This window comes from Micromonospora sp. NPDC005206, assembly GCF_040608175.1.
GTDB lineage: Bacteria > Actinomycetota > Actinomycetes > Mycobacteriales > Micromonosporaceae > Micromonospora.
The window spans coordinates 282520-326491 of record NZ_JBEXHU010000007.1 but is presented as its reverse complement, the minus strand read 5'-3'; the positions used below and the strand labels follow the sequence as shown (position 1 = coordinate 326491).

The window sequence follows — 43972 nt, the reverse complement described above, 5'->3', positions numbered from 1 at the left end:
AGATACCGGAGATCTCGCTATATCTCGAACACCGACACGCGAAGATCCGCACCCAATAGCTCAAGCCCTGGCAGCGACTTCGACACAGGCCCTAGTCCCTGGTTGGAGCGTGATCTTGCGGGCGACCTGGCCGGGCCGAGCCCAGGATCAGCTGGCTTCGACGATCATGCCGGCGCCGACGGTGCGGTTGGTGGCCTCGTCGATGATGACGAAACCGCCGGTGGTCCGGTTACGCCGGTACTCGTCGGCCAGCAGCGGCACCGTGGTGCGCAGTCGCACACGGCCGATCTCGTTGAGCCGCAGCGCGTCGGCCGTCTCGTCGCGGTGCAGCGAGTTGATGTCCAGCCGGTAGTGCAGCCCGCGCACGATCGCCCGCGCCGACCGGGTGGTGTGCTTGATCGCGTACCGGCCGCCGACCTGCAACGGGCGGGTCTCGTCCATCCAGCAGACCATCGCCTCGATGTCCTGTGCCACCGCCGGCGCGTTGTTCGGCCGGCAGATCAGGTCACCCCGGGAGATGTCGATCTCGTCGGCCAGCCGTACCGTCACCGACATCGGTGGGAACGCCTCCGCGACCGGCCCGTCGGCGGTCTCCACCGCGGCGATCCGGCTGGTGAAGCCGGAGGGCAGCACCATCACCTCGTCGCCCGGCTTCAGCACGCCGGAGGCGACCTGGCCGGCGTAGCCGCGGTAGTCGGTGACCGTGGTGGACTGCGGCCGGATCACGTACTGCACCGGGAACCGCACGTCGACCAGGTTGCGGTCGCTGGCGATGTGCACCCGCTCCAGGTGGTGCAGCAACGACGGGCCCTCATACCAAGGCATGTTCTCCGACCGGGTGACGATGTTGTCGCCGCGCAGCGCGGAGACGGGCACCACGGTCAGGTCCGGCACGTCGAGCTTCGCGGCGAACGCGGTGAACTCGTCGGCGATCCGCTCGTAGACCTCCTGCGACCAGTCCACCAGGTCCATCTTGTTGACGCAGAGGACCAGGTGCGGCACCCGCAGCAGGGAGCAGAGGAACGCGTGCCGGCGGGACTGCTCGACCAGGCCCTTGCGCGCGTCCACCAGGATCAGCGCCAGGTCGGCGGTGGACGCCCCGGTGACCATGTTGCGGGTGTACTGGATGTGCCCGGGGGTGTCCGCGATGATGAACTTGCGTCGCGGCGTGGCGAAGTACCGGTACGCCACGTCGATGGTGATGCCCTGCTCGCGCTCGGCCCGCAGGCCGTCGGTGAGCAGAGCCAGGTTGGTGTACTCGTCCCCACGCGCCGCGCTGACCGCCTCCACCGCGGCCAACTGGTCGGTGAAGAGCGACTTGGTGTCGTAGAGCAGCCGGCCGATCAGGGTCGACTTGCCGTCGTCCACGCTGCCGGCGGTGGCGAACCGCAGCAGGTCCATCGGCCGGGCTTCGGGAGCCGGGGCCACGATCTCGGTGGTCATCAGAAGTAGCCCTCCCGCTTGCGGTCCTCCATGGCGGCCTCGCTGACCCGGTCGTCACCGCGGGTCGCGCCGCGCTCGGTGATCCGGGTGGCCGCCACCTCCTCGATGACCTTCTCCACGGTGTCCGCGTCCGAGCGGACCGCCGCGGTGCAGGAGGCGTCGCCCACGGTGCGATAGCGCACCTGCGCTTTGAAGCGCTCCTCACCCGCCCGGGGACGGAAGAACTCGTTGACCGCGTAGAACATCCCGTCCCGCTCGATCACCTCACGCTCGTGCGCGTAGTAGATCGACGGCAGCGGGATCCGCTCCCGGGCGACGTAGTGCCACACGTCCAGCTCGGTCCAGTTGGACAGCGGAAAGACCCGGATCGATTCGCCCGGATGGTGCCGGCCGTTGTAGAGCGACCACAGCTCCGGCCGCTGGTTCTTCGGGTCCCACTGGCCGAACTCGTCGCGGAAGCTGAACATTCGCTCCTTGGCCCGGGCCTTCTCCTCGTCCCGGCGGGCACCACCGAACAGCGCGTCGAAGCGGTGCTTCTCCACCGCGTCCAGCAGCACCGGCGTCTGGATCCGGTTGCGCATGCCGTCGCCGGACTCCCGGACCAGCCCGCTGGTCAGCGCCTCCGGCACGCTCGCCACGACGAGCTGCAACCCCAGCTCGGCGACCCGCTGGTCGCGGTATTCGAGAACCTCGGGGAAGTTGTGCCCGGTGTCCACGTGCATGACCGGGAAGGGGATGTTGGCCGGGGCGAACGCCTTCTGCGCGAGCCGCAGCATGACGATCGAGTCCTTGCCGCCGGAGAAGAGCAGCACCGGGCGCTCCATCTCGGCGACCACCTCGCGCATCACGAAGATGCTCTCCGCCTCCAGCGCGTCCAGATGGGAGACCCGGTAGGCCGCGGGGGTGGTCATGACACCGGCTCGATTCGCTCGCTCATCCGATTTCCAGACCTTTCCGGTCGGGCATGTCAAGAAGTGCCTCAGGCTACCCGGAATGCCTCTGCAGCGCTGCAAGCAACCGGGGGGCGAGATCCCTGCGGCAGACCAGCAGGTCCGGCAGGCGCGGATCCGCCTCGTTGTATCTCAGCGCAGAACCGTCGATCCGGGAAGCGTGCAGTCCGGTGGCCGTCGCCACAGCCACCGGCGCCGCCGAGTCCCACTCGTACTGCCCGCCGGCGTGAATGTAGGCGTCCACCTCACCGTTGATCACCGCGGCGATCTTCGCCCCGGCCGACCCCATCGGCACCAGTTTCGCCGCCACGTCCTCGGCCAGGTCGGTGAGGAACACCGGCGGCCGGCTCCGGCTCGCCGCCAACCGGATCACCCGCGTGCCGGCCGTCGCGGCCTCCACCGTCATCGGTGGGTACGCCGGCGGATAGTCCGTGCCCAGCACCCGGTGCTGCGCCGGCAGTCCCACCGCGCCGGCGACGAGCCCGTGCGGGCTCGGCGCGCTGCGGGCCCAGAGCGCCACGTGCACCGCCCAGTCAGAGCGGCCCTCCTCGGCGAACTCCCGGGTGCCGTCCAACGGATCGATGATCCACACCCGGTCGGCGGCCAACCGGGACACCGCCTCGGCGTTCACCTCGGCCGCCCAGGCCAGCCGCGACCCCTCGTCCTCCTCGGAGAGCACCGCGTCGCCCGGCCGCCACTTCGCCAACTCCGTACGGATCAGGTCGTGCGACACCTTGTCCCCGGCCGACTTCAGCGCGCCGGCGTCCGCGAAGCCCAGCTCCGCCCGCAGGTCGAGCAGCGCCTGACCGGCCCGGGCGGCCAACCACCGGGCGAACGCGCCGTCGATCATCGGAGGACTGCTCATTGCCCGCTCCCGTCGCCTCGCCGCGACCCCTGCCCACCCGGATCGCCGCGCCGCGACCCGCGTCGCCGATCTCGGCACGCCGAAAGGCGCAGACTACCGGCCCGCCAACCCGGTGCGGGACTTCCCCGACAGTCTCAACCGCCGTGGTAGAGGTTCTGCGTCGGCTCCACACCCTTGACGATCACCGACTCCACCACGTCGGCAGCCCGGTCCACCAGGAAATCCAACTCCTTGCGCTCCGCCGCGCCGAAATCCGACAGCACGTAATCCGCCGGGTCCTGCCGCCCCGGCGGCCGGCCGACGCCGAACCGCACCCGGATGTACTCCTTGGTGCCCAGCGACTTCGACATCGAGCGCAGGCCGTTGTGCCCACCCTCGCCGCCACCGCACTTGACCCGCACCTGGCCGTACCCGATGTCCAGCTCGTCGTGCGTCGCGATCACCTGCGCCGGCGGCACCTTGTAGAACTGCGCCAGCGCCACCACCGGCCCGCCGGACAGATTCATGTACGTCAGTGGCTTGACCAGCACCAGCTTCGGCCCGCCGAAACCCAGTCGCCCCTCGGCCACCTCGGCAACCGCCCGCTTGTGCCGGCCGAACCGCGCGCCGATCCGCCCGGCCAGCAGGTCCGCCACCATGAACCCGACGTTGTGCCGGTTCCCGGCGTACTCCCGGCCCGGGTTTCCCAGGCCGACCACCAGCCACGGCCCCGCCTCGTCCGTCACGACCCGCCCCTCCCGACGTCCGTCCCACCGACTCCCGATACGACAACAGGCGCCCCCGAACGCTCGGGGACGCCTGCCGCACAGTACGAACCGATCAGGCCTCGGTGCGCGCCTCGGTGTTCTCCCCGCCCTCGGCGGTCGGGGCGGCGTCCGCGCCCTCGGAGCCCTCGGTGCCCTCGCCGACCTCGGCCTCGGCCTCCTCGGTGGCCTCCTCGACCTCCGGCAGCGTCGCCTCGAGCTGCTCGGCGGTCGGCGCGGCGGTCACCGCGGCGACCGTCAGCTCCGGGTCGACGGCCAGCTCGACACCGGCCGGCAACTGCACGTCAGCGGCGGTCACCTGGGAGCCCGCCTCCAGGCCCTCGATCGACGCCTCGAGGTGGTCCGGCACCTTGGTGGCGTCGGCGGTCACCGAGAGGGTGTCGTGGTCGTGCACGATCAGGGTGTCCCGTGCGGCCTCACCGGTCAGCTGGATCGGGACCTCGACGGTGACCTTCTCGCCCCGGCGGACCAGGATGAGGTCGACGTGCTCGAAGGTGTCGCGAATCGGGTCACGCTGGATCGCCTTCGGCAGCGCCAGCACCTGGGTGCCGTCGGTGATGTCGATCGCGAAGAGCTGGTTGGCGCCACCCTTGCGGATCGCCGCGGCGAACTCCCGGGACGGCAGCGCGATGTGCTTGGGCTTCTCGCCGTGGCCGTACAGCACGGCGGGCACCTTGCCGGCCCGGCGGGTACGACGGGCACCACCCTTGCCGAACTCGGTACGGGGCTCGGCGCTGATCTTTACCTCGGACACGGGGAAACTCCTGATGCTTTCGCTGCGGCGGCTTGTCGTCTTGCGGTGCTGGGGCGAGGGGCTCGCTGGGGCTCATGCGTCATGAACGACTGCCCGGAGCACCGCGTCGATGACGGTGCCTCCGTGCGGCGCTATTCAGCGGCCCGCCGGGCACCCTCGCCGTGGCAACCGCACCAGTCTACCCGAGCTGATTCCGAGGTTTCCGGCAGTCCCCAGGTCACCACTCACAAACGGGCGCCGGACGCGCGCCCGACGCCGCTGAGGGCCGTTCCCGCCGGCTGGGACGCCGGCGGGAACGGGCCCTCACCGCAGCGCGACGCTCAGCTCAGGCCACCGAAGAGGGTGGTCACCGAGCCGTCGTCGAAGACCTCCCGGATCGCCCGCGCCAGCAGCGGCGCGATCGACAGCACGGTCAGCTTGTCCAGCTGCTTCTCCGGTGGCAACGGCAGCGTGTTGGTCACCACGACCTCGCTGATCGAGCTGTTCTTCAGCCGCTCGGTGGCCGGGTCCGACAGCAGCGCGTGGGTGGACGCGACGACGATCTCCGCCGCGCCCGACTCCTTGAGGATGTCCGCCGCGCCGGTGATCGTGCCCCCGGTGTCGATCATGTCGTCGACGATCAGGCAGACCCGACCCTCGACCTCGCCGACCACCCGGTTGGCCACCACCTGGTTCGGCTTCATCGGGTCGCGGGTCTTGTGGATGAACGCCAGCGGGCAACCGCCCAGCCGGTCGGTCCACCGCTCGGCCACCCGCACCCGACCCGAATCCGGTGCCACCACGGTCATCGGCCGGCCGGCGTACTTGCGCTCCACGTACTCGGCCAGGATGTCCATCGCGAAGAGGTGGTCGACCGGGCCGTCGAAGAAGCCCTGGATCTGCGCGGTGTGCAGGTCGACGGTGAGGATCCGGTTCGCGCCGGCCGTCTTCAGCAGGTCCGCCACCAGCCGGGCCGAGATCGGCTCCCGACCCCGGTGCTTCTTGTCCTGCCGCGCGTACGGGTAGAACGGCAGCACCACGGTGATCCGCTTGGCCGACCCCCGCTTCAGCGCGTCCACCATGATCAGGGTCTCCATGACCCAGGTGTTCACCCCGTGCGTCACGGACTGCACCACGAAGGCGTCCGAACCACGGACCGAGTCCTTGAACCGTACGAAGATCTCGCCGTTGGCGAACTCGTACGCGTCGGCCGGCGTCGGCGCGACGCCGAGCACCTCGCCGATCTCCTTGGCCAGCTCCGGAAAACCACGTCCGGAGAAGAGCATCAGGCTTTTGCGGTTTTCGGCGACGATGCTGCCCATGGGCCCGTCTGCTCCCGTTTGTCGGTGGTACCCGGCCCGGTGGTGGTGGGTCGGGGACTATTCGGTTGCAGTATCTCCCGTGCCGGAGGTGCCGCCCACCGTCTCGGTCTGCCCGTGCATTGCCTCACTGTCGCTTGCGGTACCGGCCACACCCGACGCACCCTCAGCAGCCCGCAGCGCACGCTCGGCCGCCGCCGCGGAGACCGTTCCGGGGCGCTTGCGCGCCACCCAGCCCTCGATGTTGCGCTGCGGCGCGCGGGTCACCCCGAGCGCGCCCGGCGGCACATCCTGAGCGATCGCGCTACCCGCCGCCACGTACGCCCCGGCGCCCACCTCGACCGGTGCGATCAGGCTCGTGTCGCAGCCGACGAACGCGCCCTCGCCCACGACCGTCCGGTTCTTGTGCACCCCATCGTAGTTGACGAAGATCGTCGCCGCGCCGATGTTCGCCTTCGCGCCGATCGTCGCGTCACCCACGTACGACAGGTGCGGCACCTTCGCACCCGGGCCGACCTCGGAGTTCTTCACCTCGACGAACGTGCCGACCTTGGCCTTCTCCGCCAACCGCGCGTCCGGGCGCAGGTACGCGTACGGCCCGACGCTGGCCCCCGGCCCGATCTCGGCGCCCACCGCGTGGCTGCGCAGAACGGTCGCGCCCGCGCCGACCACCGTGTCGATCAGCGTGACGTCCGGGCCGATCTGCGCGCCCGCCCCGACCACGGTGCCGCCGCGCAGCTGGGTGTTCTGGTCGATCACCGCGTCGCGGTCCAAGGCCACCGTCACGTCGATCCAGGTGGTCACCGGGTCGAGCAGGCTCACGCCGGTGCGCATCCACGCCTCGTTGACCCGGTCGCGCAGCAGCCGGCGCAGCGTCGCCAGCTCCACCCGGTCGTTGCAGCCCAACGTCTCGACGTGGTCCACGGCCACGTGCACCGCGACCGGCTCGCCGGCCGAGCGGAGCAGGCCGAAGACGTCGGTCAGGTACTCCTCACCCTGATCGTTGTCGGTGGAGAGCTTGCCCAGCGCGTCGCGCAGCCGCACCGCGTCGAACGCGTAGATACCGGCGTTGATCTCCCGGATCGCGCGCTGCGTCGCGTCGGCGTCGCGCTCCTCGACGATCTGCTCCAGCCGACCGTCGTCGTCCCGGACGATCCGCCCGAGCCCGGTCGGGTCGGGCACCTCGGCGGCCAGCACGGTGGCCGCCGCGCCGGCCTCCTCGTGTGCGGACACCAGCGCGCCCACCGTCTCCGGCCGCAACAGCGGCACGTCCCCGTTGATCACCACGACCGTGCCGGCGCCCTCGGGCACGGCGTCCAGCGCGATGCGGACGGCGTGCCCGGTGCCGAGCTGCTCGGCCTGGAGCACCGGCGTGGCCTCCGGGGCGACCTCGGTCAGGTGGCCCCGGACCTGGTCGGCGCCGTGCCCCACCACCACGACGGTGCGGTCGGCGGCCAGCGGCGCGGCCGCGCTCAGCACGTGACCGAGCAGGGTCCGGCCGAGCAGGGGGTGCAGCACCTTGGGCAGTGTCGACTTCATCCGCTTGCCCTCACCGGCGGCGAGCACGACGACGGTACGAAGGTGGGGCTGGGGCACGATGTGGCTCCCGTCGGGACGGCGGACACTCTCGCGGTCATGCTAACCGCGCCGCCGGGAACGTCTCCGCCTTACCCCACTGGAACCTAAACCAGACTTAGGGGGCAGCTCGGCCGCCAGGGTTCGAACCTGAAATACGGGTACCAAAGACCCGGGTGTTGCCAATTACACCACGGCCGATCAGCAACGCGAGCGCGTCACATCCGGGGATGGGGATCCCGCCGCTACACCTTAGCGCCCCGCCCGCCGGACGCCATCGCTCATTCCGCCACGCCCACGCGGCGGCGGCCCGGACGGGCGGATCCGGACGAAGGGGGATCACCTCGGGGGCGTCGTCGACAACGCCGAACCTCGATGCCTCCCGACCGCACACCGCGACCCGCAGCGCCGCCCCGGCCCTGCCGGGATGGGGCCGACGGCACCACTGCCCGCAGCCCTGATCAGGGCTCTGACCTGGCCCTCAGCACGACTTCGGAAAGTTCCCCGTGCGATCTACGGTGCCGTAAGTTACGGTGACGTAGGCGTAGCTTCGTGATCGTTTCCGTCCCCTCTGCGAGGTCCCATGTCGACCGCTCTGCTCGAACCCAACACCGCCGGGCCCGGCCCGAAACCCCTCACCGACGGCAGCCAGTCCCCCGGCATCCTGGTCGCCCTCTGGGCCTTCGTCGTGATCCCCTTCGTCGCCCTGCTGGTCGCCGTGCCGGTGGCGTGGGGCGGCTGGCTGGGCTGGACCGACATCGCCATCGGCCTGGTCTGGTACGTGGTCTCCGGGCTCGGCATCACGGTCGGCTTCCACCGCTACTTCACGCACGGCTCGTTCAAGGCCAAGCGGTGGCTGCGGGTGACGTTGGCGGTCGCGGGTTCGTTGGCGGTGCAGGGCGAGATCATCCAGTGGGTGGCCGACCACCGACGGCACCACGCCTTCTCCGACCTGGAGGGCGACCCGCACTCGCCGTGGCGCTTCGGCACCAGCCTCTGGGCACTGACCCGGGGCCTGTTCCACGCCCACGTCGGCTGGTTGTTCCGGCGCGAGCTGTCCAATCGTGAGCGGTTCGCCCCCGACCTGCTGGCCGACCATGACATCCGCCGGGTGGACCGACTCTTCCCGCTGCTGGTCGCCATCTCGCTGCTCGGCCCGGCGCTGATCGGCGGCCTGGTGACCTGGTCCTGGCAGGGCGCGCTCACCGCGTTCTTCTGGGCCGGGCTGGTCCGGATCGGCCTGCTGCACCACGTCACCTGGGCGATCAACTCGGTCTGCCACGTCTACGGCGAGCGTCCGTTCGCCATGCGCCAGGGCGACCGGGCGTCGAACTTCTGGCCGCTGGCGATCCTGTCGTTCGGCGAGAGCTGGCACAACCTGCACCACGCCGACCCGACCAGCGCCCGACACGGCGTGCTGCGTGGTCAGGTGGACATCTCCGCCCGGGTGATCTGGCTGTTCGAGAAGGTCGGCGCCGCGTCGCAGGTGCGCTGGCCGAAGCCGGAGCGTCTCGCGGCGAAGCTGGTGAAGCCGGTCGCACCCCGCTAAAAGCGGGCGGTGCTCCGGGAGGCCGCCTGGCAGGATGGCCGGGTGACCGAGCGACGCGGGGGGACCGGACGGCTCGGCGGCCGGGGAGCCGGGCCCGATCCGGGTACGGTCGGACGGCGCGGCTGGGCGGTCGGACCGCCCGCCAGTGAGGCGACGACGTGAACGGGCACAGCGGAGGCACCATCCCACGGCAGGGCGTGACCGAGCGCCAGCGAGGCGGCGACATGCCTGAGCTCAAAGACGGAGCGGGGGCCGGCGTGCGACGCCGGCTCCACCCGCCAAACCCACCTCCCGGGTCCGCATGTCAGCGGCCCAGCGGCGGGAGCAGTTGATCGCGACCGGCCGGCAACTCTTCGCCGAGCGCGGTTTCGACGCCACCTCCATCGAGGAGGTGGCGGCCCGCGCCAAGGTCTCCAAGCCGGTGGTGTACGAGCACTTCGGCGGCAAGGAAGGGCTCTACGCGGTGGTGGTGGACCGGGAGGTCCGGGCACTGCTCGACCGGATCACCACGGCCTTGACCGCCGGGCACCCGAGGGAGTTGCTCGAGCAGGCGGCGATGGCCCTGCTGGGCTACATCGAGGAGGAGACCAGCGGGTTCCGGGTGCTGGTCCGCGAATCGCCGGTGATGTCCGCGACGGGCAACTTCATCAGCGTGATGAACGACGTGGCACACCAGGTCGAGCACATCCTGGGCGCCGAGTTCAAGAGCCGCGGGTACGACCCGAAGCTGGCGGAGCTGTACTCGCAGTCGCTGGTGGGCATGGTGGCGCTGACCGGCCGCTGGTGGCTGGAGGTGCGCAAGCCGCGCAAGGAGACGGTGGCGGCACACCTGGTCAACCTGGCGTGGAACGGGTTGTCCCACCTGGAGGCGAAGCCGACGCTGATCACCGCCCGCCGACGCTGACCACGGTCAGCGGCGGGTGTGCACCTCGGCCACCGGGTGACTGCGGTTGCGACGTTCCGCCTCGGCGTGGTCCTCGGGGCCGACCTTGTCGTACAGGCCGGTGCCGAGAAGGATCAGGCCGAACAGCATCGACACGACCACGGTCGACATCGAGAAGTTGAGGAAGTTCGCGTCGGTCTGCAGCACGGACATCATCAGGATGCTGGTCACCAGGAACACCACGCCGGCCGTGAGGTTCATGTAGTGGCCGAGGTTGGTGCGCCGGGACGCCCCGATGATCAGAACGACTCCGAAGACCACTGAGGCGAGCGAGAAGGCCAGGTTGGTGCGCAGCCCGAGCACCCAGTGGCTGCCCCGGTTGAAGAGCGGATCTCCGAGCGTCTGGGCGACGCCCCAGACGCCGAAGACCAGGATGTAGACGCCGATCAGGCCGGCGAGGACCCGGTAGAGCGGCCGTGCCGGATGGTTCACCGGAAAGTGCGCCATGCCCTGATCCCCATCCACCCGAGAAAGACCATTTCAGGAGGATTGTCACCTGAGGCAGAGGGGGCTGTCCGGAGAACCACAAAGGCGGTAGGTCCGCCGCAGGCCGGACCGAGTCAGGTTTTCGCCGGAGCCCGAGCTGCGCAGGGATCAAGCCTGACCGCCGGAGCAGCTCGGGCTCCGGCGAAAACCCACCACCGCAACCAGCAAGAACTCAGAGCACCAGGCGAGCCTTCTGGAACGCCTCCGCCTCGTCGTCCGTGCCGACCTTGCCGTACATGCCGACCATCAGCAGCACCAGGGCCGCCGCCATCACCACGACCACGGTGGTGATGCTGAAGTTGAGGAAGTTGGCGTCGGTCCGGATGAACGCGAGGCCGCCCAGGCTGATCACCATCAGGGCGTACGCCAGCCACTGGTTGATCGCCACGTCGATGTTGCGGCCGAGTGCGGTGCCAGCCAGCACGAGGAGCCCGAGCAGCACGCTGAGCAGCGAGAAGCCGATGTTGGTGCCCTGGCCGAGGACCTTGGTGTCGTCCTGCGCGAAAATCTCGTTGCCGGCGCTCGCGATGATGCCGAGCACACCGAAGACCACCAGGTAAAGACCGGTCAGCCCGCCGATCGCCCGGTAGATCGGCCGCGCGGGGTGGTTGACGGGGGTGTGGGCCATCTGAGTCTCCAACGCCGTGGGGTGAGGTGTCGTGGACGATTGTCCCGCACGCGGAGATGTGACGCCGCACACGGCCCCCGGGCGGCGCGCCCCGCCCGGATCAGGTCTCGGGCAGGTCCTCGGCGAGCGTCATCCAGGTCTCCTCGATCCGCTCCCGCTCGGCGCGCAGATCCTTGAGCTGGGTGTCCAATTCGGCGACCCGGGCGTAGTCCGTGGCGTCGGCGGCGAGCTGGCCGAGCAGCGTGGCCTCGCGCTGGTCGAGCTTGCCGAGCTGGCGTTCCAGCCGGGTCAACTCCTTGCGGGCCTGTCGGACCTCGGCGGCGGACATTCCCGTCGCGCCGGTGCCGGTCGGCACGGCGGCCGGGCCGGCGCCCGGGGTGGCGCCAGCCCGGGAGGGCCCGGCTCGCTCGGCGGTCCGGGCGAGGTACTCGTCGACGCCTCCGGGCAGGTGCACCAGCCGGCCGTCACCGAACATCCCGTACGCCGTGTCGGTGACCCGTTCGATGAGGTAGCGGTCGTGGCTGGCCACGATGATCGTGCCGGGCCAGGAGTCGAGCAGGTCCTCCAGGGCAGCGAGGGTGTCGGTGTCCAGGTCGTTGGTGGGCTCGTCGAAGAGCAGCACGTTGGGCTCCCCGGCGAGCAGCCGCAGCATCTGCAGCCGGCGGCGTTCCCCGCCCGAGAGGTCGCTGACCGGGGTCCAGAGCCGTCGGTCGTCGAAGCCGAAGACCTCGGCGAGCTGGGCGGCGGAGACCTCCCGGTCGCCGAGCTGGACCCGGCGGGCGACCTCCTCGACGGCTTCGAGCACGCGCAGGTGCCCGGGCAGCTCGGCGAGCTCCTGGGAGAGAAAAGCCGGCCGCACGGTGGTACCGGTGCCGAGCCGGCCACCGTCGGGGCGGGTGATGCCGGCGAGCATCCGCAGCAGCGTGGTCTTGCCGGCGCCGTTGGCGCCGAGGATCGCGATCCGGTCGCCGGGCCCGACCAGCCAGGTGACGTCCCGCAGGATCTCCTTGGGGCCGGCGTGCAGCTCGACGTTCTCCAGGTCGTAGACCTGCTTGCCGAGCCGGGAGGTGGCCATCCGTTGGAGCGACATGGTGTCGCGCGCCGGCGGCACGTCGGCGATCAGGGCGTTCGCGGCGTCGATGCGGAACTGGGGCTTCGAGGTACGCGCCGGCGGGCCGCGGCGCAGCCAGGCGATCTCCTTGCGAAGCAGGTTCTGGCGGCGGGCCTCGGTGGCGGCGGCGACGCGCTCGCGCTCGGCGCGGGCCAGGATCCAGGCGGCGAAGCCGCCCTCGTAGGCGCGGACGGTCTGGTCGGCGACCTCCCACGTGGTGGTGCAGACCGCGTCCAGGAACCACCGGTCGTGGGTGACCACGACCAGGGCACCCTTGCGACCGACCAGGTGCCGGGCCAGCCAGTCGACACCGCCCACGTCGAGGTGGTTCGTGGGCTCGTCGAGGATCAGCAGGTCGGAGTCGCGCACGAGCAGCGCGGCGAGCGCCACCCGGCGCCGTTCGCCGCCGGACATCGGGCCGACCGGCTGGTCGAGGCCGAGGTGCGGCATGCCGAGGCCATCGAGGATGGCGCGCACCCCGGCGTCACCGGCCCACTCGTGCTCGGCGCCCATGCCCTCGGCGAGCCAGGCGGTGCCGAGCACGACGTCCCGGACGGTGGCCTCGGGGGCGAGGGTGAGCTGCTGCGGCAGCCAGAGCACCCGCAGGTCGCGGCGGTGGGTGACCCGGCCGTCGTCGGGATCCTCCTGCTTGGTGAGCAGCCGCAGCAGGGTGGACTTGCCGGCGCCGTTGAGGCCGACCACGCCGATCCGGTCGGCGTCGTCCAGACCGAGCGAGACGTCCGTGAGCAGCCGCCCCGCGGCGCCGTACCCCTTGGACACCCGGTCCAGATTGACGATGTTCGCCACGTTCCACCCTTCATGATCAAGGCGTCCCGGTGCCGGCGGGCACCTGGACGCCTGCCACAAGGGTACGCGGACGCCCCAGCCTCCCGCGCCGCGCGCCCGCAGCGCGGGAGGGACGGGACGTCAGCCGACGCGGGCTCCGGCGACCGGGCCGTGCGCGACCCGCGCCTCCCGGCACACGCCCACGGCGGTCAGCTCGGCGGCGATCCGCTCAGCGGCGGCCGCGTCGGCGGCGAGGAAGACACAGGTCGGGCCGGAGCCGGAGACAAGGCCGGCGAGCGCACCGGCCGCCTCGCCAGCCTTGAGGGTGTCGGCCAGCGCCGGGCGCATGGCCAGCGCCGCGTCCTGGAGATCGTTGCCGAGGGTGCGGGCGAGCACCCGGGGGTCACGCTGGCGCAGCGCGCCCAGCAGCGCGTCGGTGCTGCCCAGCGGGGCACCGGCGGTGCGGGCGTCGCGGAGCCGGTCCAACTCGCGGTAGGCGGCCGGGGTGGACAGGCCGCCGTCGGCGATCGCCACCACCCAGTGCCAGGAGGTGGGGCGTACCAGCACGGGGCTGACCGCCTCACCCCGGCCGGTCCCCAGCGCGGTGCCACCGTAGATCAGGAACGGCACGTCGGAGCCGAGGTCGGCGGCGATCCCGGCCAGCTCGTCACGGGACAGCCCGGTGCCCCAGAGCGCGTCGCAGGCCACCAGCGCGGCGGCGGCGTCGGCGCTGCCGCCGGCCAGCCCGCCGGCGAGCGGGATCTGCTTGCGCAGGTGCAGCCGGGCGTGCGGCAGCACCCCGGCGTACCCGGCCAGGGCGTGCGCGGCGCGGATCACCAGGTTGGTGTCGTCCAGCGCCAGTTCGCCGGTGCCTTCCCCCTCCATCGTCAGGGCGAGCGTGTCGCCCCGACGGGCGGTCAGCTCGTCGTAGATGGAGATCGCGTGGTAGACGGTGTTCAGCTCGTGGTAGCCGTCGCGGCGCAGCGGGCCCACCCCGAGGTGCAGGTTGACCTTGGCCGGCACCCGGACCTTGACCGGTCCGATGGCTCCGCGGCGCTCGTCGTCCTCGTCCGGTCGCCAGGCCTCGGTCACGGGGCGATGTCCCGAACGGCCAGGCGGATGTCGAACGACTTGATCACGATCAGCTCCTCGGCGTGGTCGGCATTCACCCGTACGCCTCCTCGGCGGGCACGGCGTCAGCCTACTTCGCGGCCGGCGTACCGACCGGAGCCGACGCGGCGATGGCGGCGAACTGCTCGACGGTCAGCGACTCCCCCCGGGCGCCGGGGTCGACGCCGGCCGCCGTGAGCGTGGCGGCCGCCCGGTCGGCGCCGCCGGCCCAGCCGGCCAACGCGGCGCGCAGGGTCTTTCGGCGCTGCGCGAACGCGGCGTCCACAACGGCGAAGACCCGTTCCCGGGGTACGTCGGCTCGGGGTGGCTCGCGGCGGGTGAAGGCGACCAGGCCGGAGTCGACGTTGGGCACCGGCCAGAAGACGTTCGGCGGCACCCGGCCGGCGCCTCGCGCCTGGGCGTACCAGGCGAGCTTCACCGACGGGATGCCGTACACCTTGGAACCGGGGCCGGCGACCAGCCGGTCGGCGACCTCCTTCTGCACCATCACCAGGCCCTTGCGCAGGCTGGGCAGCTCGGCGAGCAGGTGCAGCACCACGGGCACGGCCACGTTGTAGGGCAGGTTGGCCACCAGCGCGGTCGGCGGCGGGTCGGCCAGCTCGGCGGCGTCGACGCGCAGCGCGTCGGCGCGGTGCACGGTGAGCCGGCCGGCGTCCGCGCCGGCGTGCCGGGTGGCGGTCTCCGGCAGCGCGCCGGCGAGCACCGGGTCGATCTCCACGGCGTGCACGTGCCCGGCGACCGGCAGCAGCCCGAGGGTGAGCGAGCCGAGCCCTGGGCCGACCTCCAGGGCCACGTCGTCGGGGGTCAGGCCGGCGGCGGTGACGATCCGGCGCACGGTGTTCGGGTCGTGCACGAAGTTCTGGCCCAGCTTCTTGGTGGGCGCGACGCCCAGCCGGGCGGCGAGTTCCCGGATCTCCGCCGGGCCGAGGAGTCCGGTCATGGCTGGCAGCGTATGCGCCCGCACCCCGCCGTTAGGAAGGGCCCCTTGTACAACACCAGGCGATTGCAAGGTGCCCTTCCTAACGTCCGGGCGTGCGATGGGGCCGGGCTCACCACGGGCCGAAGACGCGGTCGCCGGTGGCGGAGATGGCCGCGCACAGCTCGTCCAGGTCGGCGCCGGTGGTCGCGGCGAGCGAGCGGACGGTGAGCGGGATCAGGTACGAGGCGTTCGGCCGGCCGCGGTACGGCGTCGGGGTGAGGTAGGGGGCGTCGGTCTCCACCAGGATCTGGTCCACGGGGGTGAGCGCGGCGGCCTCGCGCAGCGCGGCGGCGCTGCCGAAGGTGACGGTGCCGGCGAAGCTGAGCACGTACCCGCGGCGGACGCACTCGCGGGCGAAGTCGGCGTCACCGGAGAAGCAGTGCAGCACCACGGTGTCCGGAGCGCCCTCGTCGTCGAGGATCCGCAGCACGTCGGCGTGCGCGTCCCGATCGTGGATCACCAACGCCCGGCCGTACCGCTTGGCGATCGCGATGTGCGCCCGGAAGCTCTCCTCCTGCGCGGCACGCCCCTCGTCGCCGGTGCGGAAGAAGTCCATCCCGGTCTCGCCGATCCCCCGGACCCGGTCGCGGGCGGCGAGTGACTCGATCTCCCGCAGCGCCTCGTCGAGGTCGGCCAGCCGGGGCGCCTCGTTGGGGTGCAGGGCCACCGTGGCCAGCACGGCGGGATGCCGGTCGGCGATCTCCACGCCCCACCGGGAGGAGACCACGTCCACCCCCACCTGGACCAGCCGGTCCACGCCGACCTTCGCGGCCAGCGAGATCGCCACGGCGACCGGGTCGTCGGCCGGCCCGCCGCCGGGCACGCCCGCCTCGCTGACGGTGATGTCCAGGTGGGTGTGGCTGTCCAGCACCGGCCGGGGTAGCGGCTCGGGGGCGGGCGGAAACTCTCCGGCCCGCCGTGCGGCACGCTCTCGGCGGGTTTCAGCAGGCTCGCTCATCAGCGACAGCATCACACACCGGGGCTGTCCATCCGCCCGCCACCCGACGTTCACCTCGCCTACGCCGCGCGACTCTACCGTCGCCGCATGGGCGGACTGAGTGCGTCACCGGACCGACGCGACAGCGTGACGGCCCGCATCTCACCGAGTGGAGGGAGGTGACGGCATGAGCGTCACTCCCCAGGCCAGCGACGCCGCCAGCGAACGTACCGGGCTGCGCGTGGCGTTCGGCGGCGGCGTCTACCCGGCCGAGGAGATCGCCCGCGGCGCCGCGTACGAGCTGTTCAGCGCCGACGAGGTGCCCGGTTTCGAACGGGCTCCCCGACCCGGCAGCGCCCTGCCGTGGCACCGGTTCGTGCACGTCACCGAGGTGACGGCGGTGCACGGGGCGGTGGAGCCGGCCGAGGAGCCGGACACGCCGCTGATGCTGCCGGCACATCGGGAGCGGGGGTGGGCGCAGCTGCACCAGCTCAGCCAGCAGCCGGCTGCGGCGGGTGACGCGATGGTGGCAGCGGCACGCGCGTCGGCGGTGGTCCGGCGGGGCACCCGGATGGTGAAGGTGCTCTCCCCCCGACAGCTCGCCGGGTACGTGCGGGGGTGGTTGCCGCACGGCTTCTGCTACCGGGAGCACGACGTGGCACACCTGCGTACGCCGGCGGCGACCACGGTGCTGCGCACCGACGGCGAGGTCGGCAGGGACGGCCTGGATGTGGCGTACGCCCTGCGCTGGCGGGCCGCCGACCCGGGTGACTACGACGTGCCGGTCGGCGAGGCGCACCACGGTCTGACCGCGCTGGCGCCCCGGGACCGGCTGGGCCCGCCGGTGCTGGGTACCGGGTTCGTGCCCAGCAACGCCCAGCTCATTCCGGAGTTCATCACCCGGGACTTCGCCGACCTGCCGATGCCCGCGAACGCCGCCCTGCTCGCCTACCCGGCGGAGGGGGTGGAGGTGGTGCTCTACACCTATCAGGCCGAGCAGCGCGGGTGGCTGCGGATGGTGGGCCCGCAGTGGCGGCACCTGCTGGCCGCGGTGCCGGGTCTCTCCCCGGACCAGGAGTACGTGCCGACCGGGGACGCGCCGCGCTCCACCCAGCTGGTCGGCGTGCACGGCGACGGCGAGTACGAGGCGGTGGCGGACCTGCCCGGCGGGTTCCGGGTGCTGGCGATGACCCGGGCGGCCCGCTACCCGGTGGAGGCGGTGGCCCGCCGGATCCGGTTCGCCCGGTGGCGGGGCGTGCCCTGCCTGGTGCTGCGGGAGGAGGCCGGTTGGCTGCGGCTGCGGCTGCGTCAGCCGGATCCGGACACGGTGCTCACGACCGGGGCGCAGTGCCACGATCGTGGCGTCTACGAGACCTGGGCGCCGGGCGCCGAGGTGACCGACGATCAGGTGATGGACACCCGGTACGCGCTGTGAAGCCCAGCGGCGGCACGGCGCCCAGGTGGGCGTCGTGCCGCCGCACGGCGACGTCCTGCGCTCAGCCGGCCAGCCGGGCCAGCTCCTCGTCGACGATCGACGGGTCGAGCTTGCGGAACACGGGCTTCGGCGCGGCCAGCGGACGGCCGGCCTCCAGCGGCACCGACTCCCAGCGCGCGCCGACCGTGTAGTCCCCGGTCAGCACCGGGTACGCCGGCCCGCCGTCCAGGTCGTCGACCTGCTCGATGACGGGCATCGGCGCGTGCACGCCGGTGCGGCCGAGCAGCTCGTGCACCTGCTGCGCGGAGTGCGGCAGGAACGGGGTGAGCAGCGTGTTGGCGTCGCTGATCACCTGGAGGGCGACGTGCAGGATGGTGCCCATGCGGGGCTTGTCCGCCTCGGCCTTGAGCTTCCACGGCGCCTGCTCGGACAGGTACTTGTTGGCTTCGGCGACCACCTTCATGGCCTCACCGATCGCCTGCTTCTGCCGGTGCCGGCCGATCAGGTCGCCGACCGTGGTGAAGCCGGCGCGGGCCACCGCGAGCAGTGCCTCGTCGGCCTCGGTGAGGCCGGCCGGGTCGACCGGCGGGATGGCGCCGAAGTTCTTCGCCGCCATCGAGACGCACCGGTTGACCAGGTTTCCCCAGCCGGCGACCAGCTCGTCGTTGTTGCGGCGAAGGAACTCCGCCCAGGTGAAGTCGGTGTCGTTGCTCTCCGGGCCGGCGGCGGCGATGAAGTAGCGCAGCGCGTCGGCGTCGTAGCGCTCCAGGAAGTCCCGGACGTAGATGACCACCTTGCGGGACGAGGAGAACTTGCGCCCCTCCATGGTCAGGTACTCGCTGGAGACCACCTCGGTGGGCAGGTTGAGCTGGCCCAGCTCGCCCGGCTCACCGTCGCGGGAGCCCTCGCCGGAGTATCCGGAGAGCAGCGCCGGCCAGATCACCGAGTGGAAGACGATGTTGTCCTTGCCCATGAAGTAGTAGGACCGGGCGTCCTTGCCCTCCCCGTCGGCGGACCACCACTTCCGCCACGCCTCGGGATCGCCGGTGCGGCGGGCCCACTCGATCGAGGCGGACAGGTAGCCGATCACCGCGTCGAACCAGACGTAGATCCGCTTGTCCGGCCGGTCCCGCCAGCCGTCCAACGGGATCGGTACGCCCCATTCCAGGTCCCGGGTGATCGCCCGCGGCTGGAGGTCGTCGAGCAGGTTGCGGGAGAACCGCAGCACGTTGGGCCGCCACCCCTCCCGGGTGTCCAGCCACTGCCGCAGGACGTCGGCCAGCGCGGGCAGGTCCAGGAAGAAGTGCTCGGTCTCGACGAACTTCGGAGTTTCCCCGTTGATCCGCGACTTCGGGTCGATCAGGTCGATCGGGTCGAGCTGGTTGCCGCAGTTGTCGCACTGGTCACCGCGGGCGCTGTCGTACCCGCAGATCGGGCAGGTGCCCTCGATGTACCGGTCGGGCAGGGTGCGCCCGGTGGACGGGGAGATCGCGCCCATGGTGGTCTTCGGCACGATGTAGCCGTTGCGGTACATCCCCTCGAACAGCTCCTGCACCACCGCGTAGTGGTTGCGGGTGGTGGTGCGGGTGAACAGGTCGTAGGAGAGCCCCAGGCCGTGCAGGTCCTCGACGATCACCCTGTTGTACCGGTCGGCCAGCTCGCGCGGGGTGACCCCGTCGGCGTCGGCCTGCACCTGGATGGGGGTGCCGTGTTCGTCGGTGCCCGAGACCATGAGCACGTCGTGGCCGGCCATCCGCATGTACCGGGCGAAGACGTCGGAGGGAACGCCGAAACCGGAAACGTGGCCGATGTGGCGTGGGCCGTTGGCGTACGGCCAGGCCACTGCCGCGAGAACGTGACTCATGAGCAGCAAGCCTAGTGACCTCTCCGGGACGCCCGCGAACCAATGGGGGGTGCGGGGTCGGCGGACCGGTCCGGGCACCCCGCCCATTGGTCCGATTTGTGCCGACACGCGCTCAGCCTGCCCGATCCGACTCCGGCACCGGTGTGCAATGAACGTCGTGACTGGCAGACGAGCGGCCCGGGACCACGATGACCGTCCCACCGGGCCGACGGTCGGCGGCGACCCCAGCCCCGAGCCCGGCGGGGCGCGTGGTGGAACGGTCGCGCCCCAGCCCCGGCTGGTGCCCGGCGCCACCGCTTCACCGGCCCCCGCCGCCGGCCGGCCCGGCAGGCAGCGGCCCACGCCGGCGGGGCGGACAGCCACGCCGAAGCCGGACGGCACGGCGGGGACCGCCGCGACTCCGGACCGTCCGACGCCGGCCGCGCCGGCACCCACCCCGGCTCGTCCCACGCCGACGGGCCCGTCGGGCGGCAGGGCACCGGCCGGCGGGGAGCCCGCGGCGGCCGTCGAGCTGGAGCCGACCACCGGGGCGCCGGTGGACGCGGTGCCGCGCCGGTTGCCGGTCCGGCAGCACAGCCGCTGGCACCTGGGCGCCCGCCGGACCGACGGCGACACGCCGCCGGATGGTGACGACGGCACCTACTGGGCGCCGATCGAGCAGGTGCACTGGGACGGCACCCCGGTCCGGGACGATCCCGCACCGGAGCGGGACCGGGGCTCCGGCGCGGCCCGGCGCCGGGCACCGACCCGCACCACTCCACCCCCGGACCCGCTGCCCGGGCTCGCGGTGCTGGTGCTGCTGAGCCTGGTCGCGGCCTTCTTCGCCTGGGTCAGCGCCGGCCCGTTCTGGCTCGCGGTCGGGCATGCCCGGGTCGGCACGGTGGTGATCGACGACTGCACCGGCGGCGGGCTCACCCAGCGCTGCCGGGGAATCTTCACGGCGCACGACGGGCGGTTCCTGGCACACGGGGTACGGGTCGGCGGCGTACCCGCCGGTCGAGACGTCCCCGGGACGGCGTTGCCGGCGCGGATGGCCGCCCCCGACGGCGGCACCGCGTACGTCGACACCGGCGTGGCCCGGCACCTCCGCTGGCTGCCCGGCCTGCTGGTGGTGCTCGGCTGCGCCGCCGGTATCGCCCGGTGGACCGGAGCGACGCGGCTGCCGGGCCGACGGAACCGCCGCTGGGCGGTCGCGGTCGCCGTCGCCGGCCCGGCGCTGATCACTCTCGGTTTCCTCGCCGCCGCGTGGTGACCCGTCCGCCCGGTGAACTCCCGCGTGCGGGACCGACCACCCGGTGAACCCGGTCCGGCGCGCCGCGAACGTGGGTCAGCTGTGCACGATGGTGTAGACGTCGCGGCGGCGCAGGGCGTACTCGGTGGCGACGTCGGTGATGGCGTCGCGGCGTGACCGGCCGGCCGCCTCCCGCTCGGCGACCGCCGCGCGCAGGGTGTCGTCGTCGGGGCGTTCCGCGGCGGTCACCGGCGCCCCGGCCACCACCAGGGTGATCTCCCCGCGCGGATCTCCCTCGGCGGCCCACCGGGCCAGCTCGCCGAGCGGGCGGCGCAGGACCTCCTCGTAGGTCTTGGTGAGCTCCCGGCAGAGCGCCGCCGGCCGGTCCGCCCCGAACGTCTCGGCCAGGTCGGCGAGCGCCGCTCCGATCCGGTGCGGCGCCTCGAAGAAGACGAGGGTGCGCTCCTCGGCGGCGAGGGCGCGCAGCCGGGATCGGCGGGCGCCGGGAGTACGGGGAAGGAAGCCCTCGAAGCAGAACCGGTCGCAGGGCAGCCCGGAGACGGCCAACGCGGTGGTCACCGCACTCGGCCCGGGCGCGACGCTGACCGGCGCCCCGACGTCCAGTGCGGCCCGGACCAGCCGGTAGCCGGGGTCGGAGACGCTCGGCATCCCGCCGTCGGTCACCAGCGCCACCACGTACCCGCCGAGGATGACTTCGACCAGCTCGGGGGTACGTCGCTCCTCGTTGCCCTCGAAGTAGGAGACGATCCGGCCGCCGACGGTGATGTCGAGGTCGCGGGCCAGCCGGGTGAGCCGGCGAGTGTCCTCGGCGGCCACCACGTCGGCGCTGGTCAGCACCTCCCGGAACCGGGCCGAGGCGTCGGCGGGGTTGCCGAGCGGGGCGCCGAGCAGGATCAGGCGCCCAGCTTCGGACATTTCACCCACAGGATCGTCTCCTTCGTTGACAGCGGATACCGGTATCAGGGACGACGGACGCCACCGGACACGTTGGCAGCCTACGATCGCCGGGTGACGAGTGCGTCGACAGCGCAGAGCCCGAGCGCCGACCCGGCAAAGATGGTCGACGTGACGAGCGACCAGAGCCCCGACCAGGAGTCCGCGTCGCCCCCCGCCGGCGGTGGCGCGGTGTCCGGCGGGGTCCGCCGACGGTTCACCACCGTCGACACCCGGCTGGACCGCTTCTCGTGGCTGGCCACCGCCGTCGTGGTGGCCATCGCGGCGATCCTGCGCTTCGTCGGCCTGTCCAGCCCGAAGGGCAAGATCTTCGACGAGACGTACTACGCCAAGGACGCCTACGGGCTGATCAGCCGCGGCGTCGAGTGGAACTACAAGGACAACGCCCCGTCGTACGTGGTGCACCCCCCGCTGGGCAAGTGGCTGATCGGCCTCGGCGAGTGGGCCTTCGGCTATCAGGACGTCGAGTCGAAGGTCTCTGTCCCCGGGCACCTGATGACCACCGCCCCGGAGTTCGGTTGGCGGTTCTCGGCGGCCGTGGTCGGCACGCTGTCGGTGCTGCTGCTGGTCCGCATCGGGCGGCGGATGTTCCGCTCGACGGTGCTGGGCTGCGCGGCCGGCCTGCTGCTCGCTCTGGACGGCTTCCACCTGGTGCTGTCCCGCGCGGCGCTGCTCGACATCTTCCTGCTCTTCTTCGTGCTGGCCGCGTTCGGCGCGCTGGTGCTCGACCGCGACGCCCGCCGCCGGCGCTGGGCGCGGGCGCTCGACGACGGGCTCGACCCGTCCCTGCCCGGCCGCGCCGGCCGGCCGCCGACCGGCTGGCGCACCTGGCCGTGGTGGCGGCTCGCCGCCGGGGTGCTGCTCGGCTGCGCCTGCGCGGTGAAGTGGAGCGCGCTCTACTTCGTGCCGGCCTTCGCGCTGCTGGTGCTCCTCTGGGAGGTCGGCGTCCGCCGCTCGGCCGGGGTCCGCCGGCCCTGGCGGGACACCGTGCTCGACGAGCTGCCCTGGCTGGTGCTGGCCGGCGTGCTGATGGTGGGTACCTACCTGGCCACCTGGTCGGGCTGGCTGCTCAGCGACGACGGCTACTACCGGCTCGCGTCGTCCTATCCGAACGCCCCGCTCAGTGACACCCCGGTGATCGGTCCGCTGATCAACCTCTTCGAGTACCACCGGGCGGCATTCGGCTTCCACACCGGGCTGGACACCCCGCACAAATACCAGTCGTGGCCCTGGCAGTGGCTTCTGCTCGGCCGTCCGGTGGCGTTCCACTGGTCCGGCGATGGCGCCTGTGGCGCGCCGTCCTGCGCCTCGGAGATCCTGCTGCTCGGCACCCCGCTGCTCTGGTGGTCGTTCCTGCCCGCCCTGGTGGCGCTGGTCTGGCTGGGTGTGGCTCGCCGCGACTGGCGGGCCGGAGCGCTCCTGCTCAGCGTGGCGGCCGGGCTGCTGCCCTGGTTCGTGTTCGCCCTCGACGGCCGGACGATGTTCTCGTTCTACGCCGCACCCGCGCTGCCCTTCCTGGTGCTGGCCGTCGTCTACGTGCTGGGTGCGCTGATCGCGCCGGCCGGGGGTGACGTCGGCGAGGTGGCGCCGCTGGTGCCCGGCGACCCGGGCTACGAACGCCGGTTGGTGGGCAGCATCGCGGCCGGTGCGTACGTGCTGCTGGTGGCGCTCTGCTTCGCGTACTTCTATCCAATCTTCGTGGGTCGGCTGATCCCGTACTCGGACTGGCTGTCCCGCATGTGGCTGGACGGGCGCTGGATATAAGCATCGGCAGGCGTTGCGCCGCTCAGCGCGACGGAAACGGGCCCGCACGCTTCGGCGTGCGGGCCCGTTTTACAAAGATGCGCGCCCCGATCGCCTGCCACGGGGGAAGCGGGCGATTGGGGCGCGCATGAGCAGCTTAACCACCGCGCACCACCGGCACAACGGGTCGACTTGGGTCAGATTTCCGACGGATGCGGGCCGGGCCGACGCCTCCCCTCCGGCCGTTGACCGAGGGTGACCCGGCGTGGACTCAGCGCCCCGAACGAGCAGGCCCGAGGCCGCGCGACCCCGCTCGCCGCGCCCACGTCCGGCGCCCGCCGGACCGGTGCCCGGCGCTCACCAACCACCACCCAAATGATCATCCAAAGTGGATCTAACTACACTGCGGGCCGTGATCAACTTCAGACGATCGGCGGCCGTCCTTCTCGGACTGCTGGCGACCACCGCGCTGACCGGGCCGGTCCCGGCGGCGGCCGACGAGGAGCCGGCGGCCGAGCCGCCCCGGGTCGAGCTGGTGCTCGACGTCAGCGGCTCGATGCGGGCCGCGGACATCGACGGGCGTAGCCGAATCTCAGTCGCTCAGCAGGCGTTCAACGAGGTCGTGGACGCGCTGCCCGCCGAGACACAGCTCGGCATCCGGGTGCTCGGCGCGACCTACCGGGGCAAGGACAAGAAGGTCGGCTGCCAGGACACCCAGCAGATCGTGCCCGTCGGGCCGGTGGACCGTGCGCGCGCCAAGGCGGCGGTGGCGACGCTACGACCGACCGGGTTCACGCCGGTCGGCCTCGCGCTGCGCTCCGCCGCGCAGGACCTGGGCACCGGCGCCACCACCCGACGGATCGTGCTGATCACCGACGGGGAGGACACCTGCGCCCCGCCGGACCCGTGCGAGGTGGCCCGCGAGCTGGCCGCCCAGGGCACCAGCCTGGTGGTCGACACGCTCGGCCTGGCCCCCGACGAGAAAGTCCGTCGGCAGCTGCTCTGCATCGCTGGCGCGACCGGCGGCACCTACACCGCGGCGCAGAGCGCCGAGGAGCTGACCGACCGGATCAAGCAACTCGTCGAGCGTGCCGGTGACACGCACACCCGGGCCCCGACCGTGGTCGGCGGCGCGAACGCCTGCGACTCGGCGCCACTGCTGGCCCCCGGTGTCTACGCCGACCGGGAGGCGTTCTCCGAGCACCGTTACTACCGGGTGCCGGTGCGCCCCGGGCAGGAGCTGCGCGCGTCGGTGAGCATGGCTCTGGACCGGCCGGTGAACCGGGACTACGGGGTGCTGCTGCGGGCCACCGCGGCGGACGGCCGGGAACTGGTCCGTGGCGCGGACGCCGGCAGCGGGCGCGCCGACGTGCTCTCCGCCGGGCTGCGCTGGTCGGCCAGCGCCGACGACGAGGACGCCGTCGAGGCCGAGGAGACCGCGGCAGCGGCCATCGAGCCCACCACCGTCTGCCTGGTGGTGAGCAACTCCTTCGCCCCGCGCCCAGGCACCGCGGCGACGCCCGGCATGCCGGTCGAGCTGACCGTCGACGTGGTCGCCGCCGCGCCCGCGCCGGACGGGCCCGACCTCGGCCGGGGCTGGGCGCTGCTCGCCCTGCTCACCGTGGCCGGCCTGCTCACCGGACTGCTCGCCGGCCTGCTCACCCGCTGGTGGGTCGCCACCTGGAGGGAGAACTGATGCGTACCGCACTGTTCCGGTCGCTGGCGGCGGTCCTCGCCGCCGGCGGGTCCGCGCTGCTGCCCGCGGCGGCCGTCGCCGCCGGCGGGTCCGCGCCGGGCGCCACGCCGGTGACCCGGGCCGGCACGTCGTTCCTGACCGCCACGCCGATCACCGCCGGGCAACCGGTGCGGGTGGACGCCTCGGTCGGCGACCACCTCTACTGGTCCTTCCCGGCAACGGCCGGGCAGGTGCAGGAGATCAGCGCCACCGTCACCTTCCCGAAGGCACGCGGCGGTGATTCCACCTGGACCGTCGACGTCTTCGACGGGTTGCGCCGGCGGCAGGCGTGCACCGCCGGGGCGCAGACCCCGACGGTGGACGCGCGGGCGTCGAGCGTGGCGCTGGGCTGCACGCTGCGCGAGGTGCGGCCCTGGGCGGAGCCGTGGTCGGCCGATCCGCTGCCCGGCACGTACGTCATCCGGCTCTCCGTGGTGGACCTGCCGGAACCGGACCTGGGCGCGCCGATCGACGTCGACCTGCTGGTCGGCACCGTCGCCGACCGGGGCGCCTCGGCCGACGACGGCGAGTTGGCCGCGCCGCTGGTGCCGAACACCAAGGCGGGCACGGTGCTCACCGCCGTACCGGCGGCCGACGCGGAGGCCGACGACGAGGGTGACTCACTGGCGGACTGGCTGCCGGATCTCGGCTCGCGCTGGGTCTGGACCGGCATCGGCGGTGTGCTGGCCGCGGTAGCCGGCGTCGTCGGCTTCGCCCTGACCCGGCGACCCCGGCGCGGCTGAACGAGCCCGACCCCCGGTGGCCCCGCCCGGCGGCGGGGCCACCGGCGGGCTCAGGCGCGTCGCGAGCCGCGCGGCAGCCAGCCGATGAACCGATCCTGGAGGGACATCACCGGGGCGGCGCGCAGGTCCTCCGTGGCGGCGGCGAGACAGGAGCCCAGGTAGACGCTGAGCATCGCCCGGTCACCCCCGTATTCGGCCAGCAGCCGGCTGCGCTTCGTCGCGCACGGCCACTCTTCGCCGCAGGAGCCGCAGCTCCAGCCGGGGGTTGTCGGGGCGTGATCGTCAGCCCGTCCTCCCGGCCGTTCCGCACCATCGGTCATCGCACGTCCTCTCCAGATGTCCGCAGGACTGGCGGTTGCCGAGCCCCGGTCAGCGGCTGATGGTGGCCCCCCGGTGTCATCAGTGCGAGCGCTGCGCGTCCCTCCGGTGTTACATCCTTCCGGTACGTTCTCCCCTCGTGGCAGTCGGAAAGTTGACGGTCGACACGAAGTCGGCGCAGCGCGTCCCTATCTACCGACCGGTAGCCGGCAATGCGTGACCTGCTGCCCGCGACGGTGGCGGTGGCCGTCGCCGACCCGGACGACTGGGTCGGGGAACTGCTCGCCGCGGAGCAGGCCTGCCTGGGCGAGCGGGCGGTTCAGACCCGCCGGCGGGACTTCACCGCCGGGCGGGTCTGCGCCCGCCGGGCGATGGCCGGCCTCGGCCTGCCACCGGCCGCCGTTCCGGCCGCCGCCGACCGCGCGCCGGTCTGGCCGGCCGGGGTGGTCGGCAGCATCACCCACACCACCGGCTACTGCGCCGCCGCGGCGGCGCGCAGCACCGACCTCCGGTCCGTCGGGATGGACGCCGAGCAGCACCGCGAGATAAATGAGGGAGTACGCCGACTCGTGCTGCTGCCCGAGGAGGAGGAGGCCTGCGCGCGGCTGCCCCGCGGCGTCTCCTGGCCGGTCGTGCTGTTCAGCGCCAAGGAGACCGTCTACAAGGTCTGGTACCCGGTCGTCGGGAGTTGGCTGGACTTCCACGACGCCCGGCTCGATCTCGACCCGGACGCCGGCACGTTCACCGCCCGGATCGCGCCGGCCCGGGTGGACGCGGCGGCGGTCGCCGACCCGCCGGCCACGGTCAGCGGCCGGTTCGTGGTCGCCGACGGGCTGGTCCGCACCGCCGCCGTTCTCCCGCTCCGCTGACACCCTGCGTCCGACACCGGACCGTCCACCGTGGTGGTCCGGCGTGGGACGGGATCTGGCGCGGCGACCGGGCGGTCGATGACGCACGGTAGCGTCGGCGGGTTCGCGAACCGCACGTACCGAGGCGTCAAGGAGTACGGTGACCCACCCCCAGCCCCCCGTCGGGCCGCAGGACCCCCAACAGCCGAACCCGGAGCCGCCGACCCAACCGTTCCCGGCGACACCGCAGCAGTCCGCCGCCGAGCCGACGGTCCCGCAGGCGCCCGTGTCGCCCAACCCGTGGTCGGCAGGGGGGAACGCGCCGCAGGCGCCGTACGCCAGCCCGCGGTACCCGACCGCGCCGGACCAGGCCTGGCAGCCGCCGCCGTTCTCGGGCGGCGCGTACCCGGGAGCGGGCGGCGGCGCGTACCCGCCACCCGGCGGGCCGGGCCACCCGCTCACCATGCCGCCGCCCGTACCCGTGAAGAACTCCAAGAAGACCGTGGTGGTCATCGCGGTCACCGCGGCCGTGCTCACCCTGCTGTGCTGCGCCGGCGGCATCGTGGCGGTGGTCATCGGGGCGAACCGGGCCGCCAACGACGTGACCGAAGCCCTGCCGGCCCCGGGCGTGACCCGGGGCGTCGGGCAGCCGCCGATCGGCGCCGCCTCGTCGGCCCCGCGCTCGTCGGCCCCGCCCTCGACGGACGACGACACCCGGAACATGTCGCCCGGGGACACCCTGGTCATCGACGGCGACGACGGCACCGTCGAGATCACGGTGACGAAGTTCAGCACCTCCACCGAGCCCTGCAAGTCGTACGGCCTCAAGCCGGACGAGGGCATGTACGTGATCGCCGACGTGACGGTCGCAGTCACCAAGGGCACCGGTTCGACGAACCCGCTCTTCTTCCAGTGGGTCGCCGCCGACGGCACCGAGACCAACGCGATCGGTGGGGCCTTCTCGGGCTGCGGCAAGCCCATGCCCGCCGGCAACGACCTGACCGCCGGCACCAAGCGCACCGGCAGCGTCGTGTTCGACGTGCCCGACACCGAGGGTGTGCTGGAGTACCAGCACGAGTTCGAGACCGCCGGCTCCTGGAAGCCCTGACGTTTTCCCCGACGGAGGGCGGGGACGCAAGTCAGGAGAGGCGTCCCGCCGCGACGAAAGGGAGGCGACATGAGCGTGGAGAGGGCGAACGACCAGGTTGAGCGCGTGGCCGGTCCGGCGAAGGCGCAGGTGGGCAACATGACCCGGAACGAGCGGTCACAGGCGGATCGCGTGGCGCAGCGCGATGAGATCCGGGGCAACCAGCCCGGCGAGCACGTCCAGGAGGACGCCCGGGACGTTTCGGACGACTTCACCAGCTGACGCGCCACTGCGGTGGCGCCCCGTCCGGCGTGCCCGGGGGCGCCACCGCACGGCTGGCAGCGGTGCCCATCCCTGGCGGGTTCGTCGTGCGCGCGAAGGACGACGGTCAGCCGAAGGTGTCGCTGCAGACGCGCCAGTCCGGTTCGGTCTCGAGCCGGAGACTCACCGACGTCGTCGCACCGGAACCGCCGGTCAGTCGCACGGTCACGAACGCACTGCTGCCGGCTTCATTGCCGAATCCGGCCCGCCCGAGATCGTGGGAGACCGGACGGCCCAGTCGCTCCACCGCCTCGGTGAACTCTTCGACGGTGATTCGGTCCTTCACCTCTGAACACATCGAGCGGTAAGCGGTGTCGTCCTGGTTCTGCTCCAGGTGCTGCACGAACCGATCGGCTGCGGCTCGCGCCTCATCGATGTCCGGGCCGCCGTACATCCACACCAGAAAGCCGAGCACCGGAAGGAATGCCGCCGCCAGCAGCGCCACCACGCAGGCGGCGGCGACGGCCCACGGCCCCCAGCCTCGCTGGCCAACGACCCCGGGCGGCGTGTGCATCGGTGGCGTCATACCCGGCACGCTAGCCACGGCGAGTCAGGACCCGAACACGACCGGAGCACAGATCGATCTCGGCCGCGGCTACCGTGCCCACGCCTCCTTGGCGGTGACGACCGGACGGTCGGTGCGTACCGATTCCTCGATGGCGAGGCTGATGAGGTGGTCCTGGCACGCCTCCGCCAGGGGATACGGCGCCGGGCCTTCCTCCCGTGCCCAGGCGCCGGCGCGAGCCAAGATGTCGGCCACGGCGATGTCGTCGTCGGACATTCCACTGCCGACGAACGGATTGCGGTAGACCACGGCGCCGTCGAAGCTGATGTGCTTCAGGTCGAGCCCTTCGAGGTTCAGGTCGACGCCGGTCTGCCGCCGCACCAGGGACGACTCCACCGGCGTGGTCGGGTCGACCAGGCGGACCACCCGATCGTCCACCAGCTCGCCGAGCGACCCCCGCACCACCAACCGGCGGGTACGCAGGGGGTTCCACCACTGGTTGTCGGTGAAGTCGTACAGCCCCATCCGCCCGCCGAAGTCGATGGTGGCGAGGATGGTGGAGAGTTGCTGCGGGGTGGCGTCACCGCTCCAGCCGGCGGGTGACAACGGGTTGGCCAGTGGCGCGACGAACGCCCGCGCGTTGACCTCGGCGACGTCGTACCCGACGCCGAGCAGACCACGGATCAGCGAGACCGCGTGGTACAGGTGCGTGGAGGAGACCTGGACGGAGGTCGGTTCACCCAGCACCCCGGCGCGGATCACCTCCAGCCGGGCCGCGTGCCCGGGCATCAGCAGGTACTGCTCGGCGACCTGCACCAGGTCACTGCCTCCGACGTCGGACCAGAGGGACCGCAGCCGCGCCAGGTCGGGCGCGGGCGGCGTCTCGGCGAGCACCGGCACCCCGGCCGCGACCAGGTCGCGGGTCGCCTCGGGCGTCACCGACCAGGGCACCGACACGATGACGAAGTCCGGCCGCTCGTGGGCGAGCAGTTCGGCCGTCGTGCGGAAGGTCCGCACGCCCCACTCGGCCGCCACCGCGGCACCGCGCGATTCGGTACGCGTGACCACCCCGGTCGCGCGGAACCGCTCCGGCAGCAGTCGAGCCAGGCGGAGGAAGAACTCGCCCCGCCAACCACTGCCGACGAGGCCGAACCTGGTCTGGACCGCCGATGTCATGTGGACTCCTCACGTCGAGTCCGGATGCTAGTCGGCCGATTCGCTAGGGTTGCCTGGGATCCGCGCCAGCAGAGAGGCGGAGGATGGTCACCAACCCGTCGCTGGACTACTACCTGATCCTGGCCGGTCATCCGGCCGGCGAGGTCGAGGGGATCGTCGTCGAGGAGTTCACCCGCCACCCCGACCACACGACCGCAGGCCTGGACAGCGCGGGCTGGACGCCCGCGGGTGCCGGCTGGTGGAGTTCCGCTTCGTTCAGCCGCCGCATGCGCTCCGACCCGGAGCTGCTGGCGAGGGTGCTCCCCACCTGCCGCAGCGGCGCGGAGAACGCCTGTCGCACACTCGGTGGCGGTCAACTTCCGGCCGAAGCGGTGCTGCGTACGTACTTCCACGACCACCAGCCGTTCCCGACCGTTCCGCCGCTGCGATTCGGCCCCGCGCAGCCACCCGCCGGATTCCACGAGCGTCGCCTCTACCGTGTCCTCTTCGCCAAGGATCTCCGGGAGGAGCAGGTGGCGAGCTTGCGCACGGCCTGGCATTCGGCGGTCGACAGGTCGCCGGGGTCGGTTGCCGCCGGTCACCTGGAGCAGGGCGATGACCAGTTCACCTGGGACCTACGTCGAGTCGGGCACGGGCTCGCCTGGTGCCTGGACGTGACCGTCCTGATGGGCAATGCCGACTCCGCGGCGGTGGCGGCCACCCTCTGCGACCTGACGAACCTTCTGCGTCAGCACGGCTTGATCCCGGTGACGACCGAGCGTTTCTCCTGATCCGTTCGGGTCTGTTCGGGACGCGCCAGTGGCCGATCGCCGCGGGAGGGAACCCATCGGGACTACTACTGGTCCCCGCTGCCCGGCGTCTCCTCGTTGTTCCTGGCCAGCCCGCTGAGAAGCACATCGATCATGTGCCGCGCGCGGTAGTCGGGGAAGGTCTCGACGCCGATACACAGGTTGCCGATGGCGAGCATGAGGTCGTACGCCCGGGTGTCCGAATGCGTCTGGCCGGCGGCGGCTGATGCCTTGAGCAGCTGATCGAGCACGGGCAACAAGCGCTCGACGAACTCCGCGTGCAGACTTTCGAAGCCGGCCTGGTCCGAGCGCAACGCTTCAGCCAGACCGTGTTTGGTCACGAGGAAATCGACGAAGCGAAGCACCCAGCGCCGGAGAGCTTCGTACGGTGTCACACCAGGTTCGGCGACCGCCGTGTCGCCGGCGAGCGCGTCGAGTTGATGCCGAAACACCGCGACGACGAGGTCCGCCCGGGTCGGAAAGTGCCGGTAGACGGTGCCCATGCCGACACCCGCCTCGGCGGCGATGTCGCGCACGGGAGCGTCCACGCCGGAGCGCACGAAGACAACGCTGGCGGCCTCAAGAAGCGTGCGCTGGTTGCGCTGAGCGTCCGAACGCGGTCGCCGGCCGACGCGCGGAGGTGGTTCGGGAGTCGGTGGCATGGCTCACATCCCAACACTTGTTGAACGGAGCGCTGCTCCGTACCGCTAAGCGGAGCGACGCTCCGGAATACGTGATGTCAGACCGCCGGGTGCCGCCACCACGCCGATCGACCAGTAAGGCACTCATCCCATGAGTGAGACATCCACCAGGCGACCTATCCGCTCGGCACCGCCTCTTAGGCCTCTCGGCGGCGTCCTACACCTCCGTCGACCTTCGCTGCTGCACAAGATCGAAAAAGGCCGTTTCCGACTCGCGGAAACGGCCTTGAACTGGGTGGAGCTGAGGGGATTTGAACCCCTGACCCCCTCGATGCGAACGAGGTGCGCTACCAGTCTGCGCCACAGCCCCTCCGCCGGCGAACCGGCTTCGGTCCCACCCGGCTTACACCGGGCGGGCCGGCAGCAAGGCTAACAGGTCGCCGGCCCCCACCGCGAATCCGCCCCCGGCGCGGCGCTCGCACCCACCCGAAGATCCACTCCGCCTCCTGGAAACCGGGGCATCCAGGACGCCGCGACACCCCGACTTCCAGGAAACCGAGTCGATCAAGCGCCACCGCGCGGGCTCAGGCGCGCCGCGGCCGGGCGCCACCGCGCGGGCTCAGGCGCGCCGCGGCCGGGCGCCGTCGCGCGCGCTCAGGCGCCGCGGCCGGCCTCGTAGGGGCGTCCGCGCAGGGCACCCGTTCGGCGGTAGGAGACCGACGCGCCGTTGACCGATGCCGGCAGGTCGCCCGGCCGGTCCAGGCCCATGGCGGCGCGGCGTACCCCCTCGCGCTGGGCTGCCAGCCGACGCTGCGCCTCCCGACGGGCCGCGGCTCGGCGGGCCTGCTCGCGGCGCACCTCGGCCTGCCGGGCTGCCAGCCAGGCCGCCTCGCGGGCCAGGGCCCGGCGCCGGCGGCGGCCGGCCAGGGCCCGACCGCGCAGGTGGACGACGTACACGGCCAGGAGCATGAAGGTGACCGAGAAGCCGATCCAGAAGCCGGGGCTGACGAACAGCACGCCGATCAACTCGACGACGTTGAGCAGCAGCAGGGCGGCGAGGACGCGGCGGCGCCGGTACACGGCGGGGGTGTGCTGCCGGCGGGGCGGCGGGCGGCGGCGGGACCGCTTCGATGCGGGCGGCACGGCCCGCAGCCGGCCGGAACGGCGGCCTGCCGGAGGCGCGGAGACCGGCGCGGTCAACGCTCCGGTAGCGGCATCCTCACTGAGGGTGACAACAAGTGAGCGCGGCGGGTGCACGGGCCGGCGCCCCGGCACAGTGCGGCGCCGTCGGCGGCGCTGGAGCACCCGCGCCGTCGACTGCGCCCGCTCCGCCACCAGCCGCTCTGTGGCGTCGTACCGGCGGACCAGCGCCGGGGCCAGGGCGAGCAGGCCGGCGGCGGCGAGGACGGCGAGGAGCACCGAGGTCGGCACCCTCACCCCTCCCGTCACCTAATTCGGAGCAACCACCACCCGACCGCAGGATCTTCCACCGATCGCGCCCGGCCGAGTGGATCGTCCGGATGGGCAGTGCTTGCCGAAGCTTGCAGTTACTTGAGGTTACGGCGCACCGACCGGGATGCCGCCGCGCCGCGCCGATCCCGTCCGTGGGACGACGGAGAGGCCGTCGGGAATCCCGCCGCGGCTACGGCGGCCCAGCCTCGCTCGCCCGGGATTTCCCGGCAGCCTCCTACCGCGCGTTGGCGCGAACCCGGTGCCATCGGGCCAGCAGACCACCCTCGGCAGCGATCTCCTCACTGGTCATCGCGTATCCGATGTGGTCCCGCCACGCGCCGTCGATGTGCATGTAGCGCACGTGGTACGACTCCTCGCGGAAGCCCAGCTTCTCCACCACCCGCCGGGACGGCCGGTTCTCGGGGCGGATGTTCACCTCCACCCGGTGCAGCCCGCCGGGGCCGAACGCGTGGTCCACGGCCAGCGCGAGCGCGGTCGGCATCACGCCCTGGCCGGCCACCCGGGCGTCCACCCAGTAGCCGACGTACCCGGAACACAGGGCCCGCCGCACGATGCTGCCCACGTTGAGGTGCCCGACCAGCCGGTCCCGGTCGGCCTCGCGCAGGCAGACCGCGAACGGCATGCCCTCGCCCTCGCGGGCCGAACGCCGCTGGTCACGGTGCACCCAGCGGAACGCGGCGGGCGAGTTCAGCTCGTCCCAGTCGCCGGGCAGCGACGACTCCCAGGGTGACAACCAGGCCCGGTTGCCTCGCCGTACCTCCGACCACGCCCCCGCGTCGGAGCGCCGGTAGGGCCGCAGCAGCACCGGGCCGTCGACCAGCACCGCCGGCCAGCCGGGCGCCCGCTCGGGGCCGAAGAGACTCACCCGCACAGTCTCCCGTGCGGGACCGTGTAGCGCGCAAGTCGACCCACCGCCCTCCGCGCAGGGGGCCTCATGTTCGTGGGGCCGGGAGGCGGACCACCGATCGCCCCGACGCACCGCCACACCCGCGGGCGGGCGACCGGAACACCGTCACCGGCGCCGGTCGAGCAGCAGGACGTCCACCGTGGAGCCGGCGGCGGCGGTCGTGACCCGCTCGCCGAGCACCAGCAGCCCGTTCGCCTCGGCCAGCCCGGAGAGGGTGAACGGCCCACCGCTGAGCGGCTGCACCGTGTATCCGCCGCCGCGCCGCTCGGCGACGTGGGCGGGCCGGAACTCGCGCAGCCCGCCGGGTGACGACACGGTCTCCAGCAGGTGCGCCCGCACGCTGGGCCGGAACACCGGCTCGGCGCCGGCGAGCAGTTGGATGGCCGGACGGGCCAGCACCTCGAAGCCGATCAGCGCGGCGCCGGGGTCGCCGGGCAGGCAGACCACCGGCACCTCCTCGGCGCCGACGGTGCCGAAACCGAGCGCGGTGCCGGGATAGAGCGCCACGTCGGTGAAGGTGACCGGCCCCGCCCGGCCACCTTCCCGGCGGGACAGGATCCGGCGCACCATGTCCCCCGGGCCGGTGCCGGTCCCCCCGGTGGTGATGATCAGGTCGGCGCGCAGGGTCTGGTCCTCCAGCAGCCCGCGCAGCCCCTCCGGGTCGTCGTCGCAGATGCCCACCCGGTACGCCAGCGCCCCCACCTCGGCCGCGGCGGCGGTCAGCGCGTGCGAGTTCGCGTCCACCACCTGCCCGGGCTGGCTGCCCCGGCCCACGTCGACCAGCTCGTCGCCGGTGGCCACGATCACCACGCGTGGGCTGGGCCGGACCACCACGTGCCCGATGCCGGTGGCGGCGAAGACCGCGACCAGGGCCGGGGAGACGTACGTGCCGGCCCGGGCGAGCAGGGTGCCGGCGGGCAGCTCCTCACCGGCGCGGCGTACCCCGTACCCCCGCTTGGGGGTGCGGAAGATCTCCACCGCGGCCATGCCCTGGTCGGTCCACTCCACCGGGACCACCACGTCGGCGGCGACCGGCAGCGGCGCCCCGGCGGCCACCGAGAAGCACGAGCCCGGGGTGAGCCGGACGGGCCGCCAGCTCGCCGCGCCGAGGTCGCCGACCACGTTCAGCCGGATGGTCCGGCCGCCGGGCGTGCCGGAGGGGGCCGGGACGTAGCTGGGGCCCCGGCCCCCTCCGGAAATGTCCTCCCAGCGGGCCGCGTACCCGTCCACGGCCGCCTGGTCGAAGGCCGGAAAGGCGTGCGGCGCGACGACGTCCTCGGCGAGGACGTTGCCGTACGCCTGGGTGAGGTCGAGGTCGAGTGGCGGCAGCGCTCGTAACCTGCGCAGCACGCTGCCCAGGTAGTCGGCGAGCGGCGTCAACTCGTTCGCGGCCGCCTCGGCGTCGGCCGTCGCGGTCATGTACCAGATCCGCCTGCCGCGTCGGCCTTGACGAAGTCGGCCAGCCAGGAGCGGAACTCGGCGCCCATGTCGTCGCGCTCGGCGGCGATCTGCACCACCGTCTGGAGGTAGCCCAACGGCATTCCGGTGTCGTAGCGGGTGCCCCGGTAGACGATCGCGTGCACCGGCGTGCCCTCGGTGCGCAGCAGCTCCATCGCGTCGGTCAGCTGGATCTCACCGCCGCTGCCCGGCTTGGTCCGCCGGATCGCGTCGAAGATCGTGCCGGGCAGCACGTAGCGGCCCAGCACCGCGAGGTTGCTCGGCGCGTCCTCCGGCTGCGGCTTCTCCACCATGCCGGTCACCTTGACGACCTCGCCGATGTCGGTCAGCTCCGCCTCGGCCGGCTCGACGGAGGCGATGCCGTACCGCTTGGTGTCGGCCGGGTCGACCTCGAAGAAGGCGAGCACCACGCCACCGGTGCGGGCCTGCAGCTCCAGCATGGCCGGCAGCAGCGGCTCGGACGGCTTGACGAACTCGTCGCCGAGCAGCACCGCGAAGGGCTGGTCGCCGACGTGGGCCTCGGCGTACCCGACGGCGTGGCCGAGCCCGAGCTGCTCCGGCTGCCGGACGGTGTAGATCTCGGCCAGGTCACTGGGCCGGCGCACTGCGGCCAGCCGCTCGGCGTCGCCCTTCTCCTCCAGCCTGGTTTCCAGGTCGGGGCGACGGTCGAAGTGGTCCACCATCGACGTCTTACCCCGACCGGTGATCAGCAACACGTCGCCCATGCCGGCCTGGGCGGCCTCCTCGACGATGTACTGCAACACCGGCCGGTCCACCACCGGCAGCAGCTCCTTGGGCACCGCCTTGGTGGCCGGCAGGAACCGGGTGGCCAGTCCGGCGGCCGGGATGACGGCCTTGACCGCCAGGGGACGGCCGGTTGCGGCGACCGTCGATGAGGGGTTCGCTGAGTGCTCCGACATGCCGCGAGACTATCGGCCACGGCTCTGCCGCGGCGGGTGTGGCCCAGAAGACGCGCCGCCGCCTGACCCCGACCCGCCGGCTTCCGGGCCGGGTCGGGCCGCGTCCCCGGCGCTGTCCGCCCCGCCGTCGGCCGGTTCCGGCCGGGCGTGCGTCGGCCCCGCCGGCGACGATTCGGGTACGCCCGCAGCCGGCTCCGACCGGGCGGGTCCGCCCGGCTCCCGGGTGGCCTGCACGGGCCGGCCGGCGCGCGGCAGCCCGTCCAGTGGGCTCATCGCCCCCGCCGGGACGGGGATCTCCCGCCTCGGCACGTCCGGGTACACCTCGGCGACCCGGTAGGTGTCCCGGCCGGCGGCCTTCGCAGCGTAGAGCGCGTCGTCGGCGGCCTCCAGCACTTCCCGCCCGGTGCTGCCGTGGTCCGGATAGACGGCGATGCCGACCGACACGGTCACCACGACCGGCCCCGCGTACGCCTCGACGGCGACCGGCGTCTCGCGGACCGCCGCGCCCAGCCGCTCCGCCACGATCGCCGCACCCCGGGCGTCGGTCTCCGGCAGCAGCAGCACGAACTCCTCGCCGCCCTGCCGGAACGCGAGGTCGACCTCCCGGATCTCGCCGCGCACCCGCCGGGCGAACTCGGCCAGCACGGTGTCCCCCGCCGCGTGCCCATACGTGTCGTTGACGTCCTTGAACCGGTCCAGGTCGAGGGCGAGGACGCTGAGCATCCGGCTGAACCGGCTGGCCCGTTCCACCTCCCGCCGGATCGACTCGCGCAGGTAGCGGTAGTTCCACAGCCCGGTGAGCGGGTCGGTGAGCGAGAGCCGCTGCGCCTCCTCGTGCACCCGGACGTTGTCCACCGCCACCGCCGCGTGCCCGGCGAAGGTGCGCAGGGTGACCAGGTCGTCGTCGTCGAACTCGTCCGCGCCCAGTCGGTCGTAGAGGGCCAGCACGCCGAGCGCCGCCGCCGGCGCCCCGGCCTCCTCGCCGGCGCCGCCGACCGGCGCCGCAGGCGCGCCCTGGGTCGCCGTGGCGCCGCCGCCCGGGGTGGCGAAGGGGACCGCGACGTATGTGTGGCAGCGCGGCTCACCCGCCGGGGCGTCGGTCGGCCCCGCCCGCCCACGTTGGGGCTCCCCGGTGGCGGCAACAGCGCCGACGACGCCGACGCCCACCGGCACCCGTAACGTCTCCGTTTCGTCCCCCTCCGGCCAGCGCCCGTCCAGCCCCTCGGTGCACTGGGCGACCAGCACCCCATCGGCCTCCACCAGCAGCACCGCGCCGGCCCGGGCCCCGGTGGCCGCGATGGCGCTGTGCAGGATCACCCGCAGGATGCGTTGCAGGTCGTGCGTGCTGGCCAGGGTGTCCCCGAGGACGGCGAGGTGGCCGCGTAGCTGGTCCCGGCTGCTGGTCAGCGCCGTCACGTACGACCCCGTCTCCCGGGTCATCCGGTTGAACGCGGCGGCCAGCCGGCCCAGTTCGTCCCGGGTGCGCACCGGCACCCGGGCGGTCAGGTCGCCGTGCGCCACCCGGTCCACCGCGCCGGCCAGCTCCACCAGCGGCCGGGTGGTCACCCGGGCCAACCGCCAGGCGCTCAGCACGGCGAGCAGCCCGGCCAGCACGACCACGCCGACCAGCGTGACGTGCAGCGCGGGTGGCCGTTCGCTCGGCACGGAGAGCACCAGCGGCAGTGGCTGCCCGGCGGAGGGCCCGATGCGCCGCACGTACCGGCCCTCGGAGGTCTCGGTGACCCGCTCGCCGTCGGTGGCGCTGGCGGCGGCCAGCACCGCGTCGCGTACCTCACGGGATTCGGTGGTGTGGGTGACCCGCCCGGCGCTGACACCGCCGTCGAGCAGGGTGACGGCCACGCCGGTCACCGCGGCCAGCCGCGCCACGAAGGCCGGGTCGACCAGTTGCGCGGCGGCTACCGTGCCCAGCAGGGTCCCGGCCCGGTCACGCAGGTCGACCCGGGCGGCCAGGGCGCGGACCGGGCCGGACGGCGCGACCGTGCCGGAGCAATCCCGCCAGGGGGTCGACGGCGCGCCGGGCGAGGCGTACGTGACCTGGCCGGTCACGTCGGTGATCAACACCCCGGCGGCAAGCCCCCGGCCAACCAGTTGGTCAGCGGCGCCGGCCGGATCGCCGGTGAGGGCCACGGCGTCGGCGGTGGCGCGTAGCTGCTGACAGAGCGCGTCGACCGAGGTACGCACGGTGGACGCCGCCACGGCGAGGCGCTCGGTGGAGCGGCTGCGGTCGACGGTGGCGACGGTGGAGGCGACGAAGAACGCACCGAGCAGGACCGGCCCGAGCACCACCACGAGGAAGGCTGCCGTCAACCGCCCCCGTAGCGTCACTCGGTCCCCCCGGACGTTCCGCTTTTGTTGCTTGCGATGCTGACACAGAGCAACCGTGGGAGAGGCGTTGCGTCAGGAGTGTTGCGTGCCGGAATTTTCTGATGAAGCGGAAGTGACCCGGGTGGCGAAGCGGGACACGCGGGCCGAGCTGCTCGCCCGCCGTCGGGCGCTGAGCGGTCCGGCCCGGGCCGCCGCCGCCGGGCGCGTCCAGGCCGAGCTGGTCGCGCTGGTACGCCGGCTGCGCCCGGGCCGGATGACGGCGTACGTGCCGGTCGGCTCTGAGCCGGGCGGGGCCGACCTGCCGGAGGTGCTGCGGGCGGCGCTGCCGGCCGACGCCGAGCTGCTGCTGCCGGTGCTCCGCGCCGACCTCGACCTGGACTGGGCGGCGTACACCGGGCCGGATGCCATGATCGCGGCCGGGCGGGGTATCCGGGAGCCGGTCGGCCCCCGGCTCGGGGTGGCCGCGGTGACCGACGCGGGTCTGGTGGTCGTTCCGGCGCTGGCGGTCGACCGGCGCGGCCGGCGGCTGGGCCGCGGCGGTGGCTCGTACGACCGGGCGCTGGCCCGGGTGCCCACCGCGACGCTGACCGTGGTGCCGCTGCACGACGGCGAGCTGGTCGAGGCGCTTCCGGTGGAGCCGCACGACCGTCCGGTCCGCGCGATCGTCACCCCTGCCGACGGGGTGCGTACGCTTGACGACGGCCCGGGTGCGGCGCATGGTGTCGCGCCCCACACGTCCGCTGGACGAACCCGGGGCGAATGACGCACCATTGGCACTCGAATACGTCGAGTGCCAACTGGCTGAGCCCAGATCCGGAGGAGAACGTGCCCACGTACCAGTACGCCTGCACCGCGTGCGGTCACCAGCTCGAGGCGGTCCAGTCCTTCTCTGACGCGCCGCTGACCGAGTGCCCGGCGTGCGCGGGGCGGCTGCGCAAGGTCTTCAACTCGGTCGGCATCGTCTTCAAGGGCTCCGGCTTCTACCGCACCGACTCCCGGGCTTCCGGCTCCGAGACGTCGGCCGGTGGCACGGCGGGCAAGCCGGCCAAGTCCGAGTCGTCCTCGTCGTCCTCGGGCGGAGACTCCGGGTCGTCCGGTTCCTCGACCGGGTCGACGTCCTCGTCGTCCGGATCGTCCTCGTCGTCCGGCTCCTCGTCGTCCGGCGGGTCGAGCGGCGGGTCGAGCAGCGGCAAGGCCCCGGCGGCCAGTTCCGCATCCTGACCGCTGCGCCCGAGCGGCGTGGTCGTCCCGTGTCATAGCAGGTCCGGCCGGTCGGTGGGCGTTGTCCACAGGCCGGCCGGTTGTCCACAGGCATCGGCGGGCGATCAGCTGACCGGGTCCCGATCGGCCTAACCTGCCGTCCACGGGTGTCGCTGCGGCACCCCGCGACGGGAGGCGGCAGATGGCGACCGGCGATCCAGATTCCGCTCGGGCGTTGCGGCCGCTGCGGCGGCTCGCCCTGCCCCGTGGGCGCACCCTGCTCCGGGCCGGTCTGGTCGCCGCGTTGCTCGGCTTGGCCGCCGCCGTCCTGCACACCCCCACCGGCTGCCCGCCGGCCACCCGCGCCACCCCATCCCCCGGCGCGGGACCGGTCGACGGGAAGGGGCCGGCCGGCACGGTCGACGGGCCGCAGCCGACCGGCGCGACCACCGCCGGGGCGCAAGTGACGGCCGGCCCGTTGGCGCTGCCCAGCGGCGCGGTCGGGGTGCCGGTCCGGTTGGCCGAGCCGGCCGCGCTGGCGGTGGTCCGCCCCGGGGCCCGGGTCGATCTGCTAGCGACGCCGCCGGGCGGATCGGGCACCGAAGCCGCCCTGCTCGCCCCCCGAGCGCTGGTGCTGGACGTGTTGGGGTGCCGGCGCGACCGACGGGTCGTCGGCGCTCTATCTGGCGCTCCGCCCCGACCAGGCGCAACGCGCGGTCGGGCTACCCGAGGGAAGCCGGTTCGCGATCGTCGTCCGCGGTTGACCGCGCACACCACCGAGACTCGCTACGGGGGCGGCAGCCGCGCCGACCCGCAGGACGGGAGCCGGGTCAGCCCCAGTGCGGAGGGCGTTCGGCGAGCAGCCAGTCGTCGTTGCCGCCGGGCCGCTCGCCCCAGCCGCGGTCGGTGTCGTCGGCGGTCTGCTCGGGCAGCACCACGAAGTCTTCGCTCAGGTCGACGGTGCGGTCATCGTCGCCGCGCGCGCCCTGCGTGCCGGGGTCCTCGGTGCTCACGAGCGGCAAGACTAGCGCAGCCGACGGCAGCGGACCGGTGGCAGACGGTGGCGCGCCGGCCAGAAGCGACCGAGCCGCCGGCCGCGTTGGTAGCGTCGGACGGCGTGACGACCCCCAGCGGTGGCAGCACCCCGGACGACTACTGGCGGCGGCCCGGGACCGGCGGCGAGGAAGCACCCGACCAAGCCGCCGCCGCGCCCGCGCCCGGGTACGCCGGCCCACCGCCGAGCGTGCCGCCGCCGGCGGGCTGGCGTCCACCCGTACACCTGGAGCCGACGCCGCCCCGGCGGCTGCCGCCGCAGGACATGGCCGGCCTCGACGTGGCCGAGCAGCGCGCGCAGCGGGTCACCTACGGTTTCGGCGCGGCGGTCGGCGTGGTGCTGGTGGTCCTGGTCTGCCTGCTCTGCTCGCGGGTTCTCTTCTGACCCCGTCGTGACCGACGGTCAGAGGGTGGTGCCCCAGACGGCCTGGGCGCCGGAGTGGCCGGTCAGGTAGACGTAGACCAGGGCGGCGATGGAGAGCGCGACGACGGCCACCGCCAACACCGGAGTCACCAGTGCCGGCAGCCGCGGCACCCGGGGGTGCCCGCTGGTCGCCACCAACAGCAGGATGGCCACGATCCCGAGCGGCACCACGATCCGGAACAGGATGTCGCCGTACCGGGAGTGCTCGAAGATCTGATCGAGGATCGGGCCCTGGAAACCCCGGGCGACCAGCGCGTCGGTGAACGCCTCACCCGACTGGATGGCCACGAAGGCGGTCAGCGGAGCGGCCACGGCCAGGATGGCCACCGCCCAGTCCAGCCGGTGCCGCCAGCGCGGCAGTCCCACGTACGCGACGGCCAGCACAGCCAGCAGCGGCACGAACAGGACCACCGCATGGACCACCAGGACGTGTACCGGTAGACCCTGGATCTCCTCGAACATCGACACCCTCCAGGTGGATCACGGTCACGGGGTGGCCAGCCTACGGTTCGCCGGCCGCCCCCAGGCTCTCGACCGGAGACACGCGCTGCCTCTCGATCGGGTTCACCGCGCCCCGATCCGGCCACCGCCGACTGTGTCCGCGGCCACCCCGACCGGACGTCGGTTGTCGGCGCCGGTCGCACGTGCTGTCATTGGCGCATGTCCGGTGCCGAGGAACTGCTGCGATCGAGGGGCCTGCGCGTCACCCGACCGCGCCTCGCGGTGCTCGACGTGCTGGCCGGCGGCGGCCACCTGGAGGTCGACGAGATCACCCGGCAGGTCCGCGAACGCCTCGACTCGGTCTCCACCCAGGCGGTCTACGACGTGCTGGGGGCGCTGTCCCGGGCCGGGCTGTCCCGACGGATCGAGCCGGCCGGCAGTCCCGCCCGGTACGAGGCGCGCGCCGGCGACAACCACCACCACGTGGTCTGCCGGGGCTGCGGCGAGATCGCCGACATCGACTGCGCGGTGGGCAGCGCCCCCTGCCTCGAGCCGAGCGTCTCGCACGGCTTCGAGGTGGACGAGGCGGAAGTGACCTTCTGGGGTCTCTGCCCGGGCTGCCAGGCCCGCCGCTCCGCCGACAGCTGACCGGGCTCGCGTCGGGAGAGGTGGCCGGCGGGGTCGGCCTGGCCGTGGCACTCTTGGGCGGTGGACTCCGATGACCTCGGCCTCTTCGGTCCGGGTTCGGTCACGTGGAAGGTGCACGAGGAGCCGATCCTGATCGTCGCCGGCCTGCGCTCGCTCTACCTCCAGGCGTTGCACCCGCGCGCGATGGCCGGGGTCGCGCAGAACAGCGACTACCGCACCGACGCCTGGGGCCGCCTGGTCCGCACCGCCACCTACGTGGCGACCACCATCTACGGGACCACCGCCGAGGCGGAGGCGGCCGGGGCGCGACTGCGCCGGCTGCACGACCGGATGCGGGCCACCGACCCGGACACCGGCACGGAGTTCCGGATCGACGAGCCGGATCTGCTGCGCTGGGTGCACGTCGCCGAGGTCGAGTCGTTCCTCAGCACGGCCCGACGGGCCGGGCTGCGGCTCACCGACGACGAGGTCGACGGGTACTACACCGAGCAGCGCCGCTCCGCCGCCCTGGTCGGCCTCGACCCGGCCAGCGTCCCGGGCACCGCCGAGGAGGTCGCGGAGTACTACCGCGCGGTGCGACCCGAGCTGCGGATGACCCGGGAGGCCGCGGAGACCGCGCTCCTGCTCACCGCCCCGCCGCTGCCGTGGAAACTCAACCTGCCGGCCCGGCTGGGGCTCAGCCTCGGGCCAGCACGCTGGGCGTACCTGGGGATCGCCGGCACCGCGCTCGCGCTGCTGCCGGCGTGGGCCCGCCGGATGTACGGCGGGCTCGGGCTGCCCACCACCGCCCTGTCGGCGGACCTGACCGTGCGCGCCCTGCGGCTGGCACTCGCCACGGTCCCCCGGCGCTACCGGGAGGGGCCGATCCGGCAGGCCGCCAGGCAGCGGGCCGAACGGCTCACCGCCACCCCGCTGGCCGGCTGACCCGGCGCCGCCAGAGGTTTCAGCCGTCGGTGGGTCGGTCCACGGCCGCCCACGGCTCCTTGCCCGGCGTCTGCGCGCCGGTCGGGCAGTGCCGCCGGTAGTCGCACCAGCCGCAGCGCGGGCCGGGCGCCACGGGGAACGCCGCATCCGCGTCGCCGCCGTCGGCGACCGCCCGCTCGGCGGCCATGATGTCGCGGGCCGTCTCCTCGGCCCGGGTCAACTGCCGGGCCAGTGACTCGACGGTGTGGTCGTGACCCGCCACCGTGCCGGTCGGCAGGTGGTGCAGCTCGACCCGGCGGCACGGGCGGCGGAACACCCGCTCGGCAGCGTACGCGTAGAGCGCCAGCGCCTGCGAGCCCCGGGCGTCGTCGGTGTCCAGCCCGGTGCGACCGGTCTTGTAGTCGACGATGACCAGCTCCTGGCCCTCCGGCCCGGGGCGGGAGTCGATCCGGTCGGCGCGGCCGTTGAAGGCCAGCACGGCGGTCTTGACCGCCACCACCCGCTCGACGCCGAGCGGGTCGGCGTCCGGCTCCAGCGTCTCGACGTACGCCTCCAGCCAGCCCAACGCC

General features: G+C 73.0%; 42 protein-coding genes, 2 tRNA genes and 2 pseudogenes (1 of these 46 cut by a window edge). 16 read left to right on the top strand and 30 right to left on the bottom strand.

Features of this window, described 5'->3' with window-relative positions; all coding sequences use genetic code 11:
• Positions 1-147: 147 nt before the first annotated feature.
• The 8 genes from ABZU69_RS13395 to ABZU69_RS13360 form a co-directional block, all read right to left on the bottom strand.
• Positions 148-1443 (bottom strand): GTP-binding protein, encoded by a 1296-nt coding sequence (locus ABZU69_RS13395; RefSeq protein WP_354964620.1) that lies wholly within the window; start codon positions 1441-1443, stop codon positions 148-150.
• Positions 1443-2354, bottom strand: a complete 912-nt coding sequence (gene cysD / locus ABZU69_RS13390; RefSeq protein WP_354964619.1) for a sulfate adenylyltransferase subunit CysD — start codon at positions 2352-2354, stop codon at positions 1443-1445. The genes ABZU69_RS13395 and cysD overlap by 1 nt, the downstream gene beginning before the upstream one ends.
• 73 nt (positions 2355-2427) lie before the next feature.
• A complete protein-coding gene (locus tag ABZU69_RS13385; RefSeq protein ID WP_354964618.1) occupies positions 2428-3258 on the bottom strand; it encodes an inositol monophosphatase family protein in 831 nt (276 codons plus the stop codon).
• A 134-nt stretch (positions 3259-3392) separates the two neighbouring features.
• Positions 3393-3983, bottom strand: a complete 591-nt coding sequence (gene pth / locus ABZU69_RS13380; protein WP_354964617.1) for an aminoacyl-tRNA hydrolase — start codon at positions 3981-3983, stop codon at positions 3393-3395.
• 94 nt (positions 3984-4077) lie between these two features.
• Positions 4078-4776: a 50S ribosomal protein L25/general stress protein Ctc gene (locus ABZU69_RS13375; RefSeq protein ID WP_354964616.1), complete on the bottom strand. Its 699-nt coding sequence runs from the start codon at positions 4774-4776 to the stop codon at positions 4078-4080.
• Positions 4777-5096: 320 nt separating this feature from the next.
• On the bottom strand, positions 5097-6077 hold the full coding sequence (locus ABZU69_RS13370) for a ribose-phosphate diphosphokinase (protein WP_354964615.1): 981 nt from the start codon (positions 6075-6077) through the stop codon (positions 5097-5099).
• A 57-nt stretch (positions 6078-6134) separates the two neighbouring features.
• Complete coding sequence (gene glmU, locus ABZU69_RS13365; protein ID WP_354964637.1) at positions 6135-7673, bottom strand: bifunctional UDP-N-acetylglucosamine diphosphorylase/glucosamine-1-phosphate N-acetyltransferase GlmU; 1539 nt, start codon at positions 7671-7673, stop codon at positions 6135-6137.
• A gap of 105 nt (positions 7674-7778) precedes the next feature.
• Positions 7779-7850 (bottom strand) — tRNA-Gln (locus tag ABZU69_RS13360).
• A gap of 382 nt (positions 7851-8232) precedes the next feature.
• Between ABZU69_RS13360 and ABZU69_RS13355 the strand changes: the two genes are divergently transcribed.
• A complete protein-coding gene (locus tag ABZU69_RS13355; protein WP_354964614.1) occupies positions 8233-9198 on the top strand; it encodes an acyl-CoA desaturase in 966 nt (321 codons plus the stop codon).
• Positions 9199-9487: 289 nt separating this feature from the next.
• Positions 9488-10102, top strand: a pseudogene (locus ABZU69_RS13350) (TetR/AcrR family transcriptional regulator); the annotation flags it as partial.
• A gap of 6 nt (positions 10103-10108) precedes the next feature.
• Here the strand turns inward: ABZU69_RS13350 and ABZU69_RS13345 are convergent.
• The 6 genes from ABZU69_RS13345 to ABZU69_RS13320 form a co-directional block, all read right to left on the bottom strand.
• Positions 10109-10588, bottom strand: coding sequence for a DUF4383 domain-containing protein (locus ABZU69_RS13345; RefSeq protein ID WP_354964613.1), 480 nt, complete (start codon positions 10586-10588; stop codon positions 10109-10111).
• A gap of 211 nt (positions 10589-10799) precedes the next feature.
• Positions 10800-11255, bottom strand: a complete 456-nt coding sequence (locus tag ABZU69_RS13340; protein WP_354964612.1) for a DUF4383 domain-containing protein — start codon at positions 11253-11255, stop codon at positions 10800-10802.
• Positions 11256-11355: 100 nt separating this feature from the next.
• Positions 11356-13173, bottom strand: coding sequence for an ABC-F family ATP-binding cassette domain-containing protein (locus tag ABZU69_RS13335; protein WP_354964611.1), 1818 nt, complete (start codon positions 13171-13173; stop codon positions 11356-11358).
• 120 nt (positions 13174-13293) lie between these two features.
• Entirely contained in the window at positions 13294-14244 is a 951-nt protein-coding gene (locus ABZU69_RS13330) for a 4-(cytidine 5'-diphospho)-2-C-methyl-D-erythritol kinase (protein ID WP_354964610.1), read from the bottom strand.
• 109 nt (positions 14245-14353) lie between these two features.
• Positions 14354-15223 carry a 16S rRNA (adenine(1518)-N(6)/adenine(1519)-N(6))-dimethyltransferase RsmA gene (gene rsmA / locus ABZU69_RS13325; protein WP_354964609.1) on the bottom strand — a complete coding sequence of 290 codons (870 nt, stop codon included), beginning with the start codon at positions 15221-15223 and terminating at the stop codon, positions 14354-14356.
• 109 nt (positions 15224-15332) lie between these two features.
• A complete protein-coding gene (locus ABZU69_RS13320) occupies positions 15333-16232 on the bottom strand; it encodes a TatD family hydrolase (protein WP_354964608.1) in 900 nt (299 codons plus the stop codon).
• Positions 16233-16386: 154 nt separating this feature from the next.
• On the opposite strand from ABZU69_RS13320, the gene ABZU69_RS13315 reads away from it, so the two are divergent.
• Positions 16387-17634: a hypothetical protein gene (locus tag ABZU69_RS13315; RefSeq protein WP_354964607.1), complete on the top strand. Its 1248-nt coding sequence runs from the start codon at positions 16387-16389 to the stop codon at positions 17632-17634.
• A gap of 61 nt (positions 17635-17695) precedes the next feature.
• Here ABZU69_RS13315 and metG read toward each other — a convergent pair whose 3' ends face one another.
• Positions 17696-19498, bottom strand: coding sequence for a methionine--tRNA ligase (gene metG / locus ABZU69_RS13310; RefSeq protein ID WP_354964606.1), 1803 nt, complete (start codon positions 19496-19498; stop codon positions 17696-17698).
• A 157-nt stretch (positions 19499-19655) separates the two neighbouring features.
• On the opposite strand from metG, the gene ABZU69_RS13305 reads away from it, so the two are divergent.
• Complete coding sequence (locus tag ABZU69_RS13305) at positions 19656-20750, top strand: hypothetical protein (RefSeq protein ID WP_354964605.1); 1095 nt, start codon at positions 19656-19658, stop codon at positions 20748-20750.
• 75 nt (positions 20751-20825) lie between these two features.
• On the opposite strand, the gene rsmI is transcribed toward ABZU69_RS13305, so the two are convergent.
• Complete coding sequence (gene rsmI / locus ABZU69_RS13300) at positions 20826-21674, bottom strand: 16S rRNA (cytidine(1402)-2'-O)-methyltransferase (protein WP_354964604.1); 849 nt, start codon at positions 21672-21674, stop codon at positions 20826-20828.
• A gap of 84 nt (positions 21675-21758) precedes the next feature.
• On the opposite strand from rsmI, the gene ABZU69_RS13295 reads away from it, so the two are divergent.
• The 3 genes from ABZU69_RS13295 (at position 21759) to ABZU69_RS13285 (ending at position 25925) form a co-directional block, all read left to right on the top strand.
• Entirely contained in the window at positions 21759-23468 is a 1710-nt protein-coding gene (locus tag ABZU69_RS13295; protein ID WP_354964603.1) for a phospholipid carrier-dependent glycosyltransferase, read from the top strand.
• Positions 23469-23859: 391 nt separating this feature from the next.
• Entirely contained in the window at positions 23860-25143 is a 1284-nt protein-coding gene (locus tag ABZU69_RS13290) for a VWA domain-containing protein (RefSeq protein WP_354964602.1), read from the top strand.
• The gene (locus ABZU69_RS13285; protein ID WP_354964601.1) at positions 25143-25925 is read left to right on the top strand and encodes a peptidase; all 783 of its coding nucleotides are present in this window, start codon (positions 25143-25145) and stop codon (positions 25923-25925) included. Before ABZU69_RS13290 ends, ABZU69_RS13285 begins: the two co-directional genes overlap by 1 nt.
• Positions 25926-25975: 50 nt before the next feature.
• On the opposite strand, the gene ABZU69_RS13280 is transcribed toward ABZU69_RS13285, so the two are convergent.
• On the bottom strand, positions 25976-26245 hold the full coding sequence (locus ABZU69_RS13280) for a hypothetical protein (protein WP_354964600.1): 270 nt from the start codon (positions 26243-26245) through the stop codon (positions 25976-25978).
• A gap of 210 nt (positions 26246-26455) precedes the next feature.
• On the opposite strand from ABZU69_RS13280, the gene ABZU69_RS13275 reads away from it, so the two are divergent.
• From ABZU69_RS13275 to ABZU69_RS13265, 3 genes are all read left to right on the top strand, one after another.
• On the top strand, positions 26456-27112 hold the full coding sequence (locus ABZU69_RS13275) for a 4'-phosphopantetheinyl transferase superfamily protein (RefSeq protein ID WP_354964599.1): 657 nt from the start codon (positions 26456-26458) through the stop codon (positions 27110-27112).
• Between the two features lie 139 nt (positions 27113-27251).
• Complete coding sequence (locus ABZU69_RS13270; RefSeq protein ID WP_354964598.1) at positions 27252-28199, top strand: DUF4352 domain-containing protein; 948 nt, start codon at positions 27252-27254, stop codon at positions 28197-28199.
• Positions 28200-28268: 69 nt separating this feature from the next.
• Complete coding sequence (locus ABZU69_RS13265; RefSeq protein ID WP_354964597.1) at positions 28269-28460, top strand: general stress protein CsbD; 192 nt, start codon at positions 28269-28271, stop codon at positions 28458-28460.
• 106 nt (positions 28461-28566) lie between these two features.
• Here ABZU69_RS13265 and ABZU69_RS13260 read toward each other — a convergent pair whose 3' ends face one another.
• Both ABZU69_RS13260 and ABZU69_RS13255 read right to left on the bottom strand, forming a co-directional pair.
• Positions 28567-29025, bottom strand: a complete 459-nt coding sequence (locus tag ABZU69_RS13260; RefSeq protein ID WP_354964596.1) for a hypothetical protein — start codon at positions 29023-29025, stop codon at positions 28567-28569.
• A 69-nt stretch (positions 29026-29094) separates the two neighbouring features.
• Positions 29095-30180 carry a Gfo/Idh/MocA family oxidoreductase gene (locus ABZU69_RS13255; RefSeq protein WP_354964595.1) on the bottom strand — a complete coding sequence of 362 codons (1086 nt, stop codon included), beginning with the start codon at positions 30178-30180 and terminating at the stop codon, positions 29095-29097.
• A gap of 83 nt (positions 30181-30263) precedes the next feature.
• Between ABZU69_RS13255 and ABZU69_RS13250 the strand changes: the two genes are divergently transcribed.
• A complete protein-coding gene (locus ABZU69_RS13250) occupies positions 30264-30950 on the top strand; it encodes a hypothetical protein (RefSeq protein ID WP_354964594.1) in 687 nt (228 codons plus the stop codon).
• A gap of 65 nt (positions 30951-31015) precedes the next feature.
• On the opposite strand, the gene ABZU69_RS13245 is transcribed toward ABZU69_RS13250, so the two are convergent.
• From ABZU69_RS13245 to ABZU69_RS13215, 7 genes are all read right to left on the bottom strand, one after another.
• Complete coding sequence (locus ABZU69_RS13245; RefSeq protein WP_354964593.1) at positions 31016-31630, bottom strand: TetR/AcrR family transcriptional regulator; 615 nt, start codon at positions 31628-31630, stop codon at positions 31016-31018.
• Positions 31631-31905: 275 nt separating this feature from the next.
• Positions 31906-31979 (bottom strand) — tRNA-Ala (locus ABZU69_RS13240).
• A 284-nt stretch (positions 31980-32263) separates the two neighbouring features.
• Positions 32264-33046, bottom strand: a complete 783-nt coding sequence (locus ABZU69_RS13235) for a hypothetical protein (RefSeq protein WP_354964592.1) — start codon at positions 33044-33046, stop codon at positions 32264-32266.
• Positions 33047-33296: 250 nt separating this feature from the next.
• A complete protein-coding gene (locus tag ABZU69_RS13230; RefSeq protein ID WP_354964591.1) occupies positions 33297-33947 on the bottom strand; it encodes a GNAT family protein in 651 nt (216 codons plus the stop codon).
• Positions 33948-34094: 147 nt separating this feature from the next.
• Positions 34095-35408, bottom strand: coding sequence for a gephyrin-like molybdotransferase Glp (glp, locus tag ABZU69_RS13225; protein ID WP_074316573.1), 1314 nt, complete (start codon positions 35406-35408; stop codon positions 34095-34097).
• A complete protein-coding gene (locus ABZU69_RS13220) occupies positions 35405-36367 on the bottom strand; it encodes a UTP--glucose-1-phosphate uridylyltransferase (protein ID WP_354964590.1) in 963 nt (320 codons plus the stop codon). The genes glp and ABZU69_RS13220 overlap by 4 nt, the downstream gene beginning before the upstream one ends.
• A 9-nt stretch (positions 36368-36376) precedes the next feature.
• Positions 36377-38713: a diguanylate cyclase gene (locus ABZU69_RS13215; RefSeq protein ID WP_354964589.1), complete on the bottom strand. Its 2337-nt coding sequence runs from the start codon at positions 38711-38713 to the stop codon at positions 36377-36379.
• An 85-nt stretch (positions 38714-38798) separates the two neighbouring features.
• On the opposite strand from ABZU69_RS13215, the gene ABZU69_RS13210 reads away from it, so the two are divergent.
• Both ABZU69_RS13210 and ABZU69_RS13205 read left to right on the top strand, forming a co-directional pair.
• Entirely contained in the window at positions 38799-39476 is a 678-nt protein-coding gene (locus ABZU69_RS13210; RefSeq protein ID WP_354964588.1) for a 5-formyltetrahydrofolate cyclo-ligase, read from the top strand.
• Positions 39473-39679: pseudogene (locus tag ABZU69_RS13205) on the top strand (FmdB family zinc ribbon protein); the annotation flags it as partial. The gene ABZU69_RS13210 and the pseudogene ABZU69_RS13205, both read left to right, overlap by 4 nt.
• A gap of 14 nt (positions 39680-39693) precedes the next feature.
• Here the strand turns inward: ABZU69_RS13205 and ABZU69_RS13200 are convergent.
• Positions 39694-39906: a hypothetical protein gene (locus ABZU69_RS13200; RefSeq protein WP_354964639.1), complete on the bottom strand. Its 213-nt coding sequence runs from the start codon at positions 39904-39906 to the stop codon at positions 39694-39696.
• Between the two features lie 837 nt (positions 39907-40743).
• Positions 40744-40926 (bottom strand): hypothetical protein, encoded by a 183-nt coding sequence (locus ABZU69_RS13195; protein ID WP_074316562.1) that lies wholly within the window; start codon positions 40924-40926, stop codon positions 40744-40746.
• A 104-nt stretch (positions 40927-41030) separates the two neighbouring features.
• On the opposite strand from ABZU69_RS13195, the gene ABZU69_RS13190 reads away from it, so the two are divergent.
• Positions 41031-41351: a hypothetical protein gene (locus ABZU69_RS13190; protein ID WP_354964587.1), complete on the top strand. Its 321-nt coding sequence runs from the start codon at positions 41031-41033 to the stop codon at positions 41349-41351.
• Positions 41352-41369: 18 nt separating this feature from the next.
• Here the strand turns inward: ABZU69_RS13190 and ABZU69_RS13185 are convergent, their stop codons facing one another.
• On the bottom strand, positions 41370-41852 hold the full coding sequence (locus tag ABZU69_RS13185) for a DUF2231 domain-containing protein (RefSeq protein ID WP_354964586.1): 483 nt from the start codon (positions 41850-41852) through the stop codon (positions 41370-41372).
• Between the two features lie 198 nt (positions 41853-42050).
• On the opposite strand from ABZU69_RS13185, the gene ABZU69_RS13180 reads away from it, so the two are divergent.
• Both ABZU69_RS13180 and ABZU69_RS13175 read left to right on the top strand, forming a co-directional pair.
• The gene (locus tag ABZU69_RS13180; RefSeq protein ID WP_089017851.1) at positions 42051-42479 is read left to right on the top strand and encodes a Fur family transcriptional regulator; all 429 of its coding nucleotides are present in this window, start codon (positions 42051-42053) and stop codon (positions 42477-42479) included.
• A gap of 60 nt (positions 42480-42539) precedes the next feature.
• Positions 42540-43403, top strand: coding sequence for an oxygenase MpaB family protein (locus ABZU69_RS13175; protein ID WP_354964585.1), 864 nt, complete (start codon positions 42540-42542; stop codon positions 43401-43403).
• Positions 43404-43422: 19 nt separating this feature from the next.
• Here the strand turns inward: ABZU69_RS13175 and ABZU69_RS13170 are convergent, their stop codons facing one another.
• Positions 43423-43972, bottom strand: the 3' portion of a protein-coding gene (locus tag ABZU69_RS13170; RefSeq protein WP_354964584.1) for a PD-(D/E)XK nuclease family protein. It continues 371 nt past the right edge of the window; the window shows 550 of its 921 coding nt (coding positions 372-921); its start codon lies beyond the right edge, outside the window; its stop codon occupies positions 43423-43425.

Bases quoted from the DNA above. Each gene is read 5' to 3' on its own strand.
- ABZU69_RS13285 (WP_354964601.1), top strand. From the start codon at position 25,143: ATGCGTACCGCACTGTTCCGGTCGCTGGCGGCGGTCCTCGCCGCCGGC.
- ABZU69_RS13255 (WP_354964595.1), bottom strand. From the start codon at position 30,180: ATGACATCGGCGGTCCAGACCAGGTTCGGCCTCGTCGGCAGTGGTTGG.
- ABZU69_RS13180 (WP_089017851.1), top strand. From the start codon at position 42,051: ATGTCCGGTGCCGAGGAACTGCTGCGATCGAGGGGCCTGCGCGTCACC.
- ABZU69_RS13345 (WP_354964613.1), bottom strand. From the start codon at position 10,588: ATGGCGCACTTTCCGGTGAACCATCCGGCACGGCCGCTCTACCGGGTC.
- cysD (WP_354964619.1), bottom strand. From the start codon at position 2,354: ATGACCACCCCCGCGGCCTACCGGGTCTCCCATCTGGACGCGCTGGAG.
- ABZU69_RS13370 (WP_354964615.1), bottom strand. From the start codon at position 6,077: ATGGGCAGCATCGTCGCCGAAAACCGCAAAAGCCTGATGCTCTTCTCC.
- ABZU69_RS13315 (WP_354964607.1), top strand. From the start codon at position 16,387: ATGAGCGTCACTCCCCAGGCCAGCGACGCCGCCAGCGAACGTACCGGG.
- ABZU69_RS13275 (WP_354964599.1), top strand. From the start codon at position 26,456: ATGCGTGACCTGCTGCCCGCGACGGTGGCGGTGGCCGTCGCCGACCCG.
- metG (WP_354964606.1), bottom strand. From the start codon at position 19,498: ATGAGTCACGTTCTCGCGGCAGTGGCCTGGCCGTACGCCAACGGCCCA.
- ABZU69_RS13245 (WP_354964593.1), bottom strand. From the start codon at position 31,630: ATGCCACCGACTCCCGAACCACCTCCGCGCGTCGGCCGGCGACCGCGT.
- glp (WP_074316573.1), bottom strand. From the start codon at position 35,408: ATGACCGCGACGGCCGACGCCGAGGCGGCCGCGAACGAGTTGACGCCG.
- ABZU69_RS13185 (WP_354964586.1), bottom strand. From the start codon at position 41,852: ATGTTCGAGGAGATCCAGGGTCTACCGGTACACGTCCTGGTGGTCCAT.
- ABZU69_RS13265 (WP_354964597.1), top strand. From the start codon at position 28,269: ATGAGCGTGGAGAGGGCGAACGACCAGGTTGAGCGCGTGGCCGGTCCG.
- ABZU69_RS13320 (WP_354964608.1), bottom strand. From the start codon at position 16,232: ATGCTGTCGCTGATGAGCGAGCCTGCTGAAACCCGCCGAGAGCGTGCC.
- ABZU69_RS13355 (WP_354964614.1), top strand. From the start codon at position 8,233: ATGTCGACCGCTCTGCTCGAACCCAACACCGCCGGGCCCGGCCCGAAA.
- ABZU69_RS13395 (WP_354964620.1), bottom strand. From the start codon at position 1,443: ATGACCACCGAGATCGTGGCCCCGGCTCCCGAAGCCCGGCCGATGGAC.
- ABZU69_RS13385 (WP_354964618.1), bottom strand. From the start codon at position 3,258: ATGAGCAGTCCTCCGATGATCGACGGCGCGTTCGCCCGGTGGTTGGCC.
- ABZU69_RS13220 (WP_354964590.1), bottom strand. From the start codon at position 36,367: ATGTCGGAGCACTCAGCGAACCCCTCATCGACGGTCGCCGCAACCGGC.
- ABZU69_RS13340 (WP_354964612.1), bottom strand. From the start codon at position 11,255: ATGGCCCACACCCCCGTCAACCACCCCGCGCGGCCGATCTACCGGGCG.
- ABZU69_RS13280 (WP_354964600.1), bottom strand. From the start codon at position 26,245: ATGACCGATGGTGCGGAACGGCCGGGAGGACGGGCTGACGATCACGCC.
- ABZU69_RS13260 (WP_354964596.1), bottom strand. From the start codon at position 29,025: ATGACGCCACCGATGCACACGCCGCCCGGGGTCGTTGGCCAGCGAGGC.
- ABZU69_RS13250 (WP_354964594.1), top strand. From the start codon at position 30,264: ATGGTCACCAACCCGTCGCTGGACTACTACCTGATCCTGGCCGGTCAT.
- rsmA (WP_354964609.1), bottom strand. From the start codon at position 15,223: ATGACCGGACTCCTCGGCCCGGCGGAGATCCGGGAACTCGCCGCCCGG.